The organism is Paraburkholderia guartelaensis (assembly GCF_004353905.1).
GTDB classification, from domain to species: domain Bacteria; phylum Pseudomonadota; class Gammaproteobacteria; order Burkholderiales; family Burkholderiaceae; genus Paraburkholderia; species Paraburkholderia guartelaensis.
Genome location: NZ_SMOD01000008.1, coordinates 226,701 through 283,941 on the forward strand (window position 1 = coordinate 226,701; position 57,241 = coordinate 283,941).

The following is a 57,241-nucleotide window of genomic DNA, read 5'->3' on the forward strand; positions in this document are numbered from 1 at the left end:
CGAACAGCCATTCGAGGCCGTCAAGCGCGTATCGGAGTTGAACCAGCGCGCATACGAGCTATTCCTGCAGCCGTGGGTGCGAGCCTGGTCGAACGAAACGACGGCGAACCTGCAGCGGCAGTTTCATCCGCTTCGCGCGCAACGCTGGGCGCTTTCTGATCTGAATCCGTGGCTTGCCTGGCTTGGGCCGGCTGCCGAGGCAGTCAAGGCGAAGCGCCACGCCGAAACCCATGAGGACAACCGGTTGAGGGAGTTCGAGCACTATGGCTCGGAGATGATCAGTGCGTCGCTCGACTTCTATCGCGCGATGCGCGACGCCATGACGGAGAGCGCGTTCTTTTCGTTCTACGGCAACATGTATGCCGTCGAACTCGGTGAAGCGGCGCAAGCCAGACCCGCTGCGGCTGCCGGAGACCACCGCGATCTGCCCTACGTGAGGGACGCGTTGGCGTCGATGACCGAAGGCGGCTACACGGAGGCGCTTGCGCGCGCCGCTTGCCTGCTCGCGCGCCGGGGCGAGCCGCTCCCACTCGCGCGGCTTGCGCTGCGCCACGAACTCGCGAAGGACTACGCCGCTTATTTGCCGCAGCTTCCTGGCGACCAGTGGAGGCGCGTGCGCGGCGAGCAGGAAATCATCGTGCGTTACGAGCCGGAACAGGCGCTCGCCACGCTGCCGCATCTGCTGGAAGACCCGAAAGACCGGCAGAAGCTGCTTGAACTGGCCGAAAAGCTGCTGGCCGACAAGCGCGTGCAGGAAGCCGGGCCGACCGCTGCCCAGCTCAGCATGCTCGACAAGATTCGTTCGTCCCTGCCGCTGGAACGCGCACCGGCAGTGCGGCCTGTCGCTGCAATACGTGAGGATTCTGAGGCGCCGCCCACCCGCGTGGCGCCCGATCTCAAGGAGGCATCGTGAATCGTGAACACGAAAAGGATGAGCGGCTTACGAGGCGCCCGTCGTGCCTGTACGGCGCGCGGGCGATAGGGTAGAACGATGGCCGACGTCATCCTCGTTCTCAATGCCGGTTCGTCGAGCATCAAGTTCAGCGCGTTCAATGCGCAGCCGGACGATCTGCCGCTTGTCATGCACGGCGAGATCGAAGGGCTGCTTTCGGCGCCGCGTTTCGTCGCGTTCGATGGGAAAGGCGTGCTGACCGGGAGTCACGATTGGGGCAATGAACCCATCGGGCATGATGAGGCCGTTGGTCACATCGCCCAGTTCCTGCGCAGCCATCGCGACGGCAACCGCGTGGTCGCCGTCGGGCATCGCGTGGTGCATGGCGGTCGCGAGTTCTCGAAACCCGTGGCCGTCACACCCGCTGTACTGGACGAACTCGACAAGCTCGCGCCCCTCGCGCCGCTCCATCAGCCACATAACCTGAAGCCGATTCGTGTCATCGCCGAACGCAATCCGGAGCTGCCGCAAGTCGCCTGTTTCGACACGGCGTTTCATGCGACACAGCCCGCGCTTGCCTCGACGTTTGCGCTGCCGGCAGCGTTGACGGAGCAGGGCGTGCGGCGATACGGCTTCCACGGCCTGTCTTATGAGTACATCGCCAGTACGCTGCCCCATTTCGCTCCTGACGCAGCGAATGGCCGCACCGTCGTCGCGCATCTCGGCAACGGCGCGAGCATGTGTGCGATGGACGCGGGCAGGAGCGTGGCGAGCACGATGGGCTTCACCGCGCTCGATGGGCTGCCGATGGGCACGCGCAGCGGCAATCTCGATCCCGGCGCGATTCTTTATCTGCTCGACGAGCTGAAAATGGATACGCGCGGCGTCGAAGACCTGCTGTATCGCCGTTCGGGGCTGCTGGGGGTATCGGGTATTTCAGGCGACATGCGTACGCTGCTCGCGAGCCACGACGCGCGTGCGGCGTTCGCCGTCGAGTTGTACGCGTATCGCATCGGACGCGAACTGGGATCGCTCGCCGCCGCGCTGCAGGGGCTCGACGCGCTGGTTTTCACGGCGGGCATCGGCGAGCACTCGCCGGAGATCCGGCGGCGGGCCTGCGAACTGGCTCGCTGGTGCGGGGTGGAAATCGACAGCAGGGCGAACGAAGCGGGCGGTCCCAGCATCAGCACGGCGTCGAGCAAGGTCTCGGTCTGGGTGATACCGACCAACGAAGAACTCATGATCGCCCGACACACGCGTGAAGTAACGGGCGTTGCATGAATCTGCCCGATTGCGAGGGAGAAGTCTGATGAGCCAGAGCGTTCAACATCCGGTGCTGAGCGGAAAGAAAGCGTTGGTGACGGGTATCGCCAACGAGCATTCGATCGCATACGGCTGCGCGAAAGCGTTCCATGAAGTCGGCGCCGATCTCGCGATCACCTATGCCGACGAGAAAGCCAGGCCATACGTGGAGCCGCTTGCAAAAGACCTCGGAGCGCCTATTTTCATGCCGTTCAACGTCTCGAAGCAGGACGAACTGGAGGCGGTATTCGAGCGGATTGCGAGCGAATGGGGCGAACTCGACATACTCGTGCATTCGGTCGCGTGGGCGCCGAAGAACGACTTGCAGGGCGGCTTGCTCAACTGCTCGGCCGAAGGCTTTGCGGCGGCCATGGACATCTCATGCCATTCGTTCGTGCGGATGGCCCGGCTCGCCGCGCCGCTGATGAAGCAGGGCGGCTCCATGTTCGCGATGAGCTATTACGGTGCGAACAAGGTGGTCCCCAACTACAACGTCATGGGTCCGGTCAAGGCGGCGCTGGAAGCGTGCGCACGCTATCTGGCGTATGAACTGGGTCCGCAGCAGATCCGCGTGCACGCCGTGTCGCCGGGGCCGCTGAAAACACGCGCGGCATCCGGCTTGAAGGACTTCGACGTGCTTCTCACCCAGGCGGCAGAACGGGCTCCGCTTGGCGAACTGGTCGACATCATGGACGTCGGCTTCACCTGCGCGTACCTCGCGACGCCTTATGCGCGGCGTTTGTCAGGCGAAACGCTTTACGTGGACGGCGGCGTTCACATCATGGCGTAGGCGGGCGAACGTCGCTTCCAGCCGGGTCCGCCGCAGCACATCACAACTGGAATGCGCGCACCGCGGAGCGCAACGTTTCCGCCTGTGCGCTCAATGCGTTGGCCGCCTGAACGCCGTCCTGCACGAAGGCGCTATTTTGCTGGGTGACGCGGTCCATCACCGTGACGGCTGCGTTCACCTGCTCGATGCCGGTGCTCTGCTCCTCCGACGCATCGGCGATCGAATCGACCAGTTGGGCGACGCCTCTTACCGCGCCAAGCAGATCGACGATGGTTGCGGCGGCGGCTTCGACCGCGTGATTGCTCTGGTCGACTTCCGTCGTCATTTCCTTGATGAGCGTGTCGATTTCCTTCGCCGCGCCCGAGCTGCGTTCGGCAAGCGCGCGCACTTCCTGCGCGACGACAGCAAAGCCGCGCCCTTGATTCCCGGCGCGCGCGGCTTCCACGGCGGCGTTCAGCGCCAGCAGATTCGTCTGGAACGAGATGCCGTCGATCACCGAGGTGATTTCCTGAATGCGCGCCGAGCGTTGCGCGAGTGCCCGCATGCGCTCACCCGCGTCGCGCGCGGCACGGTCGCCGTCGCCGGCTTTCGTCGATGCGATGCCCGCAAGCGTGCGGGCCTGCGTTGCATGTCCCGCGTTCGAGCGCACCATCGTGGAGAGCTGCGCCATGCTCGACGAGGTCTGCTGAATACTGGCCGCGTGTTCTTCGGTGCGCTGCGCGAGCGTGCCGTTGCCCGACGCGATATGCGCGGTGGCCTCCGCGATGGCTTCAGCCGAATCGCGGATGCCGCCGATAATCGCGGCGAGCCGCTGCTGCATGACCTTCATGGCGTAGAGCACGCTGCGCGTGTCGCCCGACTTGACCACGACCTCGACTGAAAGGTCGCCCGCCGCGACGCGATTGGCGAGCTGCGCGGCCACGAACGGCTCCGAGCCGAGGTCGCGAAACAGGCTGCGCGCCATCGAGGCGCACAGGGCGGCAACCCCGGCGAGCCCCACGATAATGAGCCCGACCACGAGCCATTCGACCACCTGTCCCGTCTTGCGCGCGCGTTCGTATTCCGAATGCGCATCGGCGAGTTCGAGCTGACGCAACTGCGTGCCCTGCGTCTTCACCGTCTTCGAGAGGGGATCGATGGTCTGCGTCTGCACCCACTGCGCTTCGGAGAGATTGTTCGCCGAGAGCAGTTGCACCGCGGGGCGCAGGCCCTTGTCGCGCAGCGTGGTCCAGTTCGCGGAGAATGCCGCGGCGCGGCGGCGGCCGTCTCCCGCATCCGTGTGCGACAACCAGGCTTGCATGAGCTCGTCGATGCGCGCAATGCGGCTCGTCGTGCCTTCAACGACGAGCTGGGTTTTTTGCGCAGAGGGATCGAGGATGGCGTCGCTCACCGAAAAGCTCGCTTCGGTGACCAGCTCGTTGATCGTCGAGATCGCCTGGAGCGCCTGCACGCGGCCCTCGAACATGTTCTGGAGCGTGCCGATCGACGTCGACACGCCGAAGAGGCCAACCGCGCCGATACACAGAGAAACCAGAACGACCGCCGTGCTCAACAGAATGAGCCGGGCTTTGATAGTGAGCTTGCGCATGAAAAACTCGCGAGGGCGCGCTCAGTGAAGTGAGCGGGCATCAATCGGAAATGAACGGACAGCCGCGAGGGCGGCGCGTCTTTTTACGGCGGATCGACGGAAACGTTGAGTGAATTTTTTGTGACGCGGCTAATCGTCACGCCGCGTGAGCGCGCCGTTGCACGGTTCACGCGGGCAGCGGCGCCGGACGTGTCGTCGCATTCGCCGCGATGTCGGCAATTGCGCTGGCGCTCACGGCGTGGCTGTACAGAAAACCTTGGGCATGCGTGCAGCCGTTCTGCAGCAGAAAATCGCGATGTCCGCTGGTTTCGACGCCTTCCGCGATCAGCTCGAAATTGAGCGCTTTCGCCACGGCGATGACGGCGAGCGTGATCGCTTCCGTTTCCGTGTCATGGCCGATCTCGCGCACGAATTCGCGGTCGATCTTGAGGCGATCGACCCGAAAGCGCTTGAGATACCCGAGGCTCGAATAACCCGTGCCGAAATCGTCGATGGCGACGCGCACGCCCATCTCCCGCAGACCGGCCAACGTGCGCGCAGCGAGCTCGGGCGTGCGCATGAGCGCGCCCTCGGTCACTTCGAGTTCGAGCAACTCGGGCGGCAGACCCGAGTCGCGCAGCGCCTCCCTCACCTGACCCATCAGGTCGCCATGCTCGAACTGCAAGGGCGAGACGTTGACGGAGACGCGTATCGGCCGCGCCGGGTCGAGATTCCAGCGCGCCGCTTCCTGGCATGCTTCGCGCAGCACCCATTCGCCGATGCCGCGAATCAGGCCGGTTTCCTCGGCGACGGGGATGAACACGGCCGGCGATACGCTGCCGAGTTCCGCGTCGGTCCATCGCAGCAGCGCCTCGGCGCCGATCATCGTGCCCGTTGCCATATCGAATTGCGGCTGATAAAGCACGGTCAATGCGCCGTTTCGGAACGCCTGGCGCAGACGCGTCGAAATGCGCAGGCGCGAGGTCGCGGCTTCGCTCAATTCCGGGCGATAGAACTGGTACTGATTGCGGCCGTTCTGCTTGGCCAGATACATCGCGGCGTCGGCATTGCGCACCAGCGCGTCGGCGTCGTCGCCGTCGGCGGGGTAGAGGCTGATGCCGATGCTGGCCTCGATGAAGAGTTCGTGGCCCGCTACCTGTATCGGTTCCGTCATCGCGGCGAGCAGTGAGTCGAGCAGCGGTTCGAGCAACGGCGCAGCGCCGTCGGCGATGACCATGAATTCGTCGCCGCCATAGCGCGCCACCGTGCCACGCTCCCCGACGACGCGCTCGATGCGCCGCGCGATCTGGGCGAGCAGCGCGTCGCCGATGCGGTGGCCGAGCGAGTCGTTGACCTCCTTGAAATTGTCGAGATCGAGGAAGATCATCGCGAGCGTCTTGCCCGCACGGCTCGCCTGCTGCAGTTCCCGGTTCACGCGCTCGTCGAAATACTTGCGGTTCGTGAGGCCGGTGAGCGCGTCGTATTCGGCCCGGTGTCTCAGTTCAGCCTGTGCTGCGAGCTGCGTCGTGACGTCCTCCATCACGCAAAGGGTCGCGCTTCGGCCGTCGAAATCCGTTTGCAGCTGGAGCACGTTCATCGAGCGTAACTCGCCGCTCTTCGTTCGGTGTTCCCAGATGGCTGTGCCGTCGTCCTGCCCGCGCGCGTGCGCGAACGATGCCCCATGCAGCGCGGTCTTGTTCATGCGCAGATCGCCAAGCTTCAGCTCGAGCATCTCGCTCGCGCGGTAGCCCAGCGCTTTCGCCGCCATGTCGTTGACGGCGACGAGCCGCATGGACGCGTCATCGACGATCCAGATCGGCAGCGGGTTGAGCTGAAAGAGGCGCTTGTACTTCTTGCGGTTGACGTCCGCCGTCTGGAGCGCCTTGCGCAACGATTTCGTGATGCGCGCGTTGCGGCGAAGGAATGCCAGCAGCAGGCACGCCGCGGCCAGTCCCGATCCGAGCAGGAGCGCCGAAGCCATTTGCGAATCGCGCGATGCTCGCGTGACCGACTCGTCGAGATGCGCGTCTTCGTCCATGCGGATCTCGCCGATCTTTTGCATCGTCTGGAAGAAGCGCGCGTCGAGTTCGCCTAGCGACGGCGTATCCATCTTCACGCTGCCCGGCTTGAGCATGGAGTACATCGCGAGCCGGTTGCTCAGGGCGCCCAGATGGCGAATCATGTCCTTCAACTCGTCGAGCAGGGCGATGCAGCGCTCGCGGCCTTCACAGGTCCGCTGCGCCGCGTTGGCGTTGTCGATGAGTGCCGGAAGCGGATAGATGTAGGCGGCGCGCCGATAGAACGGCCGCGTGCCGATTACCGTGTAGAGCTGCTCATGCTCGTCGAGAAGTGCATCCTGCAGTTCGTCGAGATCCCGCTTGGCCGATTCGACCGCACGCTGCTGCGAAAGCGCATACCGCTGCTCATGAGATTGCCGCAGGGCAATGGCGGTATTCAGCGCGATGGCCGACAGGATCGTAAAGAGCGCCAGCGGCGCGACCAGCCGGGTTTTTTGTGCGCTCCATACGTGCAGCACACGCCATAGGCCGATGAGCGCCGGCTTTGCGGCCGGATTTCCTGCGCTATCTCCCATCTTGCTGTCCTCACGCTGCATGCTCGTCACCCTGCGCCCACAATCTATGCAATTGACATATCGACAAAGATCCGCGCAACTTGAGGGCGGGCAATGGCTATTTCGCCAGGGCGGATACGGGGCGGATTTTGAGGCGGAAGGCGGGCGGCCGGACTGTTCAGGCGCTTATTTGTGCGCACTCACGTTAAAATCCGACGCTCAATAAAAATGAAACGTTGAAAACAGGTGCAATGCGTATGCGAAGTGGACTGGATATGCGTCGGGAGGTCCGTACGCCGCTGTTGTTCGCCCCGCTGCTTCTGAACAAGGACGGCAGAGCTCTCGCCCAGGTCGCCGACCTCAGCTCGCGCGGGGCGCTCCTGCACGCGCGCAACGGTCTGCTCTTCCGCGGAGAGACGGTCTCGGGGTGGCTGCAGTCGGCGCCAATCGACGACGAAGACGAGATCGTCCTGGCCGTCGCACTCGATGTTCGCTGGATCTCCGAGGATCAGGAAAGAGGGTGGAGCCGTGTTGGTTGCGAGATGCATCCGCTGGATCATCGCTCGAGGGTGCGTCTGCAAGACCTGATCGCGAAGGCCGCACCCTAGCCGATCAACTCGTCATGCCGAGGCGCTAAAGTTTGCGAGCCGTGCGCCGAAAATCCCTGCATGGCGCACGAACAACCCAAACCACCGCAAAACGATCCGATCTGGGCAGAAGCACGGGCGCTGGAAGCCAGCATCCGCGCGATCAGACGGGCGCAGGGAAAGCGGAACCCTGAAGATTGTGTTCCGGGCAGCCCGGAGTCTTTCGCGGTCATGGAAGCGTTCGTGCGCGATGTCGGGCGTGTGCTCGCGCTCGATATGCTCGAACATGAAAAGAACAATGACAGCGATGTGAACGGAGCGGGTTCGGCTGGTTAGACGATTAGCGCAATAAATGATAAACGTTATCATCAGGATTCCAGATTTACATTGGAAGTAGATTAATCGACCCGAAGGGATCAGTGCATTCACAACGTTATGGAATAGCCGCGCCGCCCTGATACAACCTGTTACATTGAATCAAACGCACGCCCCTCAAGCCTTCCGCGCTCCAGTGGAATACATCCGAAAGTAATCTTTCACGGCATTTACTCATTCCGCGACTTATCTCCTCTAGGGCGCATTCGCGCCCAATTCATAATTCATATCAAGAGGTGAAGAATGAACGAGATCGGAAAGCGGTTTGGAGTCAGGGCAATCTTCACTGCGAGCGTGCTCGCGTTTGCGAGCATGGCCGCGGCAGCGCAGGATCATGATGGCGATCACAGCCAGCAATACACGCACGTTTTGCTGATCAGTGTGGACGGGATGCATGAGGCCGACCTGGAAAACTACGTCAAGACGCACCCGCAATCCACCTTCGCGAAGCTCGTCAAACATGGTGTCGAGTACACCCACGCTTCGACGTCCAGGCCTTCCGACTCGTATCCCGGGCTCCTTGCATTCGCGACCGGCGGCAGCCCGCTGAGCCACGGCGTCTTCTATGACGACACCTACGACGCGACCCTGTACCCGCCGGGCAGCAATTGCACGGGCACGCCGGGCACCGAGGTGACCAACTTCGAAGCGCTCGACTGGGATCTCACCCAGCTCGACGGCGGTTTGCCGCCTGCGGGGGCCACGTACGACAAGCGCAATCCGCACATCAATCCCGCAAAGCTTCCACTGCGCAAGACGGCCGGCGGTGCCTGCGTGCAGGTCTGGCCGCATCTGTACATGAAGAACGGGACGAACACGATCTTCGAGATCATTCATCAGGCCGGCATGCGCACCGCGTGGTCGGACAAGCACCCGGCCTACGAGATCGTGAACGGACCTTCGGGGCTGGGACTCGACGAACTCTACGCGCCCGAGATCAACTCGACCTCACTGCAAGCCAATGGCTTCCCGAGCGCGCCCGCGACGGACGACTGGACCGCCGACCCGATATATACGCGGGCTTATGACGGCTTCAAGGTCAAGGTCGTCTTGAACTGGATTCATGGCCTCGATCAGACCGGCACGAAACAGGTGGGCGTACCCGCGATCTTCGGCATGAACTTTCAGGCGGTGAGCGTCGGGCAGAAGGTCACGTCCGCGATGGAAGGCACGACCACGACGCGTGGCGGCTATCTCGACGCAGCCGGTACGCCGACCGTGCCGCTCGAGCAGTCGCTCGACTTCGTCGATGCCTCGCTGGGCCAGATGTACGATGCGCTCAAAGCGGGCCATCTCCTGCATTCGACGCTGTTCATCGTCGGCGGCAAACACGGCCAGTCGCCGATCGACCTCAAGAAGCTTCACATGCTGAGCGGTTCGAAGAACGCGTATGCCACTGCCGACGTGAGCGATGTCGCCACCGTGCTCGGCAATGGCGGCGTGCAGGTCGCCCAGGAAACGGCCGACGACGTGTCGCTCATCTGGCTCAAGAACCACGGCGATACGGCAAAGGCGGTCTCGCTCCTTGACGCTGACGAGGCGAGCGGCAATTCCACTCACATCCAGACGCTCTACCACGACGCAGCGTTGAAGGCGATCTGGGGCGACCCTGCCCAGGGCCGTGTCCCTGATCTCATCATTCAGCCGATACCCGGGACGATCTACAGCAAGAGCGCGGCGAAGCTGGCAGAGCACGGCGGCATGTACACGGACGACACGAACACGCTGCTGGTGGTCTCCAATCCGAAGCTGCAGAAGAATGTCGTCAATACGCCGGTGACCAACATGCAGGTGGCGCCGACCATCCTGAAGGCGCTCGGTCTCGACCCGCACAAGCTGGTAGCCGTTCAGCGTGAAGGCACCCAGGTCCTGCCGGGCCTCCAGACCACGGGAGACGATGACTCGGGCAATCAATCGGAGCAGTAATAGCAAGCGCGCCGACGGCCCCTTTTGGGTTGGGGCCGTCGGCGCCTTCGGTGTGCGTCCAGACTGCGATCAGAAAGGGAACATGCCAGCCGCGCCCGCGTTGCCATTGCCCGCTCCGGACTGCGTGGCGGGTTGGAACTGGAAGGCACTGAACAGGTCGCCGATCGCCGGCGCGTTCGTCGGCACGTATGGGCTCGTGGGAAGCTGGACAGGATTGGGGAGATTGTCGCGACTGCGCGCCGTGATCGGTCCCAGCGACCAGTTGTGTTCGATGAATTTCACGAGCGACACGTGATCCGAATAGTCGTGAACGACACGGCCTCCGCGCGAGTACGGCGACACGACGATCAGCGGAATGCGCGGGCCGTCGCCGAAGAAGTCCACGGGTTGAATGTAGCCCGAGTCGTAATAGCCGCCACCTTCGTCGGTCGTGATGAAGATCGCAGTGGAGGCCCACAGCGCGGGGTTCGCCTGAACGGAATCGATGATCTTATGCACGAACCCTTCATAAAGACCGAACTTCGAAGAGGACGGATGCCCATCGAGTAATCCGCCTGGTTTCACGAACGACACCGCGGGTAGCGTGCCATTTGCGATGTCGGAATACAGGTTCGGCGTGTCCTGAAGATGCGCGGCCACCAGCGACGGATTGGTCATGATCGCCGTTTCATAGAGAAACGGATTGCAGATATTGCAGTAGACGCTCGTTGAAGGACTGGTGATGAATGTCTTCCAGCCTTCGCCGTAGTACTTCCATGAAATATTGTTCTCGAGGAGCGTATCGGCGATCGTGCGCACCGGTGAAGGTGGAATGGTGAACGTACCCGTGTTGACGGTGCCGTCACCGTTGTAGCCGGGGTTGTAGTTGTTCAGCAGATAGTACGTGCTGGGCGCGCAGTTGGCATTGGGGTGATACGGCAGGCTGTCGAGATATTTTCGTATCGCGCCTACGCCAGGCTGCTTCGGATCCGAGCAATTGCTATATGTCCCGCCCGTATAGCCGTCCTGCGCATACCAGTTGTTGGTGCCCGGCTGCGGCCGCGGATTTTCAATCTCGTTCTGGGGCGGCGTTGCCGGATTGCCTTTGCCGTCCGTGTAATAGAGCGCGTCGGCCGTTCCGATCATGATGCTGTTCGCGCCCGTGCCGCCCATCACCGGCTGGTGATAGTTGTCGCTGATCGTGTAGTGACGTGCGAGATCCGTGAAATAGGGCATATCGCCGGTATTCACGTTATAGAACCCGAGTGCGGTCGCGCCTTCGTTGGTCGACTGATCGGTGAAGTGGGCCGCTTGCGCAGTGCCATTCGATCCGGCGCCGATCGACACTTCGACCCACGCAAAGAGATCCATCTTGCAGCCGCTCGGATTATCGAGCGTCGCGTGCGCGATATTGCAGTCCGACTGCTGCCAGTTCTGGTAGAACCGATGCACCGGACTGTTCATGTACTGGTCGTAGTTCGGACCCACACGCGAGATCTGATAGGGGCCACTCTGCAGGTTGTACAGGTTCGACCCAAAGCGCGCATCAGGCACGTCGTTGGGGAGGCCCGTTGCGCCCGTCGTCAAATGAACGACATCCTTCGACTCAAGGGCATAACCTTCGGCTGCGTGCGCAGCCGCAAGTGTGGCAAACGGCGGCGGACTCGCGTCGCTCGCGGCGGTCGGCGCCGAGCCAGTGTTGGGCGCCGGCAGCGTCGGGTAAGGTTGCTTCGACGTTGGGCTGGCGTCGAAGCGCGAGGGATTCGTGGCCTTGGCCATGTATTGCTCGGCGACCTTGTAGTTGGGTCCGGGTCCCCCGTCAGCCCGGATGATGCCTCTCGACAGAAGGTTCCATATGGTCTGGCCCGAGCGCGGCTGATAAGCGCCAAACACGTGATCGAACGTTCGGTTTTCGCCCACGATGATGATGACATGCTTGATCGGCGTTGCCGTGACCGAAGATGTATTCGCGGTGGACTGGCTATCGGCAGCAGAACAATAGAGTGCCGTAGCCGCTAGCGAAACTGCCGCAAGCAAGGCAGGAACGGCAGGCCGTTGGTGTCTGGATCTCGATGTCTGGCGCATGTGTCTCTCCATTGAAGCGTTGCACTTCTTTGCATGACGGTGGGGCGGCGATTGCGTCACTTCAAATCATTACGGCGTGTTACAGGCTGGAAAGCTAGACCTTCCACATGACGTTCAGGGGGCGGCAGTAAGTCGGTTCTGTGCCGGTCACGTGACCGTGCCTACGATTGACCTTCGCGGATCTTTCGATTGATGCAGGACGTTTGCAGTGCCAGATGGCAGGAGTCCTGATGAGGTGGGTGTGTGGCGTGAGGATGCGGGAAATAAGGGACTATCCCTATCTGCGCGCTGAGTCGCGAGAATGCGGGTACTTATTTAGTCTAGCTAAGCAAGGAGCGAACGCCCAATATTGCAACGTTCACGACTGCACGGGCGTAAAGCCGTCCGGACTCCAGTCCTCGCTACCCACTCCGTGATGGACGTAGAAGAAACCTGCCGGATCGTAGCGATCCTTGATCGCTTTCAGCCGCGCGTAGTTGACGCCCCAAAACGCTTCGCGCCAATCGCTGCGAAAAAAATCGGTCTCCGAAATATAGGAGCCGCTTTCTGGCGCTAGCGCCTTGAAAATGGCCGCGGCCTTGGCTATGTTCGCGGCGTTGCGATGTGCCTGCGCCATGTCAGGCGCGGGGATGGGCAGGCCCGGAAAGGGTGGCGGCCCGCCGGTGGCGACGATCATCAGGCCGAAGGCGTCGGCGACTTTGGGGTTCGTCGCACACTGACGCGCCTGCTCGTTCACCTCCGGCGGCGCGCCCGCAAGTCCCTTGTTGAAATGCAATTCGACGGATTGAAATTGGGCCGCCGCCACGAAGGCGTCAACGAGCCGGCCGCGTTGCGCCGGTTCGAGAAGGGCCGCAGGCAGCCATTGCGACTCGTAGGCGTGCAGGAAGGCGGAGGCCTGCTCGCCATCGCCTTGCCACCAACCATGGTTGTGGGCGGCTCCCGCGCGCGGGTCGGGCACGAGTCCCGGGTTGGCTTCGACGTCCCACCAGCGGCGCGATGGGCTGGCGCCGACACGAGGTCCCGCGTTGAAGGTGAAGTCTGCTGGCGAGGCGCGCACCCAATCGATGAAAGGCGCCCACACCGACTTGGCCTGATGGTCATCGAGACCCTGGCACACCATCGCCGCCTCGATCTCGTCGCTGTGAAAGACGAACCGCTCGCCCCAAGCAGGGTTGAACAGATTCTCTGCATAGTGATCGACTAGTCGCGCAGCCAGTCGCCGGTAAGCCTCAGGCGTCGAAGCCTTGATCTTGAACATGGCCCGGCCGAAGTTTTCGGGCAGGTCATGGGTCTTGAGCGTGAGCTTCGTCACCACACCGAAACTGCCGCCGCCGCCACCTTTGAGCGCCCAGAAAAGATCGGGCTCCTGGCATGCGTTGACCGTGCGGACAACGCCGTCGGCAGTGACGATCTCCGCCTCGAGCAGACTCGCGGCCGCGAGTCCGTAGCGTTTCGACCAGGACCCGAAGCCGCCGCCCAGAACGAGGCCGGCAACGCCCACGGTCGTACAGCCGCCGCCCTGAACGTAGCGTCCCGCCTGCGTCGTGACGGCGGTATAGGCGTCAATCCACATGCAGCCGGCCTCCACCGTCACGGCGTGCTGTGGCGGCGTCGAGCAACCGGCTGGAACGAACGCATCATGGAGTGCGATGCGGTTCATTCCGCGCGTCCAGATCAGCAGGGAATCTGGCGCGTTCGAGCCGCCAAGGTAGCTGTGGCCGCCGCCTTTCACCACGAGGCGCAAATTGTGTTGACGCGCGAAATTGACGCCCGCGACGACGTCCGCGGTCGAGCGGGCTGCCACTGCGTAGGTGCTTGCCTTTGCCGTCCATGCATCGAGCCAGCCGGAGACCTGGGTGGCGCCTGGATCGTCGCCGAGCGCGAACGGATTTCGCGCTTCCTTGATTCTCGCGAGGCACTCTGGCGCGTGGGGCGCTTGCGCGCAGGTCTGCCAGATCGTGGTGGGTTGCAGCAGATTTCCGCCAACGGCCTGGCTCAGCGCCTCCCATTCCGGCGCTTTCGGCCAGGCAGGGTCGCCAGGCCGGATGCGGCCCGCGCGCGCCGCGGCCGGCAGCGCGCCGGCGAAGCTCGTAGTGGTGGCAAGGCACGGCAAGGCGACAACCCCCTTTAGAAGGCAGCGTCGTTTCATGACGGCTTTTCTCCTCGCGACGGGTGAAACGCTTAGTTTTCCCAATTATGATGCAGCGCTGCCAGAGCCCGCTGAAGCGCTTGCTGCTCGACGGGTTTGACGAGGTGATAGTCGAAACCGGCTGCGCGCGAGCGCTGGAAATCCTCCGCCTGGCCATAGCCCGTGATGGCGACGAGGCGAACACCCGCGAGCTGAGGCATTGCGCGCAGCGTTTGGGCAAGCTCGTAGCCGCTCATGCCGGGCAGCCCGATGTCGAGCAGCGCGATCTCGGGAAGAAACGCTGCGGCGACCTGGACCGCCTCGGGTCCGCTGTAGGCGACGGCCAGCGTATGACCTTGCAGCGCAAGGAGTGTCGCGAGGGAATCCGCGCCGTCCTTGTTGTCGTCCACCACCAGTACACGGCGGGCATCCACATCGATGTAACCGGCGCCCGCCACCGGGTCGGCGGGTCGCGCGACGCGGCGCAAGCGAATTTCGAAGGTCGCCCCCTGTCCAATGCCGAGGCTTTGCGCACTAATCGTTTCCTGGTGCATTTCCACGAGGCGCTTCGTCACTGCGAGGCCAATTCCCAGCCCCCCCTGCGCGCGATCGAGCGTGCGCTCGCTCTGCACGAACAGGTCGAACACATGCGGCAGCAACTCGGCCGAGATACCCGAGCCGTTGTCCGACACCCCGATGACAGCGTTGGCGCCTTCCGCCCGGCTCCACACACGGATCGCGCCGCCGGGGTTGGTGTATTTCACCGCGTTGGAGAGCACGTTGGCGACGCACTGCACCAGCCGCGCCATATCGCCATTGACGTAAAGCGGATCGTCGCTCTTTGCGGTTTCGACCGTGAGCGTATGCTGCCTTTCGCGCAGCCGCGGCTCGACTGTTTCGATACCGAGGGCCACGACGCTCGCGAGGTCCACGGCTCGCCGCCGCAACTTGATACGGCCCTGGGTGATGCGCGAAACATCGAGGAGATCGTCGACCAGCCGGCTCAGTTGGGTGGTTTGCCGCTTGATCATGTCGATGGCCAGACGCGCATCGGCGTGGCCGACAAGCATGCGCGAAAGCAGCTCGCCGGCATTGGTGATCGGTGCGAGCGGATTGCGCAGCTCATGGGCCAGCATCGCGAGGAATTCGTCTTTCTGGCGGTCCGCGAGACGCAGGGCGTCGGCGCCGCGCGCGCGCTCCTCGGCTTCCTGGTGGCGCGAGATGATGATGGCCGCGGTCTGCGCGAGACGCATGGCCAGTTCACGATCGAGATGGGTGGGCTTGCGCGGCGCCTCGTGATACATGGCGAACGTTCCGACCACTTTCCCGGCGGAGGTTTCGACCGGAAAAGACCAGCAGCCGCGATAGCCGTGCTGCTGGGCGAGCCACAGCCAGTCCTTCCAGGTGGGGTCCTCGGTCACGTCCGGCGTGATGACGGGCTGCCGCGTATAGGCCGCCAGTCCACAGGCCAGCGAGTCGGCAGCGATGCGAAAACTGTCGACGCTCACGGCGTAGTCCGCGGACATGCCGGTGACGTGCCGCAACTCCGTCTGCTCCTCGTTGGCGATATAGAACGCGCAGCGGGCGCGCCCGCCCATCTGCCTGACCGCCACCCGGGTGAGCACGTCGAGCGAGACGGCTAGCGGCGCGTTGTTCACGGCGGCCTGGAAGGCTTCCTTCTGCGCGGCCACCCACGCCGCGGTGTCGCGCAGAACCGCCTCGACGCGCTTGCGCTCGGTCATGTCGACCGCCATGCCGAACCACTCGACGATCTCGCCGTGGCTGTCCAGCACCGGGATCGCGCGTGAAAGCGTCCAGCCGAGCGTGCCGTCCAGGCGTCGCACGCGATGCTCGAGTTCGAACTTGCTTTTGTTGCGAACGGCCAGCTCGATGTGGGCGAGCACGGCATCGCGATCCTCCGGCGCGACGTAGCGTTCGAGCCAGCCCGAACTGGCGTCTTCCGTACTGGCGATGAAGTCTCGACCCTGCAAGAACCGCATTTCGCTCCAGTCGGCGCTCATCGAATAGACCGCGTCCGAAGAAGCATTGACCAGTGCGCGAAACCGCTCTTCGCTTCTGCGCCGCAACGCCGTGAGTTCGAGCAGCGCGCCGATCCGGGCGACCAGTTCGCGCGCGGAGAAAGGCTTGACCAGGTAGTCGTCCGCGCCCGCCCCCAGGCCATCGACGCGCGCTTCTTCGCCCGCGCGCGCGGAGAGCAGGATGACGGGGATATCGAGTAGCTGCTTGTCGGTGCGCACGGCCCGCAGCAAACCCAGGCCGTCGAGCCGGGGCATCATGATGTCGGCCAGAATCAGGTCGGGCCGCTGCCGCGCGGCGGCTTCGAGCGCCGCGGCGCCATCCGGCACGACCTCGACGACATAGCGGCCGGCCAGCAGGCTGCGCACATAGGCGCGCATGTCGGCGTTGTCGTCGGCGACCAGCACACGCGGTTTGTCTTCCCCCGCGCTGGCGGGCAGGGCGACGACGGGCACTGCGTCGGGCAGGATGTCCGGAGGGCCTGCCGGCTCGTCCACCACGCTCTCGGGTATCCACCGCAACGCCTCCTGCACGAAGGCCTGCGCGTGGATGGCAGTCGAGTCGCCGGCGTGCACCGCCTTGAGCCGGTCGGCGCTCAAATGCGCCGCGCCGAGCGGGATGCTCACGGTGAATCGTGTGCCGCTGCCGTGCTCGCTGGCGGCGGTGATCTCGCCGCCATGAAGCTTGACGAGCTCCTGCACGAGCGAGAGCCCGATGCCCGTACCTTCCTGGGTGCGGCCAGCGACCCCTTCGACACGATGGAAGCGCTCGAAGATGCGCGGTAATTCGTTCTCCGGAATACCTGCGCCGGTATCGTTCACTTCGAGCAGCGCCTGTGCGTCGCGTGCATGCAGCCGAACCGCGATCTCGCCTCGCAGCGTGTATTTGAAGGCGTTGGACAGCAGGTTGAGAACAATCTTCTCCCACATTTGCGGGTCGACGTAGACGGGCTCGGCGAGCGTTTCGCAGTCGACCGTGTACGCTAGGCCACCGCGCTCGATTGCGGAGCGGAACGTCCCGGCCACGTTGCGGGTGAGCTCCGCGAGATCGGTCGGCTCATACGAGGCTTGCACGCGACCGGCTTCGATGCGCGAAAAATCGAGCAGCGTGTTCACGAGCCGCAGCAGCCTCAGCGCGTTACGATGCGCCAGAGCGAGCTGGGCGCGCGCCGGGTGCGGCACTGAGGGGTCCGAAGCAAACTCGGCAACGGGGCCGAGCATGAGCGTCAAGGGCGTGCGGAATTCGTGGCTGACGTTGGAGAAGAACGCCGTCTTGGCGCGGTCGATGGCGGCCAGCGCCTCGGCCCGCTTGCGCTCCTCTTCGAGCGCCCGCGCGTCGCGAATCGCGGTGACGACCTGTGATGCAGCAAGCTCGAAAAAGGTGCGATAACTCGCATCGAAAACGCGATGCGGACTGAGGCCGCAAATGAGCACGCCGAAGGCGCGTGAACGATCCGTCGAGGCGAGCGGCAGCACGATGGCCGAGCGCGTTGCTTCGTCCCACGGACTGCGGGGCAGCGCATCCGTCCATTGTGGCGCGAGCGGCATGACCTCGACACGCCGATCGAGCGCGACTTCCCGCAGCGGCCAGGGCTCGCCCGAGTGCGCATTCGCGAATTCGACCTCAGCCGGCGCCAGTTGCCCGAGCGCCTGCGCATCGACGCCTGCGCTAGCCACTCTGCGTGCGTGGGTGCCTTCCTCGTTCAGCAGGTAGAACACCGCGAACGGCGCATCCCAGGGATTGTCGGCGAGCGCCGCGGCGGCGTTCTCGCATACCTGTTCGGCGGTTTGCCCGTCCGCATCGGCCGAACCGCGCGCGCCGAGGTCGCGCAACGTGCGCAGCTGCCGGTCGACGAAGATCTGCTCGGAGATTTCGGTGACCGTTGCGAGCACCCCGCCGATGCCCGACTCGACAGACTCGTCCGGCACCGGACTGTAGGCGAGGCGGAAATGGGTTTCTTCGCGCGGCACCCTGCGCTCGATGAGAACGGCGATATCGTCGTTCACCGATGCCGGACCGCCGCGAAACGGCCGTTCGGCCATCGGGCCGAGGATATGAAAGACCTCGCTCCAGCAGTCGCGAAAGCGCTGGCCCATCGCCCGGGGATGCTTTTCGCCGAGCACGGGCCGGTAGGCGTCGTTGTAAATCTGGACGAAATCGGCGCCCCACCACAACAGCATGGGCGAGTGATTGTGCAGGACCAGCGACGCCGTGGAGCGCAACGCCTGCGACCAGCCGTCGACCGCCCCGATCGAGGTTTGGCTCCAGTCGACTGCGCGAGCGAGCGCGCAGGCCTCGCCTGGGCCCAACAGGCATCCGGGGGCCGCGTTCGCCTCGCCTCCGGGGCGTGGCGTGTCCGGGAAACGGTGGTCCTCGGTTGACGACATCGGGTGCTTGCGCCTCCAGTGTCCGCGATTCCTTGCGGCCCTGTCTCCACGGGCAACGCAGAGGGGTCGGGGTTTTTTTATGATATCAGCAATGCTGCGCGCCTCATGGGTGCACAGCAAGTCGCGGGCCGCGGCGCTGTTTGCGCCGCGCTGCCGTCCTGAGTCAGTCCTGGTTCAGTCCTCGGGTGCAGCTATTGCTGGTTAGCCGGGGACACGACGCTCGGGGTCGCGAGCGAATTGTTGCTCTTGGGACCGCTGGTATGGGGCGCCACGTCAGGGTTCGTGCCCTGCTGCTGGGGTGAGTTCGGCGGGGCCATGCCCATGCCGCTATCGGAGTTCGTCGCGCCGGGCATCCCGTAGCCGCTCGATGTGTCGTTCATCTGGTTCGTCGTCGCGCCGGGCGCCGTGCCCAGGTTGGACGAACTGCTGCCGCCCGTGCCCGCGCCCGCCGGCGCCGTTTGTGCATACGCACCGCCCGACAGTGCGAGCACGGCGGCGGCCGCAATAAGGGTGCTGATTGCCTTGTTCATGATCCGTACCTCCTTGAGACTGGGTATCGATGCAGACGATTGCCGCCTGCTTGACCGTGAATTCCGCAATCGCCGTGCCTCCCGCGCTCGCCGGTGTTCATCCACGCCGCAACGATGGGTCGTTGCAGGCGCAAGCAGTTGAAGCCGGTGCCGTTGAAATCCCGGCGATCTAGACGTCCCGTTGCCCGTCTTGCGCCGCGGTGCGTCCCGGCACGCGCCCGAGCATCCATCGCCCGAGCAACGCAAGCGGCAGCACGCCCAGCAGCCGGTGCGCCGCCCACGCCGCGAGCGCGCCGTTCACGGCAACGGCGAGCGATGCCGCCGCCGCCGCTCCGACGCTTCCGCCAATCGGCGCGAGCACGGCGAGGCCGACGAGCAGCATGGCGACCGAGTAGAGGTTGATCCGGTACAGCACGGAAGTATGCGCGGTCATGCCCAGCAGTTCGGGCATGGCGGTAAAGCATGCCGCGGCGATCTGGCCGAGCGCGAGCACGCGCAGCGCGGCCGCGCCGCCGCCAAAGCCCGGCCCGAACAAGCGCAGCAAGTGTTCGGGGAAGAGCAGCATGCACAGGGCGGCGGGTATCGCGAGGCATAGCACGAGGCCCTCCGCCTGGGCCGCGCTTTTGTCGAGCCCATGCCGGTCGTTGCGCGCGAAAAGGCTCGCGAACTTCGGCGCGGCCATGCCGGTCACGCCGCTGATCAGCAGATTGATGACGAGCGCGAGACGCCACGCCAGCGCGAAGAGCCCGGTCTCGCGCGAGGAGGCGACGATGCCGAGCACGATGGCGGGCGCCGAGGTGATCAGGAGCTTCGTGAATTCCAGCGTGAAAAGCGGCAAGCCCGCCTTGAGCAAGCGCGGCGGTTCGGCTGGCGGCTGTGCGCCGGCGGGCACGCCGGAAAGAAAACGCCTGAGCAGAAACGCGCCGGACAGCGCGGTGAGCGTGAAGCTGGCGGCGATCAGCATGAGCGTGCTGGCGACGCTCATGCCGTGCGTCAGTCCGAGCGGGATGGCGACGGCGCAGAAGATCGCCGGCCAGAGCCAGGAATAGATCATCTGGCTGCAGCCCACGCGCTGGAGTCCGGCAAGCGCACCCGCCATGGCCGCGCCGAGATTTTGCGGGATGAACGAGAGCGCGCCGAGCGCGAGCGGCCAGGCGAGTTCGGGCTTCTTCAGCACGTCGTGCGCGAAGGCGAACGCGCCGGCGCCAAGCGCAATTGAAATGGCTGTGGAGGCGAGCAGCACCAGCCACAGCGCGCGGCGGATGGCCGGCCGCACAGCGTGCGCGTCGCCCGCCGCGAGATCCATCGCGATCTGCCGCGTCAGCGCCTGATCGATGCCGAGGCGCCCGAAGCCTGCGAGCGCCACCATCGTGCTGAACACGATATAGAAGTCGCCTGTCTGCACCACGCCCAGCATGGCGGCGATCAGCAGATGGAAACCGTAGCGGCTGGGCAGGTCGAGCAGACGAACGCCGAGGCTCACGAGCGAGCCCCGGATCATCGAGCCGCCGGTTTGGCGCGCGGGCATCGGCGCTTCGCTAGTTTCACTCATGCCGCGCCTGTGCTCCGCGCAGCACGTAGAGCGTCACGCTCTGCGCGGGCAGGCTCGTGCGCAGCGTGCTGTCCTGGTAGCGTACGTCGGGCATGCGGAAAAGCTGGTTGTTCGCGAGCCGCCACGTTTCGGCCACGCCGCTTGCCGCGAAATGATCGAGCGTGATGGCGGCGTCGGCGGGGCGGTCCAGCTGCTTGTTGATGACCACGAGCGTCAGCGCGTGGTCGCGCTCGCGCAAGGCGGCGAACGCGGAAACGGTGTCCGGGTCGGGCGCGCTCGCGGCAATGCTGGTCGCACCGAACGCCGCGCCGTTGCCGTCGTAGTTGCGATAGAGCTTGAATGCCTTGTACACCGGCATCGAAGGATCGAGCGTGCCCCAGCGCGTGGCGATATCCAGCCCCTCGCGGCCGAAAATGCCGAGCACGTCGGCCTGGGCCGTGGCGCCGTTCATCAGCGTGTCGCCGCCCCAGTTGTATTCCGTGATGCCGATGGGCGTGCCCGGGTAGTAATACGTATCGACCCAGCGGCGCATCAGCGGGATCAGCGCCACGACGCTATTGATCCAGGTGGGGTCCTTGTAGTTCGGGTCCCACAGGTCGCGCGTGGAGCGGTTGCGCATGAGCGCGACGTCCTGCGAGTTCGTCACGCCCGCTTCTGCATATTCGCCGCCCTGCGGGTAGAAGTGCAGGCTGAACACGTCGACCGGATGGCCCGCCGCTTTCCATTGCGTGAGCAGCCAGGGCACGTACGGCATGCCCTGCGTTTCGCCTGCGCGGTCGGGCGTGTGGTCGAGGCCGTGGTCCGCTGCGTACTGCTGGTCGAAGCCGCTGTAGAAATAGCCCTGCCAGCCCCATTCTTCCGGCGCGACGATCTGCGCGTGCGGGTCCGCCGCCTTCACGGCGCGCGAATAGACGATCACCTTGCTGGCGATTTCGCTCGCATGCGCGCCCGTGGGATGCACGTCGCGGTGAATGAGTTGCCAAAGGCTTGGCTCATTGTCGAGCGCGTAATAGCGCACGCCGCCCCCGCTCGCGCCGCCGAACTGCTTGACGAGATCCGCTACGCGCGCCTGCTCGTTTTGCGGGTCGTCGGGCGTCGAGGCGTCGTTCGCGTCGTTGCCGGCAATCGGTTTGTCGCCGGGCGCCACGCCATTGCCGGCGTCGGCGTGGCCGTTCACGTCGTGATTCGGCTGCGGGCCGTATTTGGCGATCGAGAAGCTCGCGAGCGTTTCGCGCGCCGGCCCGAGCTTGGCCACGCGGCCGAGCATCGGAATGGTCAGGATGGGCGTGGCGCCCGCCGCCTGGGTGAGCGCGACGAAGCGCTCGCCGAACTGGTCGTTGATATCGGCGGGATTGACGGCGAGGCTCTCGAAATACCAGTCCTTGCCCGCGTTGCGTGCGTCGATGCGCCAGTTGTAGGCCGAGGCGCTGTTGCCGCCCGAGCGGTTGATCGGCGCGCGCAGGTCTTGCAAGACGGCCGTCGTGCCGAAGTTGATGCCGTAAATCAGCGGGCTGATGGGGTGCCGGCCGGCGGCGGCATCCACCGAGATGGCCACCGGCAAGGGCGTGCCCGAAGTCGCGTCGGTGCACGCCGCCGCGCCCGACATGAGCAGCGCGCCGATCAGCAGCGTATGCAGGTTAGGGCGCTTGATGCGCTTGGAGCGAGGCATGGTGAACCTGCAAATCGGCATGGTCGTCGGGTTCGCTGTCCAGCTCGCCCACGCGCCAGATGTACGCGAAGATCGCGAGAATGACCGCGGTCTCGCCCGGCGTGAGGGTAGGCGGGTAGAAGAATGAAATCAGCAGGATGTAGACGAGATAGTCGAACAGCGCGCCGAGAAAATCGTCATCGACCTTCTTGCGCAGGCGCCGGTAGAACACGATGCCGCGCAGCTGGAAGAACAGGATGATGAGCGCGCCGATCAGGCCGTACTCGAACACGATGCCGAGCCACGTGATGTCGGCGAGGAAGAAAAAGTGGTGAAAGTAGTCGATCAGGTTGTCCTTGCTGGTCGAACTGATCGTGCCCACGCCGAAGAGCCAGCGCATCGGTTCGCTGCCGAGGAACTTCGTGGCGAGCAGGATGGTGATGCGGCGCGTGTCGAAGCCCGTGCTCGCGTCGGTGCTGAAGGTCGTGGCGAGGTAGCCCGCAGAGAACATGGCGGCGAGCGCGGCGGGCGCGGCGAGCAGCAGCAGAACGCGCGTGCGCATGCGCGACCAGGCGAAGGTGTTGATGAGGAGCACGCCCATGATGCCGATGACCATGGCGCGCGTCTTGACGATCAGCAGCGTGACCGCGAACGCGACGACCACGCCGAACAGATAGCCTGCATGCTTTTCGAAAAAGGCGCGCCGGTAGCAGAAGAACAGCAGGATGAGCGGGAAATACATCGACATGCGGATGCGGTGGCCGCGGTTGTCGGCGCTGAAAAATGGCGACTGGCCGATCACATACGACTCCTGGTACCAGTCGGAGGGCACCACGGCCCAGAGCACGATCAGCACCGCGAGGATGACGACGCCGAGCACCAGGAAGCCGCGCTCCAGTTCGCCAAGCGTGGGCTTGAGCGTGAGAAGCAGGGCGAGAAACGAAAAGAAGTACAGGACGGGCAGCAGTTTCACCTGCGCCGTGATGCTCGTGAAAAAGCCCTCGTGGAAATAGAACACGGCGGCGAAGCTCGGCACCAGCAAGAGCCACGCAAAGCTGATGAGGATTTGCCGCGTCATCGGAAAACGCGGTTCGCCGCCCAGACGCAGCACGCCGGGCAGCGAAATGACCGGCAGCGCTTTCGAGAGCGCCCAGAGCGGCACGAGCGTGCTCAGGTAGTGGAAGGTCTGGCCAAAGAGCGGCAAGAGCGCGAGCAGCCACCACGTGACCCGCCACCTGGCGGGCTCGCTCGAAAAGACGGGGGCAAGCCCGGTGGTCGTGGTGGCGGTTTCCATCGCGTGTGATTCGCGCTTGATTCGCGGTTGATTCGCGGTTTTTTCGTCTGCTCGGTCGTGGAAAACCACCGGGCGGCACGGGCTCGCCGCGCAGGCTTAGTAAGTCGTGGGGTTGTTCGAGATCGTGTAGTCGAAGCCCCGCTGGAACGGAATGACCTTGTCGATGTACTGATCGACCCACTGGTCGACTTCGGCGATCGAGGACTTCGGCACGAAGATCGTATCGGTGGCCTGCAGGATGACGTCCTGCGCCGGGTCGCCGCGATGCGTGAGTGCGTCGATGTCGATCGTGCGCAGCATCGGGCGGCCATCGGGGCTGCGGCGAATCAGCACGACTTCGTTGGTGCGCGCCGTGTCGAGCAAGCCCTGCGCAGCGGCGATGGCCTGCAGCACGCTCATGCCCGAGTGCAGCGCGATTTCACCGGGCCGCGCGACCTGGCCGGCCACGTAGATCTTGGCGGCCGACTGCACGATGGAAACCGATGCGTGAGCGTTCTTCGCCATGCCGTTGACGGCGAGCGCCTTGTTGATGGCGTCCCCGAGCTGGGCGACCGTGAGGCCCGCCGCCGGAATCGTGCCCGCGAACGGCATGGTCAGACCGCCGTCCGGCGCGACGGAGCCGCGAAAGTTCAGCTCGGCGTTGAAGGGCATGACGACCGAAAGGTCGTCGCCGGGTTCGATGCGATAGACGCCCGGCGTGGCTTGCGACCACGCGGCGAATTGCGCCCGCTGCTGGAATTGCGGCTCCACCCAGGTCTGGGTGCAGGCGGTAAGCGTCATCAGCCCGAGGACACAGGCTGGTCGGAGTATGTTCATCGGGCGCGTGGGTGAAGCGGTGGCTTGCGGTTCCTGATCTCTTGTCAAGTAACGGCAGGAATTGCCGTTAATGAAGGGTGGAACTCGCACGATTTTTTCGCGGATGTCAGTTTAACGCGACATCCTGGATGTTTTCTTACGTATTATATGCGCCGTCGAATCTTCACAGCTGGTCCGGAACCGCACCTGTATGGTTATTGCTACTAGAACAAGGCCTGAACGGAAGGCGGCTGTTGTCGAACTGACGGTCCGGGATTATCTCAACACCTTTTTTTATTATCGCAAGATTGCAACAGCGGTATTTCTTTCCGTTGTGGCGATCGGCGTGGCCGTTGCGCTTCTGGTGCCCATGCCTTACCGGGCGCAGTCCACACTGCTCGTACTCCTTGCAGGATATTACGACCAGTCGAACAACCCGAATGGCGGCGCCGCGGTGCAGCCCGCCATTGGCCAGCTCGACGGCGTCGAAGCGCAAATCCTCAGCAGCCCGGAACTTCATCGCGATGTGGTGATTTCGAAACTGGGGCCGAACGCAAGCGAACGCGAAATCGACAGCCATTTGCAGGAATTCGAGCATCGGCTGCATATCGAGCAAAACGATCTCGCGAGCACCATCAACCTCACGTATTACGACGCCGATCCCAAGGAAGCGGCCGACGCGCTTTCGCGTCTGCTCGACACGTACTTTCGCCGGCGCGCGACGATTTTCACGTCGGGCCGCGTCGATTTCCTGACCGGTCAGCGCGACGAAGTCGCAAGGCAATTGAAAAAAGCCGATGCCGATTTGCTCGCGTTCCAGAAAACGCACGGCATCGTCAATATCGACGACCAGACCTCGCGCGCCGTGCTGCTCGAAAGCCAGCTCGTGCAGCAAAAGCTCGAGAACGACACGTCGCTCGCGCAGCATCACGGCGAACTGAAATCGGAGCAGGCGTCCTCGAAAGGGGTGAAGGCAACGATTCCGATCTTCACCGACGACTCCGAAGCCGCTCACGCGCTCGACACGATGCAGCTCTCGCTGATGCAGCTCGAAGCGCGCCGTGCCGATTTCGCCTCGCGCTACATGGATAGCTCGCCGTTCGTGCAGCAGCTCGATCAGCAGATTGCCGACATGCACGCGAGCATCGCGCGTCGCAAGGAGCAAATGGCCACGGCCACGCGCTACGGCCACAACGATTACTACGACGTGGTGCAAGGGCGGCTGGCCGCGCTGAATGCCAGCATCGCAGGCGAAACCGCGCGCCAGCAGGCGCTCGAAGAGCAGATCAAGGACACGCGCGCGAAGCTGCGCAGCTTGAGCGACATCTCCAGCCAGATGCGCCAGTTGCAGGCAACGCGCGACATTCTGGCCGACAGCTTCAAGGACCGCTCGCGCCAGGTCGAGCTTGCGAAGATCCAGCAAGGGCAGGTGAGCCAGGTGAACAGCACGAACGTGCGCGTGATCCAGGCGCCGTTCCCGCCTTCGCAGCGCAGCGTTTCGGCGAGCCTCATCATTGCGGCGAGCGTGGCGGCGGGTCTGTTGATTTCGGCGCTCGCCGTGCTCGTCATGGCGAGCCTGCGCGAGACCTTCCTGAGCCCGGAGCAGGCCGAGCGCTCTCTGCTGCTGCCGGTGCTGAACGCGCCGGTGATGCTCGGCGGCGGCGCACGCCGGCCCCGCGCCGCGGGGGCGGCAGCCGACGCGGCCAAAGCGGCCAGCCGGCCCGCGCATATGGCGTATGGCCGCATGATCGCGGCCATCAACGCGAGCTCGGACTCGCCCGCCAAGGTGGTCATGGCGCTCTCGTTCGGCAAGAACGACGGGCTGCTTTCGGTGATTCGCGGCCTCGCCGTCGAACTGGAGCACCGTACGACCAAGCCGGTCCTCATTCTCGACATGGCATCCGGCGCCGACGCGCCGCTCTATGGCCCGCCGAACGCGCAGGGCTTGCTGACGTGGTCGGGGCATAGCGGGCAAAGCCGTGCGGCGAGCGCGGCGCCCACGGATATCGCGGCTTCGAGCGGCCTCGTGTTCGAGAGCGTCGAGCGGCACAACATCGTCGTCGCGCGGCCGGAGAGCGGCACGTTCCCGACTTCGTGGCAGCAGACCACGACCTTGTTCGACGCGCTGCGCGAGGCGCACGACTATATCGTCGTGCATGCGCCGCCCGCCAGCCAGTCCTTCGCCGGCATTGAAAACGCGGCGCTGGCGGACGCAACGGTCATGGCGGTGCGCGCAGAGGTTTCGCGCAAGCCCGTGGTCCTCGGCCTGAAAACGCAGTTGCTCGACGCGGGCGGCAGGCTGATCGGCATCGCGCTGACGCATCGGCGCGGCTATATCCCGAACTTCATTTACCGATTCTTCTAACATTCGGGACCTGACTGCCATGCACCAGATCAGCGCCATCTTGCCGGTCAAGACGCGGGGACGGCACTACGCCGACAACATCGGCCGTTGCGACATCCTCTTTTCGTCGCTGCGTCACTTCACGACGCCCAAAACGTTTCACCGTTTCGTGATCGTCGTGCCGCACGACGAACTCGAAGAGGTCAAAGGCTACGCGAAAGCGTGGTCCGATTTCCCCATCGAAGTGGTCGACGAATCGCTGTACATGGGCATTTTTGCGGAGTTCTCGCAGCGTCACCAGATTCGCAACTGGCACCGGCAGCAGATCATCAAGCTGAATGCGCCCGAATGGATCGAAACCGAGTATTTCCTCGTGCTCGACCCCGACTGCTTCGCCACGCATCGCTTCAGCGCGGATACGCTGATTCTCGACGGCCGTGCGCTCACGCATGTGCAACCGCGTACGGTGGAGCCGTATTACTGGGAGGCTTCGGCGAAGCTGTTGAATCTCGATCCGCAACTTACGCGCGATGGCATCTGGTGGACGCCGGCCATCCTGTCGCGCACGCTGTGCCTGAGCCTGCAACAGCGCCTCGCCGCGCTGCACGGCACCGACTGGCGGCGCGTGCTGCTCGCCAACTACGCCCTCGACTGGACCGAATACACGCTTTACTGGCTCAACGCGGAAAAGGAAGGATTGCTGGATCAGTACCACACGGGCCCGAAGCCCGGCCAGCGCGCGCTGCACGCCGACGAAAGCGTATGGTTTGCCGACAAGATGGAAGGCTGGAGCGAGGCCCGCCACCTCGCGCCGGAAAGCGACGGCATGTTCGCCGTGGTCCAGAGCAACACGCACATTTCGCCGCAGCGCGTGGTGGAAAAGCTTTCCCCGTATTTCCCGATCACGCTGCAGCCCTACGAGCGCCATATCGACCCTGCGCTCAAGGGCGCCGAGCTTTATTCGGCGGTGGCGCGCCGCGGGCTCAAGCTGTTGAACAGGCTGCGCGGTTAATCAGGCCGCAGCGTTTGCGGCGAGCCTGAAACGACGCCCGGCGCGTCGTTCATCGCCCCGGCTGCAACTGGCCCCAGCTCACGAGAATGGCCTGAATGCTGCGCGCGTAGGCATCGCGCTCGTGCGGCGACTCCGAGTGGTACGCGCCGATGGCGCGCCACGTGTTGCCGTATCGCACCATCTTTTGCTTGAGCAGCCAGGCGGCCACAAAAATGTTCACGCACGGGTCCGTGAGGGCGCCGTGCGGAATGCCCTCGCGCGAAAGCTCCGAAAAGTGGATCGAATTGATCTGCGCTTGCCCGACGTCGATCGAGCCGTTCGTATTGTGATTGATGGCCGCCGCGTCGCCTTTCGATTCACGCCACGCCACGGCGCGCAGCACGAGCGGATTCACGCCCTGGTAGGCGCCGGCTTTTTCGAAGCATTCTTCGGCGGGCGGCGCGGCGTGCGCGGCCGTCGCGCCGAGCGCCGCGAGGCTCATGAATGTCACCCACGCGCCGATGATTCGCGATCGCAACTGGCGCAGGGCGTTGGTCTTCTGCTGCATGGGTCGAAGCTCCGGGTTGGGCGTCAATGCGCGACGTCACTGCGCGAGAGCGGAATCGAGTTTCTGCTCGATGTCCTTGAGATAGGCGCGCGAAGTGTCGGAGACAACGAGACGCGGCGTGGGCATGGCGCAGTGGCAATCGCGCTGACGCGTCTTCTTCTTGTTGTGCGACGACGAATGCGGCGCGGGAACCTCGTCGTCGTCGCCGGTTGTGGGCGGCAGCATGGCGAGCGAGGGCAGCGGCGGATAAACCTTGTCGGCGGCGGGCGTCGCCGCAGCGGCAACGACGGTGGCAGTGGCGGGCGCGCTGGCGGCGGGTTGGCCCGCCCAGGCGGCGCTACAAAAGCCGAGTGCGGCGGCGAGAACGATCGGACGCATCGTGTCAGCTCCCCGCATGCGTCGGTTCGATCGAGACGCTGTACGTCTGGTTCGCGCCAGCCGTCAGGTTTTCGAGCGTGGGCTTCGGCCCTCGCGCGGGCACGCCCCGCCAGATGGCCTGATTGATGTACTTGAAGTCCTCGCCCAGCGCCGTCACGCGGATCACGGTGGGCTGCTTTTGCGCGGCGGCGAGCGCGCCGGCCTTGGCGAGCACGGCGCTCAGTTGCGGGTCGTGCGCGCCTAGCGCATCGGCGGGAATGTCGAACTTCATGATGACGTTCGAGTCAGCGGGTTTCCCGGTTTGTGCCGTAGTGGGCGGCTGCAGTTGCGCGCAGCCTGTCATAACCATTACGGCAAGTAAAAGCAAAACGCGCGTCACGTCCGGGTCTCCAAAAATTCGTGGCGATGTACGCGTTTTCGGCCTCGCGCGCGCGGACTTGATACCCGATCGGCAAACGTTTGCCAAAAAGAAAGACTTCGCTCGCGCAATGCCGCTTCACGGAAGGTTGCTCGCGCGCCATGGTGTGTTCGGGCAGGGAACTGCCTCCCCCAATCTGGCGGGGAATGCGCCGCGCATCCGGCGAATACATATGAAGAATGATGGGTAGCGGCGCGGCACTGGCCCAGGTGCCGCGCGCCGGCTCTCTTTAATTGAGCTTGCCGAGAACCGCGGTGAACTCATCCTTGCTCAAGGCCCGCAGCGTTTGCGTGCGGATATTGCCGAGCGACCCGAGCGCGAGGCCGAACGCCATGAAGCTTTGCTCGTCGGGCGCTTCGATGACCGTGACGACATCGTATTTCCCGAGCGTCCAGTAGGTCTGCTTCATTTCACAGCCGAAAGTTTTGGCGAGTTCTGCTGCCTGACCGGCGCGTTGCGCGCTGTTTTTGACAGCGCGGATACCCTGGTCGGTGAACTGCGAGAGCACCACATAAGTCGCCATGACGAATCTCCTTACGATGACATCGGAACGCGGATTACTGGCTTCCCTCGGCCGACCCTTCGGGCCGGATGTTCTGGTTGTGGCGGAAAAGGTTGTGCGGGTCGTATTTCGTCTTGACGGCGACGAGACGGCTCATGTTCGGACCGTAGGCCGCCTCGACGCGCGCGCGTTCGTCGTCGGTCAGGAAGTTCACGTAGACGCTGCCGAGCGCATAAGGCGCGGACGCTTCGAAGAAGCCGCGCGCCCAGGCGACGCAGCGTTCGTCGTCGGCGGGATGGGTCCAGCGGCCGTGCACGTTCATGACGTAGAGCGCGTCGCGATTCGCGTAGGCCATCGCATCGGGCGCGACGCGCAGGGTCGCGCCGCCGATTTGCCCGAAGAATATTTCGCACTCGGGCGAGGGCAGTGAGGCGATGGCGTCGATCAGCGTGTCGATGAGGCCGTCGGGCAGCGTGTCGAGATTGTGCGATTTCCAGTAGTTGCGCGCCCCAGGCGTCAGGAGCGGATCGAAGGCCTGCTGCCATGCCGCGTAGGGCATCGGCCCGAGATGTTCGCCACAAGGCTTGCCGAAGCGCCGCACGGCGTCCACCGCGTTCGGCCCGTTCTCCGGCGGCCCCGAATAGCAGATCGCGAACACGATGACGGGCTTGCCGTGCACTTCGGGCGGCAGGAAAGGCAGCGGCGGTGCGAGACGTGACACGCTCCACACGGTCAGGTCTTCGGGCATCGAGTTGGCTGCCTCGCGGTACTGCGTCAGCGCTTCTTTCGCGGCGTCGAACGGCAGCACGACCAGGCCGCCATAAATCTCGGGGCCGACAGGGTGAAGCGCGAACTCGAACATCGTCACCACGCCGAAGTTGCCGCCGCCGCCGCGAATCGCCCAGAAGAGGTCGGCGTTTTCTTCGGCGCTCGCGCGCAGTAGATTGCCGTCGGCGGTCACGACGTCGGCGGCGACGAGGTTGTCGACCGACATGCCGAAGCGCCGGCTCAGCCAGCCGAAGCCGCCGCCCAGCGTGAGGCCCGCCACGCCCGTAGTCGAATTGATGCCAAGCGGCGTGGCGAGGCCGAACGCCTGCGCTTCATGATCGAAGTCGTGCAGCGTGGCGCCGGGCTCCACATACGCGCGACGTGTGGCGGGCTCGACTCTGACCGACTTCATCAGCGAGAGATCGATCACGATGCCGCCGTCGCATAGCGCGCTGCCTGCGATATTGTGGCCGCCGCCGCGCACGGCGAGCGGCAGCCCGCTTTCACGCGCGAGCGCCACGGTCTGGCGCACGTCGGCGCAACCCCGGCAGCGCACGATGAGCGCAGGGCGTCGCTCGATCATCGCGTTCCAGATTTGACGGGCTTCTTCGTAGGCCGCGTCGCCGGGTTGCAGGGCTTCGCCGCGCAGCGCGCTTTTCAATGTGGCGATGGATTCGCTCGACAGGCTCGACATGGCACACCTCTCAATTCAACGGATCGGACAAACGCGCGCCAATAGCCGGACGTGCGTTTTCATGGACTGAACGGAACTGCAGGCGACCGCTTCAATTGTCGAATCAATGCGGCTGACGTACGCGCGTGACGCGGCGTGCGTCCGGTCGGGAAAGCGGGAAGGAAGGGCTTTCGCAAAGGGCGGCGGGGGCCGCCTCTGGCCGGACCGCGAGGGGCCGGGCGGCGAGCGCTTTGTGACAATCTGGATTGCACCCAGGCAGCCACAGAGCCTCGTCGATTCATTAGATAACCTAAATTACGCAGCTTGATTAATACAATCGCGTGCAATTAATTCAGATTATTGTCGCGTCTGGATTCGCTTTAATAGTTTAGCAAGCACAATGCATGGATTCTATAATTTTCACGCGCGCGCGGCCTGCATGCGTGCGTGTTTTTACCCGCCCAGCGAGAGTTTCCACCATGACGCGAAAGTACATTGACTGCAGGGAGTTTCCCAGTGAGATGAACTGCACGGTTGCTATCTCGGCGGACTCGGATTCGGAGCTTCTGGAAGCTGCCGTGCAACACGCGGTGAGCGTGCATCGTCACGCCGATTCGCCCGAACTGCGCGCGCAACTCAGCCAGCTCTTTCACGAGGGCTCGCCGCCCGAAATATCGCCACGTTCATGACGAGAAACCGGCCGGCATGCAATGTGCCGGCCAGTGCGCCTGCCCTCGAGGCGCACGAGAAGACGCAGCACCGCAACCCGCGCCTTTCTGCCGCCCGAATCCGGGCCCGCCCCAGGACGCTCCCAGACTTCAATTGCCACCCGGTCGCCCCGGCATGTGCGCCCGTGGCAGAATTAGCGACTTCCCGCAGTCCCAACATCGGCGTTAGGCCTTTCCAGCCGGGAGCCGCCCGTGAAATACCCGCTAATTGTTGGTTTGAGCATTGTTTTCGTCGATGTCGTCGTGTGGCGCGCGCGGATTCCTCCCCATGATTTCGTCAGGCTCTTCATACGGCTGGCGCTATTCGCGGCGTTGAGTTGGGTACTGTTCTCATCGGGCATGAGTCCGTTCGGCCAGGCGCCGTACCGGGAAGTGGCAGAACTCCATTGGTTGGCCCAAGTGCTCGAAATCGTCTGGTGGCTGATGGCGGCACGTCTGTTTACCCTGTCGCTCGACTCACTGTTGCTGCCCCGTGCCTGGCGAAAGCAACGACTCTTTTCTGACGTCTTCGGCGCCGTCGTTTTCCTCGCCGCGGTCGTTGCGGCGCTCGCGTTCGTGCTTGAACTGCCGGTGCGCGGTCTGGTCGCGACATCGGGCGCACTGGCTATCGTGCTCGGCCTCGCAATCCAGAGCACGCTTAGCGACGTATTCGCCGGAATCGTGCTCAACGCCACGGAGCCGTACACGGTCGGAGACTGGGTCGCGATCGACGATGTGGAAGGCAAGGTCGTCGAAATGAACTGGCGCGCCACGCACTTGTTGACCGGCCAAGGCAATACGCTCATTGTCCCGAACGCCATGACTTCCAAGGCGAAGATCTCGAACAACAGCCGGCCGGCAAATGTTCACGGCGTTTCACTCGTGCTCGAGATCGACCCTGAAGCACGGCCGAAGACCGTGATCGACGCACTGGAACGCGCGCTGACCGGAAGCAACGCCATCCTCAAGATGCCCGCGCCCTATGCCCGCATGCAGCGCGCGACGCTGAACTCGATCCATTACGAGGTGGTCGGTTTCGTTGACGAAATGGGCAAGAAAAGGGTGACCTCCAACGAGCTGTTCGACTTGTGCTACCGGCACCTTGCGGCCTCCGGGGTGTCACTGCGTGCGCTGGGCGTGCCGGCGCCCGCGGTGGAGGCGCGTGACGCGAAGGAGGCGTTGCTCAAGCGCGTGTCGCTGTTCGAAAGCTTGAGTGCCGATGAGGTGACGCAGCTCGCGAAGCGTCTATCCCGGCACGAGTACCAGGCGGATCAACAGATACTCTCTCCGGACACCGTGCCGGATAGTCTCGCCATTATTTATGCGGGTGTGCTGTCTGTGACGTTCCGTGAGTCGACGGGTGAGCGCGAGCTTGCCCGGATCGGTCCTGGTGAAACATTTGGTGAAGCGGGACTGCTGGCTGGCCTGCCCATGCACGTCTGCATCACCGCATTGACGCCTTCGGTCCTTTTCGAGATCGGCAAGGACGACATGACCTCGTTCCTGAAGGAGCACCCCGAAGTCGCGAAGCAACTATGCCAGCTATTGGCATACCGGCAAGACAAGATCGGCAAGTTGACGACGGCGCTCCCCGCTGAACAGGAGCAAGGTCATTCGCTCTTTGAGTGGCTCTTCGGCAAGGTGCGCAATATACACTCCTTGTACGATTCCTGATACGTCGGAGTCCGAATCATATTCGCTCGCCGTTATGTTCCCGGCGGTGTCGATCCAGGCGATCCGGGTTTTGCCCGCCCGGCGAATCGAACAACGCACGCAGGCAACCGGGTTCCCACTGGCATTGGCGGTAGGAATCGCACGCTTTACGTTGTAATATCGACGCATTCCAGCCCCGCACTGCCCCATGACCGACGTCGCCCCCGACGAAGTACGCCTCGCCGCCGAGATCGAACGGCTCAAGGCCGAGTTTCCCAAAACGCGTGAGCTGTATCGCGAAGTGTGCGCGCTCATGTTCTTCCGTTACGGCATCACGCCCACGGCCAATCGCCTCTATCAGCTCGTGCGCCGTGGCAGCATGAGCACGCCTACGGCAGTGCTTTCGGAGTTCTGGGCCACCCTGCGCGAGAAGAGCCGCGTGCGTATCGAGCACGCCGATCTGCCCGAGGATCTGCAAGGGGCCGCCGGCGAACTGATGGGCGCGCTCTGGACGCGCGCCACGGCGGCCGCGCAGGCGTCGCTCGAAGCGCTGCGGCTCGAAGTGGAGGACGCGCGCCGCGCCGCGGAAGGCGCGACCGCCGCCGTGCGCGCAGACCTGGCCCACACGGAGGTGGCGCTCGAACAGCGCACCGCCGCGCTGCTCACGGCGCAGGTGCGCATTCAGGAACTGGAGCAAGCGCAAGCCGCAGCGGTTGCCACGCGCGGCGCACTCGAAGCGGAACTGGCGCGCGAGCGCGAGGCGAGCCGCGAACGCGACACGGCGCTCACCCAGGCGCGCGCCGACTTTGCGGCCGAGCGCGACAAGCTGCGCGCAAGCGCCGAACTCGCGGAAACGCGCTGGCAGGCAGCGGAGAAGCGCGCCCAGCTCGAAATCGAGCGCGAGCGCACGGCGAACGCGCGTTTGCAGCGCGACGCCGAAGCCGCCGTGCAGCGTGCGGCTCGCACGGAGGAAAGTGCGCGCGCCGAAATTCAGGCACTGCAGACGCAGCTAGGCGATTTGCGCCACCAGGTGGGCATGCTCGAAGGCCGGCTCGACGCGCTGCGTTCGACCCACGAAATTCAGGTACGCGATCGTGAGACCGCACCGGAGAAGCGCGCGGCCGCGAGGCCGTTGCGAGCGGCGCGCAAGACGGGCCAAAAGGCGTGAAGTCTTTGGCCACGCGGCGATTCCATTGACATCCTGACTGAACGGCAGCGTTGCGCCGCGTATCACTCGTCGCGCACGCGCACCGGCAGCTCGGTCTTGTACTCCACGCGGCGCAGCGCCACGGAAGTGTGAATGTCACGCACGCCCTCGATCTTGGTGAGGCGCGTCATGACGAAACGCTCGATGCCCGCAATGTCGCTCGCCACCACGCGCAGCATGTAGTCGAACGCGCCCGTCATCAAATAACACTCCATCACTTCGTCGTAGTTCGAGATCGCGCGCTCGAACGCGGCTAGCCGTGTCTCGTTCTTCTTCTCGATTGCCACCGACACATACGCGTTGACGGGAAAGCCTGCCTTCTCCTGATCGAGCAGCGTGACGTACTGCGTGATGACGCCGCGCTCTTCGAGCATACGGATGCGCCGGTAGAACGGCGAGAGCGAAAGCCCGAGCGATTCCGCGAGGTCCGCGGACTTCACGTGCGCGTCGCGCTGCAGGGCGTGCAGGATGGCCACATCCACGCGGTCGAATTTCATTGGCCAGCTTTCCCTGAAAAAGGTGTATTTGGGGCGAGTGTTGCTAATTCTCGAGCATTCTGTGGCTCAGTTTGGCACGAATCGCCGCTATTGGCTACCTAGAATCCGCTAATACCCACAAGCCGAACAGCGGAGACAACCATGAACATGCGAGCCGTCGAGACCGACCGCCAGATCGATACGGACTATCGCCTCGAAGACCGCTACCTGCGCGAGGACGGCGCGGTGTTTCTCACCGGCACCCAGGCGCTCGTGCGCATCCTGATCGAACAGGCGCGCGCGGACCGGCATGCCGGCCTGAAAACGGCGGGTCTCGTCTCCGGCTATCGCGGCTCGCCGCTCGGCGGATTCGATCAGGAACTGTGGCGCCAGAAGGCACTGCTCGCGGACTTCGACGTGCGCTTCGAGCCGGGCCTGAACGAGGACCTTGGCGCGACCATGCTGTGGGGCGCGCAGCAACTCGATGCGTTTCCCGGCAAACGTGTGGAAGGCGTGTACTCGATGTGGTACGGCAAGGGGCCGGGCGTGGACCGCACCGGCGACGTGTTCCGCAACGCGAACATGCTCGGCACCGCGCGGCACGGCGGCGTGCTGGCGGTGGCGGGCGACGACCATGCGGCGCAGTCGTCGATGTTTCCGCACCAGACAGATCACGTCTTCGAAGGCGCGATGATGCCCATTCTCTTTCCGGCGTCGGTAGAGGAGTACATCGAGTACGGGCTCACGGGCTACGCGCTTTCGCGTTTCAGCGGACTGTGGGTCGGTTTCAAGGCGATTACGGAGACGGTGGAAAGCGGCCGTTCGATGCGCGTGGGCCGCGGCGTGCCGTTGCGTTTGCCCGCGGACATCGCGGTGCCTGCGCAGCGCGGCTTCAATTACGACCCGCAATTGCGCTGGCCCGCGGAGCGCGCCGAACTGGAGCGCCGCGTGCTCGAAGAGCGCCTGCCGGCCGCACTCGCCTTCATGCGCGCGAATCCGCTCGACCGCGCGTTGCTGCGGCCTGCGCATGCGCGCGTGGGCATCGTGACGGTGGGCAAGGCGCATGCGGACCTGCTGGCCGCGTTCGAGGCGTTGGGCCTCACGGCAGAGCGCCTCGAACAACTCGGTATCGGGCTTTATAAGGTCGGCATGATCTGGCCGCTCGAAACGGAAGGACTCAAGGCGTTTGCCCGCAGCATGCAGGCGCTGTTCGTCGTGGAGGAAAAGCGCTCGTTCGTGGAGCGGCAAATCAAGGAAGCGCTCTTCAACGTGCGCGCCGACGAGCGGCCGTCCGTGCACGGCAAGACGCTTGGCGAGCACGAGCCGCTGCTTCCCGCCGCGATGGAGTTCGCACCCGAGCAGCTTGCGCACGCGCTGCAGCGGTTTTTCCGGCACATCGAGATCGATGTGCCGCTGGTCGCTACCGGCGCAAGCCACGCGCGTTCGGGCGCGCAGCGCGTGATCGCGCTTTCGCAAGTGCCGCAAGGCGAACCGCTCACCCGCAAGCCTTTCTTCTGCGCGGGCTGCCCGCACAATACGTCGACGCGTCTGCCGGACGGCTCGCATGCCGCGGCAGGCATCGGCTGCCACATCATGGCGCTCGGTGAGGCAGGCAACACGGCGACGTTTTGCCAGATGGGCGGCGAAGGCGTGCAGTGGGTCGGCATGTCGACCTTTACCGACATGCCGCATCTGTTCGTGAATCTCGGCGACGGCACCTACCAGCACTCGGGCAGCCTGGCGATCCGCCAGGCCGTGGCGGCGCGCGCGAACGTCACCTACAAGATCCTCTTCAACGACGCGGTGGCGATGACCGGCGGCCAGCCCGCCGAAGGCGGCCTCACCGTGCATCGCGTGGTGGCGCAGGTCCAGGCCGAAGGCGTGAACGAAGTCGTTGTGGTGACTGACCGGCCCGAGCAGTACGTGGGCTCGCTTGCGTTGCCAGCGAGCGTGACGCTCTTGCACCGCGACGCGCTCGATGCGCTGCAACGCCGTCTGCGCGAGCAGAAGGGCGTTTCGGTGATCGTCTACGACCAGACCTGCGCCGCCGAAAAGCGCCGCCGCCGCAAGCGCGGCAAGCTGATCGATCCGCCCACGCGTGTGGTGATCAATCCGGCGGTGTGCGAGGGCTGCGGCGACTGTTCCGTGCAGTCGAACTGCATCGCGATCGAGCCGCTCGAAACGGAGCTGGGCCGCAAGCGGGCCATCAATCAATCGAGCTGCAACAAGGACACCTCGTGCGTGAAGGGCTTTTGCCCGAGCTTCGTGACGGTGGAAGGCATGGAGCCGAAGCGCCCGGACGCCGCGCGCATTCAGCGCATCGAAGCGGAACTGCGCGCCACGCTCGCGCCGCCCGCACGCGTGCCACAGCCGCTGGAGCAACATCTGCGCATGGTCGTGACCGGCGTGGGCGGCACGGGCGTCGTGACGATCGGCGCGATACTCGCCATGGCCGCGCACCTCGAAGGGCGCGGCGCCTCGACGCTCGACTTCACCGGGCTCGCGCAGAAGAACGGCGCCGTGTTGAGCCACGTTCAGATCGCGCAGAGCCGCGGGCTCATCACCACTTCGCGTATCGGCGCACATGCGGCCAATGTGCTGCTGGGCTGCGACGCCGTGGTGGCGGCATCGTCTGGCGCGCTCTCGCGCCTGCCGGCCAGCGGCGCGCGCGCGATCGTGAACGAGCGCATCAATGCGACCGCCGACTTCGTACGCGACGGCGATCTGCCGGTGAGCAAAGTCGTGCATCAAGCGGCGATCGAGAGCGCGATGGGTGCGGACGGCTCGGTGTTCTGGGACTGCACGGCGGCTGCGGAAGCGATTTTCGGCGACGCCATTGCCTCGAACATGATGATGGTGGGCTACGCGTATCAGTCGGGCCTCGTGCCGCTTTCCGAAGCATCGATCCTGCGCGCAATCGGGCTCAATGGCGCGGCCGTGAAGATGAACGAGCGCGCGTTCCTTTGGGGACGTTTGATCGCACAAGATGCTCGCGCGCTCGAACGCGTGACGGGAGCGGACGTTGCGGCCGCGGACACGCCGTTCGATTTCGCGCGCTTCGTGGCCGAGCGAGAGCGCGATCTGACGCAATATCAGAACGCCGCCTATGCGAAGCGCTATCGTGCGCTGGTCGAAACCGTCGCGCAGGCAGAGCGCGGAATTGAAGGCTCGCGCGGCGCGCTTGCGCAAGCGGCAGCGCGCCATTACTTCAAGGTGCTTGCCTATAAGGACGAGTACGAGGTGGCGCGCCTGCACACGGATGGCGGTTTCGGCGCGTACCTCGCCGGTTTGTTCGATGGCACGGCGGGCAAGAAGACGTTCCACATGGCGCCGCCGATCCTCACACGCCGCGACGCGCAAACGGGACGCCGCAACAAGATCGCGCTGCGTGGCGTGTGGGCCGAGCCGCTGCTGCGCGTGCTCAAGCACGGCAAGGCGCTGCGCGGCACGCCATTCGATCCGTTCGCACGGCAACGCGACCGCGTGATCGAGCGCGCGATGATCGGCGAATTCGAGGACGACGTTCGCCTCGTGCTCGGCAAGCTTACGCATCAGACGCTTGCGTCGGCCGTCGGCCTGCTCGGCGTGCCGGGTGCGGTGCGCGGCTTCGGTATCGTCAAGGAACGCAACTACGAGCGTTCGCGCAACGTGCGCGAAAAGTATCGCGCGGAGCTGGCGGGCGAGACGATTTAAAAGATCGGATAACTAACGGAAAACTACGGAGAAGACTCAGATGATTGTGCAGGACAAGACGTTTTTCATCACGGGCGGTGGTTCAGGACTCGGCGCGGCGGTGGGCCGTCATCTGCTCGAGCGCGGCGCGAACGTCGTGTTCGCCGATATCGACGTAGCCCGTGCGCGTGACGAGGCGGCGCTTGGCGGCGGCCATGCTCTGGCCGTCGAGGTGGACGTGACGCTGGCAGCAAGCGTCGAGGCAGCGATTGCGCTCGTCACGAAGCGCTTCGGTGCGCTGCATGGCGTGGTCAACTGCGCGGGGATCGCACCGGCGCAGCGCATCGTCGGCAAAGAGGGCGCGCATTCGCTCGATCTGTTCGCGAAGGTCGTGAGCGTCAACCTCATCGGCACCTTCAACGTGATGCGCCTCGCCGCCGTGGCGATGGCGAACAATACGCCCGACGCCGGCGGCGAGCGCGGCGTGATCGTCAATACGGCTTCGGTAGCCGCGTACGATGGCCAGATCGGGCAGTCGGCCTATGCGGCTTCGAAGGGCGGCGTCGTTTCGCTTACGCTGCCGGCGGCGCGCGAACTGGCGCGCAACGGGATTCGCGTGGTGACCATCGCGCCTGGCATTTTCGAAACGCCAATGCTGCTCGCCATGCCCGTCGAAGTGCAGCAGGCGCTGGGCGCGGGCGTGCCGTTTCCGCAGCGCCTTGGCCAGCCCGCGGAGTTCGCCGCGCTCGTCGAGCATATCGTCGGCAACCGCTATTTGAACGGCGAGGTGATCCGGCTTGATGGCGCGTTGCGGATGGCGCCGCGCTGATATCGCCGCGCAAGGGTAAGAAAGCCCAGCGGCCAACCGATGCCGCCCCTGACCAGCTGCGACGGCCGTTGTTTTGGCTGCCCGGTGCAAGTCGGGCAGTGTGAGGTAGCGGTATAGCTGCGTTTGCGCGTGGTGCCGCGGGACGGGTGGCGACTGGCGCGAGAGCGCCGAGGACGACGACGCCTGTCTTTGACGACGGGGATCAGCCGTTCAGTTGCGACTCGACGTTGAGGACGATCTGTGCGAGCGGGTTGTTGTCTGCGGACTGGGGCGCGAACTTGATCTGGGCGAACGTGACAACAGCCAAAGCGACGACGACGAGGGCGGCAGATGCGGCGATGCGGGGAATGTATTTCACAGGGACTTCCTTTCGAGGTGTAGGCAGAAACTGGCGAAGCTGACAGGGGGCCGAATCACTTCGACGCCATGGCTGTCGACAACCGGCAAGGCCGCACACGGGGTCCGATCGCGCCTGGCGATCTGGACCGCACTGCAAAAAGAGGGGCGACCCAAACGCTGCCACTATAAAGGTTTTACCCGTGTGTGCAGTGCGACACCCGGTCGCCAGTGGGTGCTTAATTCTTGAGCAGCGCTTCGTGATTGAAAGGTCTATGTAGGCCGTAACGAGCAGTGCGGCACTAGACATATCGCGACTGCGGCGCCGTTCACGACGGGCGCGCGCTCCATGGATCGGCCGGCAAACTCCGCCTGCGCAATGCCTTGCCGGACGCCGCCACAAACGCTCCCCGATGCCTTATTGATGCAGAATCGGCGCAATGGCCACAACGACACGACCTGAATACGATGGACGACCCAGAATCGCTTTCCCTGGCACTGCCCGACGGCACTAAGGTCTCTGCGCTCCTCCGGGTGCCGGAGCACGCGCGAGCCCTGTATGTCTTCGCGCACGGTGCCGGGGCGGGCATGCAGCATGCCGGTATGTCGTCATTGGCCGACGCGCTTGCGGCGGCCGATGTCGCCACATTGCGCTACCAGTTTCCGTACATGGAGCGGGGCTCGAAGCGGGTGGACTCGCCGGCCGTGGCGCATGCTGCCGTGCAGGCAGCAGTCGCGGAGGCCCGCCGGCGGCTGCCAGCCCTGCCGCTCTTCGCGGGCGGCAGGTCGTTCGGCGGCCGCATGACGTCGCAGGCCCAAGCCATCTCCCCGCTCGACGGCGTGCGTGGCCTCGCTTTCGTCGCATTCCCACTGCACCCGGCGGGCGCGCCCGGCGTGGAGCGGGCACGGCACCTGGCGGACGTCACGGTGCCGATTCTCTTCCTGCAGGGCACGCGCGACAAGCTGGCCGAGCTTCACCTGCTGAGGTCGGTCGTAGAGACGCTTGGGCCACGCGCCACGCTGCATGTGGTGGACGACGCAGATCATTCGTTCCACGTGCGCGCGTCCTCCGGCCGGACCGACGCGGAGGTCGTGCTCGAACTGGCACGGACGATGTCGGCGTGGTTCTTCGCCGAAGGAGAGTTCGTGCCAGTTACCTGAGCAAGCGCAGGTGCTCAATCCCTTCGCTATCCGCAGATGGTCTGTCGCATAGCCACGATTAGCGACGCCGTCGCGTCAGAGGGATGGTGTCGGCAACTTCGCTGCTGTAGTTGGCGCTCGTTGGTGGAGAGACCCTAAGTCGTATCTCACGCAATTCGTGGCGTCGAACTGTGTCGGTGGATGAGTCCAGGAAATCAGGCGCGAGTCGATAAATCTACAAAGACTTCAACTGAACCGAAGATCGAGTAGAGCCCGATTGGGAGTGCGTGAACGTCCGTTAAGGCTTGAGAAGCAGCCGACTATGCTTTTGGCTCTAACGTCGCTTCCTGGCCGGCAAGCGACCGCTCGTCGGCCAGTCGCCGTCATACTTCGGTTCGCTCTGCCATTTCAATAGCATCGTCGATCTCAATGCCGAGGTAGCGAACGGTCCTCTCGAGCTTTGTACGTCCGAGCGGCAATTGCACCGCGCGGAGGTTCTTCGTTTCCGCCGTTCACGTCGCCCCCTCGAGTGGCGCAATCGCGCTTCAAAGCCGACTCGTAATCAGCATTCAGACGCGTATCAATACGCGGGTGGTGGGCCAGTGACGATCGCCGCCGCGTGGCGGCACACGAAACGGCGCGGCGGCTTCAACGTCGATTGATAACGATAGAACATCAATCGTTCCGAAAATTGCACTTATCGATTTGCCGGCTCCGGGCGAACATTGCCAAAAACCGCAATCGACCGGAACGCCGCGCATGTTCCGCAATTCAGGAGACACCTCGATGCACCCGTCGTCTAATCTTTCGACCAGACGTTCAAAGGCCGCCGCGGTTTTCCGCGTAACGGCCGGGAATTTCCTGGAGCAGTTCGACTTCTTCCTGTTCGGCTTCTACGCCACGCAGATCGCCAACGTTTTCTTTCCCGCCAGGAGCGAGTTCGCCTCGTTGATGATGACGTTCGCGGTCTTCGGTGCCGGCTTCCTGATGCGGCCGCTGGGCGCGATCGTGCTTGGCGCCTACATCGACGACGTCGGCCGCCGAAAGGGCCTCATCGCCACGCTTTCCATCATGGCGAGCGGCACCATCCTGATCGCGTTCGTACCGGGCTATGCGACGATCGGATTTCTCGCGCCCGCGCTCGTGCTGCTCGGGCGGCTGCTACAGGGCTTCTCGGCGGGCGCCGAACTGGGCGGCGTGTCGGTGTATCTCGCCGAGATGGCCACGCCCGGCCGCAAAGGTTTCTTCACGAGCTGGCAGTCCGCGAGCCAGCAGGTAGCGATTGTCGTCGCTGCGGGCCTCGGCTTCGCGCTCAACCAATGGCTGAGCGCACCGGCCATCGCCGCATGGGGCTGGCGCGTACCGTTCTTCGTCGGCTGCATGATCGTGCCGTTTATCTTCATGCTGCGTCGCAATCTGGAGGAAACGCAGGAGTTCAAGGCGCGCCAGCATCGTCCGGGCATGAAGGAAGTATTCGGCACGCTGGTCCAGAACTGGGCTGTCGTCGTCGCCGGCATGATGCTGGTGGCGATGACCACCACGAGCTTCTATCTCATCACGGTCTACGCGCCGACTTTCGGCAAGACAGTCCTGCACCTGAGCACCGCCGACAGTCTGCTCGTGACGCTGTGTGTCGGCGTGTCGAACTTCGTGTGGCTCCCGATCGGCGGGGCGCTCTCCGACAAGATCGGCCGCCGGCCGCTCCTCGTCGGCATGACGGTGCTCGCCATCGCGACCGCATATCCGGCACTGTCGCTGCTCGCTCACGCGCCGAGCTTCGTCAACATGCTGCTCGTCCTCCTTTGGCTCTCGTTCATGTACGGAATCTATAATGGCGCGATGGTCGTCGCGCTCACGGAAGTGATGCCGGTGCAGGTACGCGTTGCTGGCTTCTCGCTCGCCTACAGCCTCGCTACGGCCGTGTTCGGCGGCTTCACGCCCGCGATCTCGACAGCGCTCATTCATATGACAGGCGACAAGGCCGCACCCGGCTACTGGATGAGCCTCGCCGCAGCGTGCGCCCTTTTGGCGACGTTCGCGCTCTATCGCCGCCGCGCACCGACTCTGACGCCGGCGCACTGATGCGCTTCCCCCGCACCCATCGCAACCCTGCACGACCACAACCATGAGAAACCTGCTTCTGAAACTTTGCGCGGCAGCGCTCGTCGCAACCTCGGCCGCTGCGGCGAACGTGCAGGCCGCCGACCTGCACGTCATGAGCTCGGGCGGCTTCACCGCCGCGTACAAGGTGCTCGGCCCAAGGTTCGCTTCCCAGACGGGCAACACGCTCGACACCGCGCTTGGGCCCTCGATGGGCAAATCGCCCGAAGCGATCCCCAACAGGCTCGAGCGTGGCGAGCCTGCGGACGTCGTCATCATGGTCGGCTACGCACTTGACGAGCTGATCAAGCAAGGCAAGGTCATTCCCGGATCGCGGGTCGAGCTGGCCGATTCGCGCATCGGCATGGTCGTGCGTGAAGGTGCGGCGAAGCCCGACATCGGCTCGGCTGAAGGCCTCAGGCAGACCTTGCTGCATGCGAAATCGATTGCCTACTCGGACAGCGCGAGCGGCGTCTATATCGAGCGAGAGTTGTTCGGGAAGCTCGGCATCGAGGACCAGGTCAGGTCGAAGGCGAAGATGATCCCGCGCATTCCCGTGGCGTCGGTGGTGGCGAACGGTGACTACGAAATCGGCTTCCAGCAGGTGAGCGAACTGCTGCCCGTCCAGGGTGCCACGTTCGTTGGCAAGATTCCCGAGTCTCTGCAGTCCGTCACGCGTTTCGCCGGCGGAATCCCCGTGGGCGCGCAGCATCCGAAGGAAGCGAAGGCGCTCCTCGACTATCTCGCATCGCCCGATGTGCAACCCGAAGTGAGATCGACCGGGCTCGATTCCGTCTCCCCGCGTTGAGGCAGAAGCATGGGAAGGCTTGTCTCAGCCAGCCTCACGATGCGGTCTTCCTTCTCGTCTTCGCTGTCGTCGTCGCTCTGTTGCCCACGGCATCATTGCGTGCGATGCCGGCGCGCTTCGTCTCGATGATCGTCCGGTGAAACTCCTCTGCAGCCGGTGTGAGCGGCCGTCCGCGCCGTCTTACGATTCCCACGCGTCGTTTCACCACCGGTTCGACGAGCGGCACGCTCGTGAGGATTGGGTGGTCATGTCCGGGCATGGCCATAGACGGCACGGCGGCGACGCCGAGCCCCGCTTCAATCAATCCGAGCATGGTGGTGACGTGCCGTGTCTCGCAAACGCTCGGCGCTCGCGGTGCCACGGCAGTGAGCGCCTGGTCGAGCAACAGGCGGTTACCGGAAGTCTTGTCGACCGAGACGTAGTCGTGTTCGTAGAGCTCGTCCCAGGTCACACGCTTCTTGCGTGCGAGGGGATGGTCGCGGCGGCAGGCAGCAACAAACCGCTCCTGCAGCAGGACTTTGAACTCGATCTCGGACTCTTGACTGCCCATGAAGCTCACGCCGAAATCAGCCTCGCCGCTGATGACGGCGCCCAGCACCTCGTTGGCGCTCGAATCGAGGAGCTTGACCCGGATGCGTGGAAAGCGGCGATGATAGTTCGCGATAACGCCCGGCAGAAAGTAATACGCCACCGAAGGCACGCACGCGATAGTCACATGACCCAGGCGGGTCGATGAAACATCGCGAATGCCGAGCAGCGCGACGTCAAGATCATTGAGCAGTTGTTCTGCGCTTTGGGCGAACACGCGGCCGACGGTGGTGAGCGTGACGCTGCGCGTGGTGCGCTCGAAGAGACGCACGCCGAGTGCCTCCTCGAGCTTGTCGATCCGGCGGCTCAACGCTGGCTGGGATATGCTCACCGCCTCCGCGGCCTTTCGGAAGCTTCCCAGCTCCACCACCGCGCGAAACGCCTGCAAATCATTCAAGTCAAAGTTCACGCCCACGACCAGCCTCCGCATCCTGGATGTCGACTATTTTGCATGATTCAGCAGAGATCGCCTGCACCCAATCGCTGCTGGTATCCGCAGCCTTTGATTGGGCGCCACTGACATGATGGACGAGACATGGTCAGAGGCAACGGGATCGATGATCATTGCACGATCGCGCGCATCCAGGCCAGCGCGCAATCTTTTGGAGACTGCTGCGCGGGCGCGAACTGGCGCCGGCCGAGATTGAACTCGTTTGGCAATGTAGCGTGGCACTGGCTACGCCCGGTCCCTGGTCACCGCATTAAGGCTTTGCGCAAGATCGTCGATGAGGTCATGCGGGTCTTCCAGTCCTATATGCAGTCGCACGATCGGTCCAGCGGTCCGCCAGTCTTCGCAGATTCTCGTGTCAGCGACGTTGACGACCGTCGCGAGGCTTTCGAAGCCGCCCCATGAGGCGCCGATGCCGAATAGCGCCAGGCCGTCGACAAAGCGTGCGGCCGCATCGGGCGACACGTCGGATAGTTCGAGTGAAATCAGCCCGTTTGTGCCACTACAGTCGCGTTGCCATAGCTTGTGGCCCGGGTGTTCCGGCAGTGCAGGACAGAATACGCGGGCAACAATGGGCTGCGCCGCGAGCCAGTGTGCGACCTCGAGCGCATGCTTTTCGTGCATCGCCAGCCGGGCACCTAACGTGCGCGTGCCACGCAGCACGAGGTATGCGTCGTCCGGGCTGACTGCAACGCCTTGCGCGTCGCTCATCGTTGAGAGCGGCTGCCAGGCCGCTTCGGTCGTTGTGACGGTTCCCATCATCACGTCGGAATGGCCGCTCAGGTACTTGGTGGCCGCCATGATGGAAATGTCGGCACCCAGCGTCAACGGTCGATACTGCACGCCGGACCCCCATGTGTTGTCGGCTGCCAGTAGCGCTCCATGGCGATGCGCCAACTCGGCAAGCGCTGGGAGATCGCATAGCTCGTAGACCAGTGAGCCGGGGCATTCGGCGTAAATGAGCCTGGTGCGGGGTGTCATGTGGCTAGCGGCATCGGAGCCGTCAGCACGAAAGTATGTAACGTTGACCCCCCATGGCTCGAGGAACGTTCGAACGAAGTGGCGCAGCGGCTGATAGACACAATCAGAGATCAGCACGTGGTCGCCGGGGCGAAGGTAGGCGAGGAACACCATCGTCATCGCAGCCAGACCCGTCGGGAAGAGTCTTGTGCGATAGCCTCCCTCGAGACCGGACACGACATCCTCGAGCGCGAACCCGGTTGGATTGCCTCGCGCGCCGTAGGTGAACAGGCGCTCGCTGCTGCGTCTGCGGCGGGCATCGTTCAGATCGGCCATGCTTTCGAATAGCGCCGTCGAGGCGCGCACGACGGGCGGATTGACCGCGCGGCCGCCGTTGACGACCGTGGACGTGCCGCCTTTGACGAGACGGGTAGCAAGGCGCGGGGAGTGCGAATCGCGGGGCATGAGCTTATGTACCTGGAAACGGGGGCCGGTGTCGGTGGGTTCTTGTTTGCCTTGGTGTGCTGGACTGCCCGCACACCCGTTGTTCACTTCGTCGCGGCGGCCTCGCCCAGACGAAAGGCGCTGCGTTCGTCGGCGTCGAGCTGGGCGAGCAGGCCGGTTTCCCACGCAAGATACTGGCGCGCCGCCGCCTTGTTGCCATCGTGACGATCATGCACGAAGAACAGGTAGTCGATACAGGCTTCGTCGGGCGGCATGTCGGGCGTGCTGATCACGGCCTCTCCCGCCGACGTCCACGCGCTCAAGCCGCCCGCGAGCAGCCTGAAGCTGCGCGTGTCGTGGGGCTGGCGTCGCCGCCAGTCCGCGACGAACAGCTCGGCCACGCCGCTCTCGTCCGCAATGAGCACGATGTCGCGGTCCGCGTGCAGATCGCGCGGATTGGCAAGGCGCGGACGAATAGCCCACTGCGAGCCGGGCACGTGCGCCTTGCGGTAGCTCTGGCTCGGGCGCAAGTCGATCACCTGCACGCGTTGCTGCGCCAGCGCGTCGGCTAGCGTGGGCACGTCGATTGACGCCAGCGTCGTTTGCACGGCCGGCGCCTGGACCGGCAGCGAGACGCCGCTTGCGAACGCATCGGGCAGCACGTACGCGTCATGCCCCAGCTGCCGCAGCCAGCTCGCGACGATCGGGGCGCGCACGCCGTCGCTATCGAACAGCACGATGCGTGCATGGCGCACGCCGATGTACTGATCCGTGGCCTGGATAAGCTGACCGCCCGGCGTGTGCTGCGCGCCGGGCAACGATCCGGCTGCGAATTCCTCGGGCGTGCGCACATCGCACAGATACAGCGTGCGTGTCGTATCACCGGCCCACTGCGCGAACGAGGCGGCGTCGACTTCGGGCACCGCGAAGCGGCTGGCCAGCGTGCGGCTCGCTTCGACCATGGGCGCGAGCGTGTTCTCTGTTACCGTATCCGGATAACGGCGCGTGCTGCCGTGCTCGAGCGGCAGGTCTTCGAGGTACCAGCCTTGCGTGCCGTTGGCGAGCGCCATCACCGGGTTGGGAATGCCAAGGTTGATCAGTGTTTGCGCGCCGATGATGCTGCGCGTGCGGCCCGCGCAGTTGATGACGATCGGCGTGCTCGCGTCGGGCACCAGCTCGCGGATGCGATAACCGAGTTCGCCGTTGGGACAACAGATCGACGAGGGGATCGTCATCTTCTGGTATTCGCCGAGCGTGCGGCCATCGAGGATCACGACCGGCTCGCCGCGTTCGCGCTTCGCGGCGAGTTCGAGCGCGGTGACGTGCGGCGTGTGATACGCATGCACGACCAGCTCGCCAAACGTCTTCGAGGGTACGTTGACGCCCGCGAATAGCGTATATCCGGCGCGCCGCCATCCCTCGGCGCCGTCCTTGAGTACGTGCACATCCGTGTAGCCGAGTGCGGCGAGGCGCGCGGCCGCATCGAGCGCGATGGTCGCATCGGTGTCGTAGAGCACGACGCGCGCCGCGCGGCGCGGTACGAGACGTCCAATCTCGAGTTCGAGGCGGCTATAGGGCAGCGGCACGCCGTGGAAGAGGTGCGCTTCGCCGTACTGGCCGTGCTCGCGCACGTCGAGAAGCGCGATCTCGGCGCCGTCGCGCAACCAGCCTTTGAGCGTGGCGGCATCGGTAAACGAAGGGAGCAAAGTGGTCATGTCGAAAGCATTGCCGTTGCGTAGGGTTGAACGGGTCCACACCGATTGCGTGGGCAATACGGCGCCTCGGTCCGTCGCGGCGGGCGCGGACCTTTGCTGGACACGGCGCCGTGAGAGCGCCGTGCCGGACCGGATAAGCGGGCGGTGTTAGCGGCGCGTCTTCACGCCGATCCCCATCACCTGATATGTGCCGTTTTGCACGTCGAACGTGATGCGCTCGGTGAGCGTTTCAAGCGCGCGGCCGTACATGTGCAGATGACGGATCGGCATTTCGCCCTTGATCTCGACGGCGTGAATGTCGTCCGAGGCGAGCGCGATGCCGTGACCGGGTTCGACCACGACGGTCTGCGTGACCTCGACTGAACCTACGCCGGGCGCCGTGCCGTCGTCGGTGCGGCGATAGACGTAGTTGTGCTCGACGCCGTCGACCGCCGCGATGCAGGCCCACGTCGTATGGTTGTGCGGCGTGATCTTTTTGCCGGGGCGCATGACGTTCAGATACAGCGCGTAGGTCTGGTCGCCATCTTCGTGAATGAGGTAGCGAGCCTGCAGTTCGCCGTCGGTAGGCGGCGGGAATTCGGCTTCCTGCCACAGCTCGCGGCGTGCGGCGAGCGACTTGACCTGCTCCAGCACGGCGGCCAGCGCCGGGCGCGTCTCGCCCGCGGGCGCGAGTTCGGTCTTCATTGCGGCAATCGCTTCGGCCACGGCGGCTTCGCGTTGTGCGGACAGGGATGGCGTGGACATGATGATCGGGTCTCCGGTTCGAAATCGTTTGGGGATGAGGTAGATGCGATGAACGTTCGCGCGGATCAGCCAGCGCCTTGCGCAACGAGTTCGCGCGGCGAGGAACGATGCACGTCATGCAGGAAGCGTCGCGCCCGCTCATGCTCAGGTTGACTAAAGAATCGGGCAGGCGGGGCATCTTCGAGCAACTGGCCCTGGTCCATGAACCACACTCGGCTCGAAACTTCGCGCGCGAAGTTCATTTCGTGAGTGACGATCATCATCGTCAGGCCTTCATCGGCAAGGCTTCGCATCACCTGCAGTACTTCCTGGACCATTTCCGGGTCGAGGGCGCTCGTGGGCTCGTCGAACAGCATCAGCGGCGGCTTCATGGCGAGCGCGCGCGCAATCGCCACGCGCTGCTGCTGGCCTCCCGAAAGATTCGCGGGCATCGCGTCGATCTTGTGCGCGAGCCCGACCTTTGCGAGCAGCTTTTCGGCCTGCGCCACGGCTTCGTCGCGAGACATGCCGAGCACTTTTGTCGGGCCGAGAATGAGGTTCTGCCGGACCGAGAGATTCTGGAAAAGATTGAAGCTCTGGAACACGAAGCCGATGCGGGCACGCAGCCGGTTGAGCTTCACGTCGCGCGCCTGGATGTCGTGCCCCTCGAACAGGATGCGTCCCTCCTCGATGGCTTCGAGCCGCGTGACGGTCCGGATCAGCGTCGACTTGCCGGAGCCGGACGGCCCGCATACGACGACGACTTCGCCACGTTCGATCACGGCGTCGATACCCTTGAGCACGTGGTGCTGACCGTAGTGCTTGTGCACATTCTCGAAGGCGAGCATGGTCATGGCGCTTCTCTCCTGCGAAGTCAGGCAAGGCCCGCGCGCTGGCGGGCGATGCGGCGCTCCAGCCGCCCAGCGAAGCGCGAGATGGCGAAGCACAGAATGAAATAGAAGCCAGCGAGCACGAGGAAAGTCTGCAGCGGGCTCGTCAGCGTGATTGTGTTGACCTGCGCCGCCGAATACGTGAGTTCGGGCACGCCGATCACGTACGCGAGCGAGGTCGCCTTGATGATCGAGACGAACTGGTTGACGATCGACGGCAGCATGTTGGCGAGCGCCTGAGGCAACTGCACGTAGCGCATGCTTTGCAGCCACGAGAGACCATTCGAGCGCGCGGCTTCCATCTGGCCTCGCGGCAGCCCTTCGAGCCCGGCACGCACGATCTGCGCGAGGAACGCGCTTTCATAGACGATGATCGCGCACACCGCCGTCGTGACCGCCGACACTTCCGCGCCGACCAGCAGCGGCACCGCGAAATAGGCCCAGAAAATCAGCATCAACAGCGGAATGCCGCGGATCAGACGCGTCCAGATCGTGGCGGCGCGCCGCAATCCGCGCAACGGGGAGACAAGGGCGAGACCGATTGCGACCGCAATCGGAAACGACACCACGAGCCCGAGCGCCGAAATGACGAGCGTGATCGCCACGCCACCGAGCGGCCCATGTGGCCAGTTGCCGACCAGAAAGAGTGCGAGATAGTTGTGCAGGATGTCGAACATGGCTCAGGTCCCGAGCGGCGTCGTACGACGCTTCGCGAAGTGATCCGCCAGCGCCATGAGCGCGAGCGTGCCGATCAGATAGAGGACTGTTGCGACGAGGAATACGTCGAAGGTGCGAAACGTCAGGTTGTCGATCTGGCGAGTGTTGTACAGCAGTTCGTGCACGCCGATCGCCATGGCGAGCGAGCTGTCCTTGAAGAGACGCAGCGCCTGGTTGAGCAGCCCCGGCAGCGCCACACGCATACCTTGCGGCAGGACCACGTAGCGAAACGCCTGCAGGTACGTGAGGCCGATCGAGCACGCCGCCTCGTGCTGGGTGTACGGAATCGAGCGCAAGCCGGAGCGCAGGTCTTCCGACATGAATGCGCCGTAGTTGAGAGACAGCGCGATCGTGGCGAAGAAGAACTCCGTATTCCCGGCGTTGACCCAGTGAAAGAGCGGCGCGGGCAGCAGTTGCGGCACGCCGAAATACCACACGAGAATCTGCACGAGCATCGGCACGTTGCGGTGATATTCGACGACGGCGATCACGAAGGCCTTGCACGCTTTGGCTGGCAGCGCGCGCAGCGTAGCGAGTACGACGGCCACGACGATCGCGAGCAGGCCCGAGACGATAAAGAGCTGCAAAGTGGTGAGCACGCCGTGGCGCAATAGCGGCAGATAACCGTCATCGAGCAGAAATGAAAAGTCGAACATGCTGGGGCGGGTCGTCAGAGGCGATGAAGAGCATCACCGGGGCGGTGCGAAGAGTACTCACTGGCGCCGCCTCGGCGACTTCCGTGCGAAGCCGCGTGCTTCGCGTGAAGCGCGTGCGCTTACTGCGTCCGGATCGGCTCGACCTTGTAGTCGCGCGTGAACTTGTACGGCGAATTCACGCCGAGCCATTTGTCGAAGCTCTGCTGCAATCCGCTCGACTTGTCGTAGTCGTGCAGAACCTTGTTGACCGCAGCCATCAACGCCGGCTCGTTCTTGTTTATCACCACGCCCCAGCGCTCCTCATACACCGGCGCAGCCAGCAAGCGGTATTGCGGGCCGCCCTTTTGCGCGGCTTCATTCGCAAAGCGCGCGAGGATGTTCTGGCCGGCGACGAGCCCCTCCACCTTGCCTTGCTGGAGTGCGAGGAATGCCGACGGAATATCGTGGAAGGTCAGCAGATTCGAGTTCGGCAGACGCGTGACGGACACTGCCGCTGAACTCGACCCTTCGGACGCGGCGATTTTCTTGCCGCTCAACTGTTCGAGGTTCTGGATCGAGGAGTCGGCGCGCACGAGCACACGGATAGGCGCGACGTAGTACTGGTCGCTGTAGTCGACCTGCGCGGCGCGGGCGGGCAACCAGGCCATGGCGGCAGCAAGCACGTCGACGCGATGCGTCTTCAGCTCGGGGATGCGCGCATCGGTCGACAGCGTTCGATGCTCGAGCTTGACGCCAAGCCCTTGGGCAAGCGCGCGGCATACGTCGACATCGAAGCCGACGATCTGGCGTGTGTTGGGATCGGGGAAGGCATACGGTTCGCTGGCGTTCTGCGTGCCGCACACGAGCGTGCCGCGAGCCTTGATGTCGGCAAGTTCATCCGCATGCACGCTGCTTACGCCGGCGAGGATGGTGATCATCAGGAAGGCGAGTTTTCGTTGCCACATAGAGCGGGGTCTCCTCCAGAAGGGAAGTCTCTGCGATGACCGGCGCTGCCTGGAGCCGTGCCTTCGTGCGTCGCCGATCTGTGCCGGCGCGCTCGCATGCTTCCGGTTGCATAAATTCTGCTTGAGTAACAGCAAGCTTATCGTTCAAAATTTTGGCTAACAATTTAATTCTTTGCCGGAAAGCATTAGCGTCGCTGAACTATTGGATCCCGGAATGCAAAACCTCGATATTGACCTGCTACGCACTTTCGTTGCCATTGCGCAGCGCGAAACGTTCGCCTCGGCGGCCGAACAGGTCGGGCGTACCCAGTCCGCGATCACGCAGCAGATGCAGCGGCTCGAACAGGAAGTGGGCTGCGTGCTGTTTGAAAAGCGTGGCCGGCAGAAGACGATGACGACGGATGGATCGAGGCTGCTCGCTTACGCGCAGAGGATCCTCGCACTCAACGACCAGGCGGTGCAGCTCGCGCGTTCGAGAGGCGCGGGCGAGAAAGTCCGGATCGGGTCGCCGCACGACGTGGCGGATTCGATCCTGCCTAACATGCTGAGACGTCTATCCAAGCTCTCGACCGAGCTGCAGATGGAAATCAACGTCGGTCGCAGCCCCTTCCTGATGGACGCGTTGCGCGAGGGCGAACTCGACCTCGTGATTTCGACGCGCTACGACGAAGCCTTTCCGGGCGTGAAGCTGCGCACGTCGCCGATGGTATGGATCTGCGCGGAAGATTTCACGTTCAACCCGGGGGAGCCGGTGCCGCTCGTCATGGCCGACGAGTTGAGCCTCTTTCGCAAGCTCTCGATCGCCCAACTCGACGCGCACGGCATTTCGTGGCGGACGAGTTTCATTTCCCCAACGCTAACGGGCATCAAGGCCGCGATCAGTGCAGGCCTTGGGGTCACTGCGCGGACCACCGAACTACTCGACGCGAATATGCGGGTGCTGACCGAGGGAGACGGTCTGCCGCGCCTTCCTGACGTCGCGTTCTACCTGTACGTGCAGCCGACCTGCACGAGTAACATTCTGCGCGAGCTGTTCGAGTCGACCGAACGTATCGCAACTCGCTTCGGACCTGCGTTCGTCTAACAGTCGCGGCTACGGCATACGGAGGGTACCCGACGGACGTCGAAACCAGACGCCTTCACGACGCTTTCTCGACGAAGGCTAGACCATGCTTTTGTACTCGCCCGCGGACAGTTGCGCCGCCAATACTTTTCTGTCTACTTTCCCGACCGCCGTTTCCGGCAGCGCGTCCACGAATACCACGTCGTGCGGCACATAAATGCGAGAAAGGCGCTTTTTTACAGCCTCCTTCACTCGTTCAGCATCGACCAATGCGCGGTCTTTCGGCACAACGAAGGCCACGGGCACTTCACCGAGATCGTGGTCCGCGCGCCCAACCACGCAGCACGCCGCGATGTCGTTTTCAGCGACGATCACGCTTTCGATCAGCAACGGTGAAAGGTTTTCCCCGCCGCGAATAATGACGTCCTTGATGCGGCCCGTGACGTAGAGGTAGCCATCGGTGTCGAAGCGGCCGAGGTCACCCGTATGGAGCCAGCCGTCGGTGACTGTACGCGCGGTTGCGTCCGCTGCACCGAGGTAGCCGGTCATGAGGTTCGGCCCCGCAATACAGATTTCCCCTTCGATTCCCGGCACGTCGGTCATGGTGCTATCGCCCAACTGGAGCTTGACGGTCTGTCCGGGCAACACCTTGCCAACTGAGCCCATGCGGCGTGCCGCTGGCGGATTGAGCGTGCTCGTGCAGGTGGCCTCCGACAAACCATACGAGATGACGAGGGGGCAGCCAAGCTTCGCTTCGACTTCACGATGCAGCGCCTCGGTAATGGGTGCCGAGCCGCAGCGCGCCATGCGCAGTGCCGCGAGCGCTTCGGCGTCGAACTGTTGCGCGAGCATGCGCGAGTACATCGTCGGCACGCCGGTGATGATGGTCGGCTTGTAGCGCTTCATCAGTTCGGGCATGTCCTCGGCCCGAAAGCGCGGAGAGAACACGACGGTCGCGCCCGCGAGCAGCGGTGCAAAGAGCTGGTTGTTCACGCCATTGGTGTGATAGATCGGCATCACGTGCAGCAGACGGTCATCGCCAGAAAGCGCGCTTTGTGCGAGGACACCGAGCGCATTGTTCAGCAGCGCCGCCTGCGTGAGTTGAACGACCTTGGGCCGTCCCGTGCTGCCCGACGTGAAGAGCAGCAGCGCGGCACTTGTCATGGGGACATCGACACGCTGGCAATGCGATGCTTCGGTCAAACTCGCAAACTGAATGGGCCTGGCCGCATCCGGAATGGCCAGTTCGCTGACGAGCGGCAAATTGTCGATATCGTGCACGACAAGGCGTGCGCTCGTTTCGATGAGTCGCGCGCTGACTTCTTCAGCAGGCAGCTTGGGTTCGAACACACACGGACACAAGCCAGCGCGAATCGACGCCAGCAGGACGATCACTGCATCGAGCGAACGGGTCATCACGATCGCAACGGCGTCGCCGGGACGTGCGTCGTACCGCAAAAGATTCGCCGCGACCGTGTCCGTATCGCGTGCGAGATCGGCGTACGAAATCGTTCGGGCTCCATCGGTGAGCGCGGGGCGTTGCTGTACGTCGGGCAGTTGCCAATACTGCTGAAAGGCCTGCGCGAGACTCGTCGGTCTATGTTCCAGATTCAGGGCAGTCGATGGCTTCACGTTGGTTACCTGAGTCGAATAACTGCATCGCGTTCAAATTGCCCAGCGGGGTCGAGCGACTGTAGTGCCTCGCGCTCGCGTGCCGTGGGCGGGGCAGTGGGTTCGGCGCCGGTGGCATCGAACGTGAAGCCGGTGCGCTCGCGCACTTCTTCGAGACTCGATTCCGGGTGCCACGAATGCAACGCGAGCCTGCCGTCGCGCTTCACGAACACGGCGATCGGCGTGACCACGCCATGCATGCCGCCCCACGACGTGACGAAGTCGAGTTTCTCGACCAGCGTGCGCTTCGAATGCTCTGTGCGCCACGTGCACGCGCGTTTTGCCGTTGGCAACATCACCGCGCCGCCGCCTCCGCCTGGCAAGCGCACCTTCGGATGCGCCCATTCGCCGATGCATGAATTGTTCGCGCAGCCCGCGCCGTCGAGCTGGGCCGCACCGAGGAACGTGAGGTCCATGCGGCCGCGCGTGCACAGGTCGTAGAAGTCCTCGTTGGCAAAAATCGACGCCGAGCCTTCGGCGAGCACGGGATCGGAGCTGGAGACCGGAACGCACGAGGGCGACGGATCGACGCCGCCCGCGACGTTGATATAGATGAAGTCCCAGTCATACGCGCGCTTCGCGAGCAGACACGCGAGCATCGGTGGCGTGGAGTTCACACCGCTGAACGTGATCTCGTTTGGGCGGATGAAGCGCGCGAGATTGGTGACGATGTAGGAGAAACCGCTCCATTGCTCAGCCATGCTGACGTGCCTCCATTTCTGGCGCTGCATCCATATGGCTGGCGAGCGCGTGCGGTCCGTCCTCGAGGTACGCTTCGACGGCCGGATAGTCGATTGCATACGACGGCCAGCACGAGCCTGGCCATGCGCCGTTTTTGACGATCGCGTAGTTCTGCACCATGAAATAAGGCACGACGGTGAGTTCAGGCTGATCGGCGAAGTTTTCGTCCGATACTTCTTCGGCAACCACGAGCACGCTCTTCGCGGCCCGGCTCATGATACGGTCCCAGTGATACGTGCCCGCGATACGCACATTGCCGAGCTTGTCCACGCTCGACGCGTGAATCACGGCGAAGTCCGGCGAGATCGCGGGGATGACGTACGTTTTCTGGTCGCTGCCATACGGGTCGTCCAGGCACTTCCAGTCGTTGATGCGTACGAGTTCGCTTCCATGCAGCCCACCGCACGGCATGAACGGCACGCCGAATGCCGCCGCCCGCAAACCGGCGGTGAGACTTGCGCAGGCGTGTTCTTCGAGCTTCAGGTCGCCTTTTTCGACCGCACGCCGATACCACGGCGCGAGCCCGAAATTGCCCTCCATCGCGACGATGCCGCAGCGCGCGCGCGAAGCAACGCCTGCGCGGCACAGAATGTCGATGTCGTAACCGGGCGACTGTTTGATGATCTCGATGTCGCGCTTCTCCTGGCGGATCAGTTCACGCACGAACGCGAACGGGCCACGATGCAGGAAGCTTCCGCCCAGGCCGAGCGAAGCCCCGTCGGGCACGAGCGCAACCAGTTCTGCAAGCGATACTTCCTTGTCCTTGCTGGCAAATCCGGAACTCATACGATTTTCTCCTGCGCCTTTTTCGAGGCGGTGAGATAGGCTTCGATTCGCGTGTGGATACCCGGCGCGCACGCTGAACGCACGAGCGCGGCAAGGTCGGTGTCGGCCTGTTCAGTGTCGAGGGCGCGCCGCAACAACGCGCGGCTCTCCGCGGGCAAGGCGTTCACGCGCTCCAGCGCTTCCGCGATCAAACCCGCGTGCTGCTCAGGACCCACAACACGTTCGATAAAGCCGTTAGCGATCGCGCGTTCGACATCGAACGTGGCGGCCATTTCCAGAATACGCTGCGCTTCTCGCGTGCCGACGATGCGCGCGAAGCGCGCCGAGCCCAGCGCGAGCCCGAACTTCAGGCCAGGCATGCGGAACGTCGAGCCCGGGGCCGCGGCGCGCAGATTGCAGGCAGCGATCAGGTCGACGCCGGCGCCGAAGTTCCTGCCGTGTGCGAGCGCGACCGTGAAACACGGTGAACTCGCGATCTTGTTCAGGAGTACCTCGATGCGCACGAAGCGCAGCAGCAGATCGCCTTCGCTTTGTGACTGCACGTCACTCATGTCGAATCCTGCACTGAAGCAGCGGCCCTCGCCTTGCAGTACGACGAGCGGTGTCCCGGCGGCTTGCGCTTCATCGAACGCCTGGATCAATTCCTCCACGAGACTCGCGCATAGCGCATTCAGCTTGTCCGGGCGATTGAGTGTGATCGTCCAATGCGTGGGCAATTTCGATACGACGATCGTGCTCATGCCGCGACCTCCGACTTGCTGAGCAAATCAGCGTTGTGCTCACCGAGGCCGGGCGGACGCATGCGGATTTCCGGCGCCTTGCCGGAGAAGCGCACGGGCGAGGCGAATGTCTTCGTCTGAACGCCGTTCGGCAGTTCGA

49 protein-coding genes and 1 pseudogene (2 of these 50 only partly in view) are annotated in these 57,241 nt (G+C 64.1%); 18 read left to right on the top strand and 32 right to left on the bottom strand.

What is annotated here, in order from left to right; all coding sequences use genetic code 11:
• From E1N52_RS13085 to fabI, 3 genes are all read left to right on the top strand, one after another.
• Window positions 1-913 carry the end of a DUF3141 domain-containing protein gene (locus E1N52_RS13085; protein WP_133183204.1) on the top strand. Its footprint begins 1,478 nt before the window's first position, so only the last 913 of its 2,391 coding nucleotides appear in the window; its start codon lies off the left edge, out of view; it ends in the stop codon at window positions 911-913.
• A gap of 78 nt (window positions 914-991) precedes the next feature.
• Window positions 992-2,173 (top strand): acetate/propionate family kinase, encoded by a 1,182-nt coding sequence (locus tag E1N52_RS13090; RefSeq protein WP_133183205.1) that lies wholly within the window; start codon window positions 992-994, stop codon window positions 2,171-2,173.
• Between the two features lie 28 nt (window positions 2,174-2,201).
• The gene (gene fabI / locus E1N52_RS13095; protein ID WP_133183206.1) at window positions 2,202-2,984 is read left to right on the top strand and encodes an enoyl-ACP reductase FabI; all 783 of its coding nucleotides are present in this window, start codon (window positions 2,202-2,204) and stop codon (window positions 2,982-2,984) included.
• 40 nt (window positions 2,985-3,024) lie between these two features.
• Here the strand turns inward: fabI and E1N52_RS13100 are convergent, their stop codons facing one another.
• Both E1N52_RS13100 and E1N52_RS13105 read right to left on the bottom strand, forming a co-directional pair.
• Window positions 3,025-4,572, bottom strand: a complete 1,548-nt coding sequence (locus tag E1N52_RS13100; protein WP_133183207.1) for a methyl-accepting chemotaxis protein — start codon at window positions 4,570-4,572, stop codon at window positions 3,025-3,027.
• 166 nt (window positions 4,573-4,738) lie between these two features.
• Window positions 4,739-7,144, bottom strand: a complete 2,406-nt coding sequence (locus E1N52_RS13105; protein WP_165979369.1) for a putative bifunctional diguanylate cyclase/phosphodiesterase — start codon at window positions 7,142-7,144, stop codon at window positions 4,739-4,741.
• 254 nt (window positions 7,145-7,398) lie between these two features.
• On the opposite strand from E1N52_RS13105, the gene E1N52_RS13110 reads away from it, so the two are divergent.
• The 3 genes from E1N52_RS13110 (at window position 7,399) to E1N52_RS13120 (ending at window position 10,011) form a co-directional block, all read left to right on the top strand.
• Entirely contained in the window at window positions 7,399-7,731 is a 333-nt protein-coding gene (locus E1N52_RS13110; RefSeq protein ID WP_165979370.1) for a PilZ domain-containing protein, read from the top strand.
• A gap of 60 nt (window positions 7,732-7,791) precedes the next feature.
• Entirely contained in the window at window positions 7,792-8,046 is a 255-nt protein-coding gene (locus E1N52_RS13115) for a hypothetical protein (RefSeq protein ID WP_205965607.1), read from the top strand.
• Between the two features lie 282 nt (window positions 8,047-8,328).
• A complete protein-coding gene (locus tag E1N52_RS13120) occupies window positions 8,329-10,011 on the top strand; it encodes an alkaline phosphatase family protein (protein WP_133183210.1) in 1,683 nt (560 codons plus the stop codon).
• Between the two features lie 69 nt (window positions 10,012-10,080).
• On the opposite strand, the gene E1N52_RS13125 is transcribed toward E1N52_RS13120, so the two are convergent.
• The 4 genes from E1N52_RS13125 to E1N52_RS13140 all read right to left on the bottom strand — a co-directional run bounded on the left by E1N52_RS13125 (window position 10,081) and on the right by E1N52_RS13140 (window position 19,157).
• Entirely contained in the window at window positions 10,081-12,075 is a 1,995-nt protein-coding gene (locus E1N52_RS13125) for an alkaline phosphatase family protein (RefSeq protein ID WP_133183211.1), read from the bottom strand.
• A 358-nt stretch (window positions 12,076-12,433) separates the two neighbouring features.
• Window positions 12,434-14,224, bottom strand: coding sequence for an FAD-binding oxidoreductase (locus tag E1N52_RS13130; RefSeq protein ID WP_133183212.1), 1,791 nt, complete (start codon window positions 14,222-14,224; stop codon window positions 12,434-12,436).
• 32 nt (window positions 14,225-14,256) lie between these two features.
• Complete coding sequence (locus E1N52_RS13135; protein ID WP_133183213.1) at window positions 14,257-18,627, bottom strand: ATP-binding protein; 4,371 nt, start codon at window positions 18,625-18,627, stop codon at window positions 14,257-14,259.
• A 191-nt stretch (window positions 18,628-18,818) separates the two neighbouring features.
• The gene (locus tag E1N52_RS13140) at window positions 18,819-19,157 is read right to left on the bottom strand and encodes a hypothetical protein (protein ID WP_133183214.1); all 339 of its coding nucleotides are present in this window, start codon (window positions 19,155-19,157) and stop codon (window positions 18,819-18,821) included.
• 29 nt (window positions 19,158-19,186) lie between these two features.
• Here E1N52_RS13140 and E1N52_RS44025 point away from each other — a divergent pair, with 29 nt between their 5' ends.
• Window positions 19,187-19,330: a hypothetical protein gene (locus tag E1N52_RS44025; protein WP_165979371.1), complete on the top strand. Its 144-nt coding sequence runs from the start codon at window positions 19,187-19,189 to the stop codon at window positions 19,328-19,330.
• Here the strand turns inward: E1N52_RS44025 and E1N52_RS13145 are convergent.
• From E1N52_RS13145 to E1N52_RS13160, 4 genes are all read right to left on the bottom strand, one after another.
• Entirely contained in the window at window positions 19,327-20,709 is a 1,383-nt protein-coding gene (locus E1N52_RS13145) for a lipopolysaccharide biosynthesis protein (protein ID WP_246089045.1), read from the bottom strand. The two genes, E1N52_RS44025 and E1N52_RS13145, sit on opposite strands and share 4 nt — an antisense overlap.
• On the bottom strand, window positions 20,702-22,378 hold the full coding sequence (locus E1N52_RS13150; protein WP_246089046.1) for a glycoside hydrolase family 44 protein: 1,677 nt from the start codon (window positions 22,376-22,378) through the stop codon (window positions 20,702-20,704). Before E1N52_RS13150 ends, E1N52_RS13145 begins: the two co-directional genes overlap by 8 nt.
• Window positions 22,347-23,651 (bottom strand): hypothetical protein, encoded by a 1,305-nt coding sequence (locus tag E1N52_RS13155; RefSeq protein WP_133183215.1) that lies wholly within the window; start codon window positions 23,649-23,651, stop codon window positions 22,347-22,349. Before E1N52_RS13155 ends, E1N52_RS13150 begins: the two co-directional genes overlap by 32 nt.
• 96 nt (window positions 23,652-23,747) lie before the next feature.
• Complete coding sequence (locus E1N52_RS13160; protein WP_133183216.1) at window positions 23,748-24,467, bottom strand: polysaccharide biosynthesis/export family protein; 720 nt, start codon at window positions 24,465-24,467, stop codon at window positions 23,748-23,750.
• Between the two features lie 325 nt (window positions 24,468-24,792).
• Between E1N52_RS13160 and E1N52_RS13165 the strand changes: the two genes are divergently transcribed.
• Both E1N52_RS13165 and E1N52_RS13170 read left to right on the top strand, forming a co-directional pair.
• Entirely contained in the window at window positions 24,793-26,811 is a 2,019-nt protein-coding gene (locus E1N52_RS13165; protein ID WP_165979372.1) for a GumC family protein, read from the top strand.
• A gap of 19 nt (window positions 26,812-26,830) precedes the next feature.
• Entirely contained in the window at window positions 26,831-27,802 is a 972-nt protein-coding gene (locus tag E1N52_RS13170; RefSeq protein ID WP_133183218.1) for a DUF6492 family protein, read from the top strand.
• 49 nt (window positions 27,803-27,851) lie between these two features.
• On the opposite strand, the gene E1N52_RS13175 is transcribed toward E1N52_RS13170, so the two are convergent.
• The 6 genes from E1N52_RS13175 to E1N52_RS13195 form a co-directional block, all read right to left on the bottom strand.
• On the bottom strand, window positions 27,852-28,283 hold the full coding sequence (locus E1N52_RS13175) for a lytic transglycosylase domain-containing protein (protein ID WP_246089053.1): 432 nt from the start codon (window positions 28,281-28,283) through the stop codon (window positions 27,852-27,854).
• Between the two features lie 102 nt (window positions 28,284-28,385).
• Entirely contained in the window at window positions 28,386-28,727 is a 342-nt protein-coding gene (locus E1N52_RS13180; protein ID WP_133183220.1) for a hypothetical protein, read from the bottom strand.
• A 4-nt stretch (window positions 28,728-28,731) separates the two neighbouring features.
• Window positions 28,732-29,076, bottom strand: coding sequence for a hypothetical protein (locus E1N52_RS13185; RefSeq protein ID WP_205965609.1), 345 nt, complete (start codon window positions 29,074-29,076; stop codon window positions 28,732-28,734).
• On the bottom strand, window positions 29,012-29,248 hold the full coding sequence (locus E1N52_RS44030) for a hypothetical protein (protein WP_165979361.1): 237 nt from the start codon (window positions 29,246-29,248) through the stop codon (window positions 29,012-29,014). The genes E1N52_RS13185 and E1N52_RS44030 overlap by 65 nt, the downstream gene beginning before the upstream one ends.
• A gap of 126 nt (window positions 29,249-29,374) precedes the next feature.
• Window positions 29,375-29,668: a GYD domain-containing protein gene (locus E1N52_RS13190; RefSeq protein ID WP_133183222.1), complete on the bottom strand. Its 294-nt coding sequence runs from the start codon at window positions 29,666-29,668 to the stop codon at window positions 29,375-29,377.
• A 34-nt stretch (window positions 29,669-29,702) separates the two neighbouring features.
• Window positions 29,703-31,109, bottom strand: coding sequence for an FAD-binding oxidoreductase (locus E1N52_RS13195; protein WP_133183223.1), 1,407 nt, complete (start codon window positions 31,107-31,109; stop codon window positions 29,703-29,705).
• 458 nt (window positions 31,110-31,567) lie between these two features.
• Between E1N52_RS13195 and E1N52_RS13200 the strand changes: the two genes are divergently transcribed.
• From E1N52_RS13200 to E1N52_RS13210, 3 genes are all read left to right on the top strand, one after another.
• The gene (locus E1N52_RS13200; protein WP_069263432.1) at window positions 31,568-31,777 is read left to right on the top strand and encodes a DUF1059 domain-containing protein; all 210 of its coding nucleotides are present in this window, start codon (window positions 31,568-31,570) and stop codon (window positions 31,775-31,777) included.
• Window positions 31,778-32,008: 231 nt separating this feature from the next.
• Window positions 32,009-33,469, top strand: coding sequence for a mechanosensitive ion channel family protein (locus E1N52_RS13205; protein WP_133183224.1), 1,461 nt, complete (start codon window positions 32,009-32,011; stop codon window positions 33,467-33,469).
• A gap of 187 nt (window positions 33,470-33,656) precedes the next feature.
• Window positions 33,657-34,616 (top strand): DNA-binding protein, encoded by a 960-nt coding sequence (locus E1N52_RS13210; RefSeq protein ID WP_133183225.1) that lies wholly within the window; start codon window positions 33,657-33,659, stop codon window positions 34,614-34,616.
• Between the two features lie 62 nt (window positions 34,617-34,678).
• Here the strand turns inward: E1N52_RS13210 and E1N52_RS13215 are convergent, their stop codons facing one another.
• Window positions 34,679-35,152 (bottom strand): Lrp/AsnC family transcriptional regulator, encoded by a 474-nt coding sequence (locus E1N52_RS13215; RefSeq protein WP_069263434.1) that lies wholly within the window; start codon window positions 35,150-35,152, stop codon window positions 34,679-34,681.
• Window positions 35,153-35,293: 141 nt separating this feature from the next.
• On the opposite strand from E1N52_RS13215, the gene E1N52_RS13220 reads away from it, so the two are divergent.
• On the top strand, window positions 35,294-38,824 hold the full coding sequence (locus E1N52_RS13220; RefSeq protein ID WP_246089047.1) for an indolepyruvate ferredoxin oxidoreductase family protein: 3,531 nt from the start codon (window positions 35,294-35,296) through the stop codon (window positions 38,822-38,824).
• 40 nt (window positions 38,825-38,864) lie between these two features.
• Window positions 38,865-39,632 carry an SDR family NAD(P)-dependent oxidoreductase gene (locus E1N52_RS13225; protein ID WP_133183226.1) on the top strand — a complete coding sequence of 256 codons (768 nt, stop codon included), beginning with the start codon at window positions 38,865-38,867 and terminating at the stop codon, window positions 39,630-39,632.
• A 202-nt stretch (window positions 39,633-39,834) separates the two neighbouring features.
• Here the strand turns inward: E1N52_RS13225 and E1N52_RS44035 are convergent, their stop codons facing one another.
• The gene (locus E1N52_RS44035; protein WP_165979373.1) at window positions 39,835-39,990 is read right to left on the bottom strand and encodes a hypothetical protein; all 156 of its coding nucleotides are present in this window, start codon (window positions 39,988-39,990) and stop codon (window positions 39,835-39,837) included.
• 446 nt (window positions 39,991-40,436) lie between these two features.
• On the opposite strand from E1N52_RS44035, the gene E1N52_RS13230 reads away from it, so the two are divergent.
• On the top strand, window positions 40,437-41,129 hold the full coding sequence (locus tag E1N52_RS13230) for an alpha/beta hydrolase family protein (RefSeq protein WP_133183227.1): 693 nt from the start codon (window positions 40,437-40,439) through the stop codon (window positions 41,127-41,129).
• Window positions 41,130-41,491: 362 nt separating this feature from the next.
• On the opposite strand, the pseudogene E1N52_RS44825 reads toward E1N52_RS13230, so the two are convergent.
• Window positions 41,492-41,611: pseudogene (locus E1N52_RS44825) on the bottom strand (integrase); the annotation flags it as partial.
• Between the two features lie 283 nt (window positions 41,612-41,894).
• On the opposite strand from E1N52_RS44825, the gene tcuC reads away from it, so the two are divergent.
• Together tcuC and E1N52_RS13245 are read left to right on the top strand one after the other, a co-directional pair.
• Window positions 41,895-43,190 carry an MFS transporter gene (gene tcuC, locus E1N52_RS13240; protein WP_133183228.1) on the top strand — a complete coding sequence of 432 codons (1,296 nt, stop codon included), beginning with the start codon at window positions 41,895-41,897 and terminating at the stop codon, window positions 43,188-43,190.
• Window positions 43,191-43,233: 43 nt separating this feature from the next.
• Window positions 43,234-44,016, top strand: coding sequence for a substrate-binding domain-containing protein (locus tag E1N52_RS13245; RefSeq protein ID WP_133183229.1), 783 nt, complete (start codon window positions 43,234-43,236; stop codon window positions 44,014-44,016).
• 34 nt (window positions 44,017-44,050) lie between these two features.
• On the opposite strand, the gene E1N52_RS13250 is transcribed toward E1N52_RS13245, so the two are convergent.
• The 8 genes from E1N52_RS13250 to E1N52_RS13285 all read right to left on the bottom strand — a co-directional run bounded on the left by E1N52_RS13250 (window position 44,051) and on the right by E1N52_RS13285 (window position 52,101).
• Window positions 44,051-45,019 carry a LysR family transcriptional regulator gene (locus E1N52_RS13250; protein ID WP_133183230.1) on the bottom strand — a complete coding sequence of 323 codons (969 nt, stop codon included), beginning with the start codon at window positions 45,017-45,019 and terminating at the stop codon, window positions 44,051-44,053.
• 261 nt (window positions 45,020-45,280) lie between these two features.
• Complete coding sequence (gene metC / locus E1N52_RS13255) at window positions 45,281-46,477, bottom strand: cystathionine beta-lyase (RefSeq protein WP_133183231.1); 1,197 nt, start codon at window positions 46,475-46,477, stop codon at window positions 45,281-45,283.
• A gap of 83 nt (window positions 46,478-46,560) precedes the next feature.
• On the bottom strand, window positions 46,561-48,171 hold the full coding sequence (locus E1N52_RS13260) for a rhodanese-like domain-containing protein (RefSeq protein ID WP_133183232.1): 1,611 nt from the start codon (window positions 48,169-48,171) through the stop codon (window positions 46,561-46,563).
• A 147-nt stretch (window positions 48,172-48,318) separates the two neighbouring features.
• A complete protein-coding gene (locus E1N52_RS13265) occupies window positions 48,319-48,915 on the bottom strand; it encodes a cysteine dioxygenase family protein (RefSeq protein ID WP_133183233.1) in 597 nt (198 codons plus the stop codon).
• 65 nt (window positions 48,916-48,980) lie between these two features.
• A complete protein-coding gene (locus E1N52_RS13270; RefSeq protein WP_133183259.1) occupies window positions 48,981-49,742 on the bottom strand; it encodes an amino acid ABC transporter ATP-binding protein in 762 nt (253 codons plus the stop codon).
• A gap of 26 nt (window positions 49,743-49,768) precedes the next feature.
• Window positions 49,769-50,461 (bottom strand): amino acid ABC transporter permease, encoded by a 693-nt coding sequence (locus tag E1N52_RS13275; protein WP_133183234.1) that lies wholly within the window; start codon window positions 50,459-50,461, stop codon window positions 49,769-49,771.
• Window positions 50,462-50,464: 3 nt separating this feature from the next.
• Window positions 50,465-51,157 carry an amino acid ABC transporter permease gene (locus E1N52_RS13280; RefSeq protein WP_133183235.1) on the bottom strand — a complete coding sequence of 231 codons (693 nt, stop codon included), beginning with the start codon at window positions 51,155-51,157 and terminating at the stop codon, window positions 50,465-50,467.
• Window positions 51,158-51,276: 119 nt separating this feature from the next.
• Entirely contained in the window at window positions 51,277-52,101 is an 825-nt protein-coding gene (locus E1N52_RS13285) for a transporter substrate-binding domain-containing protein (RefSeq protein ID WP_133183236.1), read from the bottom strand.
• Between the two features lie 214 nt (window positions 52,102-52,315).
• Between E1N52_RS13285 and E1N52_RS13290 the strand changes: the two genes are divergently transcribed.
• The gene (locus tag E1N52_RS13290; RefSeq protein ID WP_133183237.1) at window positions 52,316-53,185 is read left to right on the top strand and encodes a LysR substrate-binding domain-containing protein; all 870 of its coding nucleotides are present in this window, start codon (window positions 52,316-52,318) and stop codon (window positions 53,183-53,185) included.
• A 78-nt stretch (window positions 53,186-53,263) separates the two neighbouring features.
• On the opposite strand, the gene E1N52_RS13295 is transcribed toward E1N52_RS13290, so the two are convergent.
• The 5 genes in view from E1N52_RS13295 to E1N52_RS13315 are tightly spaced (at most 5 nt apart) and all read right to left on the bottom strand, a layout consistent with a single transcriptional unit that may run on beyond the window.
• Complete coding sequence (locus E1N52_RS13295; RefSeq protein ID WP_246089048.1) at window positions 53,264-54,796, bottom strand: class I adenylate-forming enzyme family protein; 1,533 nt, start codon at window positions 54,794-54,796, stop codon at window positions 53,264-53,266.
• 5 nt (window positions 54,797-54,801) lie between these two features.
• Window positions 54,802-55,536, bottom strand: coding sequence for a CoA-transferase subunit beta (locus E1N52_RS13300; protein ID WP_133183238.1), 735 nt, complete (start codon window positions 55,534-55,536; stop codon window positions 54,802-54,804).
• Complete coding sequence (locus tag E1N52_RS13305) at window positions 55,529-56,362, bottom strand: CoA transferase subunit A (protein ID WP_133183239.1); 834 nt, start codon at window positions 56,360-56,362, stop codon at window positions 55,529-55,531. The genes E1N52_RS13300 and E1N52_RS13305 overlap by 8 nt, the downstream gene beginning before the upstream one ends.
• A complete protein-coding gene (locus E1N52_RS13310) occupies window positions 56,359-57,102 on the bottom strand; it encodes an enoyl-CoA hydratase/isomerase family protein (protein ID WP_133183240.1) in 744 nt (247 codons plus the stop codon). The genes E1N52_RS13305 and E1N52_RS13310 overlap by 4 nt, the downstream gene beginning before the upstream one ends.
• A protein-coding gene (locus tag E1N52_RS13315; protein ID WP_133183241.1) for a CaiB/BaiF CoA transferase family protein crosses the window boundary here: on the bottom strand, window positions 57,099-57,241 show its final stretch. 1,006 nt of this gene lie beyond the right edge of the window; the window shows 143 of its 1,149 coding nt (coding positions 1,007-1,149); its start codon lies off the right edge, out of view — the gene reads right to left on this strand; it ends in the stop codon at window positions 57,099-57,101. Before E1N52_RS13315 ends, E1N52_RS13310 begins: the two co-directional genes overlap by 4 nt.

Excerpts from the sequence above, each read along its gene's own strand:
- E1N52_RS13175 (WP_246089053.1), bottom strand. The coding sequence starts at position 28,283 with ATGAGCCTCGCGGCGCTCGGCGCGACGGCCGCGCACGCCGCGCCGCCC.
- E1N52_RS13120 (WP_133183210.1), top strand. The coding sequence starts at position 8,329 with ATGAACGAGATCGGAAAGCGGTTTGGAGTCAGGGCAATCTTCACTGCG.
- E1N52_RS13170 (WP_133183218.1), top strand. The coding sequence starts at position 26,831 with ATGCACCAGATCAGCGCCATCTTGCCGGTCAAGACGCGGGGACGGCAC.
- E1N52_RS13125 (WP_133183211.1), bottom strand. The coding sequence starts at position 12,075 with ATGCGCCAGACATCGAGATCCAGACACCAACGGCCTGCCGTTCCTGCC.
- E1N52_RS13285 (WP_133183236.1), bottom strand. The coding sequence starts at position 52,101 with ATGTGGCAACGAAAACTCGCCTTCCTGATGATCACCATCCTCGCCGGC.
- E1N52_RS13215 (WP_069263434.1), bottom strand. The coding sequence starts at position 35,152 with ATGAAATTCGACCGCGTGGATGTGGCCATCCTGCACGCCCTGCAGCGC.
- E1N52_RS13105 (WP_165979369.1), bottom strand. The coding sequence starts at position 7,144 with ATGGGAGATAGCGCAGGAAATCCGGCCGCAAAGCCGGCGCTCATCGGC.
- E1N52_RS13185 (WP_205965609.1), bottom strand. The coding sequence starts at position 29,076 with ATGGTTATGACAGGCTGCGCGCAACTGCAGCCGCCCACTACGGCACAA.
- E1N52_RS13270 (WP_133183259.1), bottom strand. The coding sequence starts at position 49,742 with ATGCTCGCCTTCGAGAATGTGCACAAGCACTACGGTCAGCACCACGTG.
- E1N52_RS13155 (WP_133183215.1), bottom strand. The coding sequence starts at position 23,651 with ATGGAAACCGCCACCACGACCACCGGGCTTGCCCCCGTCTTTTCGAGC.
- E1N52_RS13190 (WP_133183222.1), bottom strand. The coding sequence starts at position 29,668 with ATGGCGACTTATGTGGTGCTCTCGCAGTTCACCGACCAGGGTATCCGC.
- E1N52_RS13140 (WP_133183214.1), bottom strand. The coding sequence starts at position 19,157 with ATGAACAAGGCAATCAGCACCCTTATTGCGGCCGCCGCCGTGCTCGCA.
- E1N52_RS13210 (WP_133183225.1), top strand. The coding sequence starts at position 33,657 with ATGACCGACGTCGCCCCCGACGAAGTACGCCTCGCCGCCGAGATCGAA.
- E1N52_RS13110 (WP_165979370.1), top strand. The coding sequence starts at position 7,399 with ATGCGTCGGGAGGTCCGTACGCCGCTGTTGTTCGCCCCGCTGCTTCTG.
- E1N52_RS13220 (WP_246089047.1), top strand. The coding sequence starts at position 35,294 with ATGAACATGCGAGCCGTCGAGACCGACCGCCAGATCGATACGGACTAT.
- E1N52_RS13300 (WP_133183238.1), bottom strand. The coding sequence starts at position 55,536 with ATGGCTGAGCAATGGAGCGGTTTCTCCTACATCGTCACCAATCTCGCG.
- metC (WP_133183231.1), bottom strand. The coding sequence starts at position 46,477 with ATGCCCCGCGATTCGCACTCCCCGCGCCTTGCTACCCGTCTCGTCAAA.
- E1N52_RS13160 (WP_133183216.1), bottom strand. The coding sequence starts at position 24,467 with ATGAACATACTCCGACCAGCCTGTGTCCTCGGGCTGATGACGCTTACC.
- E1N52_RS44030 (WP_165979361.1), bottom strand. The coding sequence starts at position 29,248 with ATGGCGCGCGAGCAACCTTCCGTGAAGCGGCATTGCGCGAGCGAAGTC.
- E1N52_RS13100 (WP_133183207.1), bottom strand. The coding sequence starts at position 4,572 with ATGCGCAAGCTCACTATCAAAGCCCGGCTCATTCTGTTGAGCACGGCG.
- E1N52_RS13305 (WP_133183239.1), bottom strand. The coding sequence starts at position 56,362 with ATGAGTTCCGGATTTGCCAGCAAGGACAAGGAAGTATCGCTTGCAGAA.
- E1N52_RS13275 (WP_133183234.1), bottom strand. The coding sequence starts at position 50,461 with ATGTTCGACATCCTGCACAACTATCTCGCACTCTTTCTGGTCGGCAAC.
- E1N52_RS13150 (WP_246089046.1), bottom strand. The coding sequence starts at position 22,378 with ATGCCTCGCTCCAAGCGCATCAAGCGCCCTAACCTGCATACGCTGCTG.
- E1N52_RS13230 (WP_133183227.1), top strand. The coding sequence starts at position 40,437 with ATGGACGACCCAGAATCGCTTTCCCTGGCACTGCCCGACGGCACTAAG.
- E1N52_RS13130 (WP_133183212.1), bottom strand. The coding sequence starts at position 14,224 with ATGAAACGACGCTGCCTTCTAAAGGGGGTTGTCGCCTTGCCGTGCCTT.
- E1N52_RS44025 (WP_165979371.1), top strand. The coding sequence starts at position 19,187 with ATGCAGACGATTGCCGCCTGCTTGACCGTGAATTCCGCAATCGCCGTG.
- E1N52_RS13310 (WP_133183240.1), bottom strand. The coding sequence starts at position 57,102 with ATGAGCACGATCGTCGTATCGAAATTGCCCACGCATTGGACGATCACA.
- tcuC (WP_133183228.1), top strand. The coding sequence starts at position 41,895 with ATGCACCCGTCGTCTAATCTTTCGACCAGACGTTCAAAGGCCGCCGCG.
- E1N52_RS13195 (WP_133183223.1), bottom strand. The coding sequence starts at position 31,109 with ATGTCGAGCCTGTCGAGCGAATCCATCGCCACATTGAAAAGCGCGCTG.
- E1N52_RS13225 (WP_133183226.1), top strand. The coding sequence starts at position 38,865 with ATGATTGTGCAGGACAAGACGTTTTTCATCACGGGCGGTGGTTCAGGA.
- E1N52_RS13145 (WP_246089045.1), bottom strand. The coding sequence starts at position 20,709 with ATGAGTGAAACTAGCGAAGCGCCGATGCCCGCGCGCCAAACCGGCGGC.
- E1N52_RS13200 (WP_069263432.1), top strand. The coding sequence starts at position 31,568 with ATGACGCGAAAGTACATTGACTGCAGGGAGTTTCCCAGTGAGATGAAC.
- E1N52_RS13135 (WP_133183213.1), bottom strand. The coding sequence starts at position 18,627 with ATGTCGTCAACCGAGGACCACCGTTTCCCGGACACGCCACGCCCCGGA.
- fabI (WP_133183206.1), top strand. The coding sequence starts at position 2,202 with ATGAGCCAGAGCGTTCAACATCCGGTGCTGAGCGGAAAGAAAGCGTTG.
- E1N52_RS13090 (WP_133183205.1), top strand. The coding sequence starts at position 992 with ATGGCCGACGTCATCCTCGTTCTCAATGCCGGTTCGTCGAGCATCAAG.
- E1N52_RS13280 (WP_133183235.1), bottom strand. The coding sequence starts at position 51,157 with ATGTTCGACTTTTCATTTCTGCTCGATGACGGTTATCTGCCGCTATTG.
- E1N52_RS13260 (WP_133183232.1), bottom strand. The coding sequence starts at position 48,171 with ATGACCACTTTGCTCCCTTCGTTTACCGATGCCGCCACGCTCAAAGGC.
- E1N52_RS13245 (WP_133183229.1), top strand. The coding sequence starts at position 43,234 with ATGAGAAACCTGCTTCTGAAACTTTGCGCGGCAGCGCTCGTCGCAACC.
- E1N52_RS13115 (WP_205965607.1), top strand. The coding sequence starts at position 7,792 with ATGGCGCACGAACAACCCAAACCACCGCAAAACGATCCGATCTGGGCA.
- E1N52_RS13290 (WP_133183237.1), top strand. The coding sequence starts at position 52,316 with ATGCAAAACCTCGATATTGACCTGCTACGCACTTTCGTTGCCATTGCG.
- E1N52_RS13180 (WP_133183220.1), bottom strand. The coding sequence starts at position 28,727 with ATGCGTCCGATCGTTCTCGCCGCCGCACTCGGCTTTTGTAGCGCCGCC.
- E1N52_RS13265 (WP_133183233.1), bottom strand. The coding sequence starts at position 48,915 with ATGTCCACGCCATCCCTGTCCGCACAACGCGAAGCCGCCGTGGCCGAA.